Source organism: Bradyrhizobium sp. CSA207 (assembly GCF_029051685.1).
GTDB lineage: Bacteria > Pseudomonadota > Alphaproteobacteria > Rhizobiales > Xanthobacteraceae > Bradyrhizobium.
Window position 1 is genome coordinate 1 of sequence record NZ_JAACFT010000027.1, and the last position, 55,539, is coordinate 55,539.

The window sequence follows — 55,539 nt, forward strand, 5'->3', positions numbered from 1 at the left end:
TTCTACGACATCCTCTTCCTGGGCGAGCTGCCGGATGGCCGACGGGTCGAGGCGGTAGTCACGGGCGACCGCGATCCGGGCTATGGCTCGACCAGCAAGATGATCGCCGAAAGCGCTCTCTGCCTCGCGCGCGACGTGCAGGGCGAGGGCGGCGCCTGGACACCGGGCGCGATGATGGGTCCGGCGTTGCGTAAGCGTCTAAAGGAGCGCGCCGGCCTCACCTTCAGCGCGCGTTGAGGTAACGCTCCGAACTGCAGCGGCGTGGTGGATTACGTTCGTCACCAACGAAAGCGCGGCTTGGCGTGCGCCAGCCTCAAATCCGGTTCAATGGCCGCTTCCGGCCCGTTTGAGATATCCCCTCTGGCTCTGAGAATGTCCAATTGTCGGGACAGCGACGAGCTCCATCGCAAGGTTGCACGATGAAGAAGGTAATCAACTCAGCACTGTCGCGCCGCCACTTTTTGCGGCTCACGTCAATGGCCACGGCGTCAGCTCTGACTCCAACGGTGTTGTGGGCCGAGCAGCAAGAAGCAGCGGATTCGGCCACATCCCAGGTCGTGCCCGCACGCATCGCCACGTTCGAGGAGGTATGGCGCACCGTGCGAGACCGGTTCTACGATCCGCACCTACACGGGCTCGATTGGTCGGCGGTCCGGGACCATTACTTGCCGGACGCCACGCGGGCGAGTTCCGAAGAGGCGCTGGCCGGCGTCATTAATAGCATGCTCTCTGAGCTGCATGCTTCGCACACCCGCTACTACACACCGTACGAACCAGAGTACTACCAGCTTTCCGATATCTTTGCTGGTGCGTTAAGGCGGCGCCGACTGGAACGCGCTTTTCCGAGTGGCCGTATCTCCTATCCCGGCATTGGCGTCCTCTCGCGTCTCGACATGCAGGGCCACAGCGCGATTACCGGTGTTATAGAAGGCACGCCGGCCCAACAAGCCGGCCTGCTCGCTGGCGATGTGATTGTCTTCGCCGACGGTGCACCGTTTCAGCCGGTCCAGTCATTCCGTGGCAAGGTCGGCAAGGAGGTTGTGCTGGGGCTGCGTCGTACCGGCGCGTTTATGCAAATATCGGTTACTCCGGTCGAAATTGAGCCCAACAAAATGTTCTTGGACGGCTTGAAGGCCAGCGCCCGTATAATACCGGCCAACGGCCGAAGCATCGGCTATGTTCATGTCTGGTGCTACGCTGGCTCCGTGTATCAGCGGACGCTCGAGCATCTTCTATCGCACAGTCCCTTGAACGGCGCCGACGCGCTGATCTGGGACTTGCGCGACGGCTGGGGCGGCGCGATCCCCGGGTATCTTGATTTGTTCAACACGCGAGCGCCGACGACGCAGGTCACTGATCGCAATGGCGCCAGCGAACTCGACAACGTGAAGTGGCGCAAGCCTGTCGCCATGCTTGTCAACGGTGGCACCCGCAGCGGCAAGGAGATCCTTGCCTATGGCTTCAAAAAATATCGGCTTGGCGAGGTCATCGGTAGCCGGACCGAGGGAGCTGTCCTCGCTGCGACGGCATTTCTCATTGAGGGCGGCCTGCTGTTGCTCGCGGTCGGAGACGTGCAGGTCGACGGCGAGCGGCTGGAAGGCGTTGGCGTGGCACCCACGATCGAGGTCCAAGCTGACCCGGCCTCCGATCCTCAACTCAATCGTGCAATCGCAGTCCTATCCGTGGCCTGATCCTCGGGAGGCAGCCCTGCTAGCTCTGACCCTGATCCGCGAGGATCGGACGCCACAAGTGAAATGCTGCGTTTCTTGCTGGGGCATTCGCTCCCACGGCAGCCAGGTTAGAGTTAGTCCGCTCGTGGGCCCCTCTGAGACGTTCGGGGCCAGCCGAATGTCCGGTTTGCGCGGCGGGTTCAACTGATGGCCTCAACACATTCTGCGAACCTCTCAGCTGGGGTCTGATAGAGCAAGGCCTTTCGCGGCCTTTCATTGAGCTGTCTTGCGATCGCGCTGAGCTTGGCCTGGCTGTACAGGGACAGATCGGTGCCACGAGGAAGATATTGACGCAGCAATCTGTTGGTGTTTTCGTTTGACCCGCGCTGCCGGGGACAGCGAGGATCACAGAAGTAGACGTCGACCTCGGTGGCCAATGTCAGGCGCTGATGATCGGCGAGCTCTATTGGGCAAGCTTCGGCAGGCACATGGATGCGATGCGCGGCATGTTGGAAGACATGAACCGGCAATCAAGCGGGCGTTAGATTGCCGTTCACCCGTGCGTGAAGTCGCCAGGCTTCAATCCGAGCGCTTTCACAGCGGCCTCCGGAAGCGGTCCCCACGCTTCCACCTTTTCGTTCGGGGCCATCATCGCAGCGATAATCGCCGCGGCGGTTTCCGGATCCCTTTCCGCCACGAAATAGACCGAGCGAACGGGTGGACCGCCGCCTAACGGCTGAGTTGTTACCAGGACAACCTGACCATTTGCCATGCTTCAATATAACACCGCCGCAGTGCCGCTTCCATGATCGCGTAACCCCGCAGGGCGGCAATGGCGCACACCAAGTCAAACGCGCCATGGTCTTGCATCGTCCTGGCGTCACCACCAAATGGCACAGTCATGGGAGGCACAATCGCTCGAGGAGCGAGAACGTGGCCAGCAAAAAACTGCCAACCCAGGGTCTCCCGGTGATCGCCCGCTTCGAGGTATGCCACCGCAATTACCTCGCGCCAGACGGCTCCATCGACCGCCCGCTCCCTGCCTTCGCCTCCGATGCCAACCTGCTTGCAGCGCTTTACCGGTCGATGGTGCTCCTGCGCCTGTTCGACCGGAAGGCTGTTGCATTGCAGCGCACCGGGCGGCTCGGAACCTATGCCGTTTCGCTCGGCCAGGAGGCGGTATCGGTCGGAGTAGCCAGTGCGATGCGAGATGAAGACGTACTGCTGCCCTCCTATCGCGACAACGGCGCGCTGCTTTGGCGTGGCGTCAAACTGGAGGAGATCCTGCTGTTCTGGGGCGGCGAGGCTACGACACGGTCATCCCTATGGCGCGGCTTGAGCAACACAACATGCCTTCGGTCGGGCGCATCGTGACCTCAGCCCGAAAGGCGTGCCAGTTCAACTGAACTGCAACGGACCTTGCCCCATGCGCCACTTCATGTTGCCGGATCTTGGAGAAGGCCTTGAAGAGGCGGAGATCGTCACCTGGTACGTCAACGAAGGCGATCATGTTGTCACCGATCAGCCGCTCGTTTCGGTGGAGACCGACAAGGCGGTCGTCGAGATACCGTCGCCGTCGAGCGGACGTATCGCACGCCTGTTCGGCGCCAAGGGAGATATCGTGAGGGTCGGCGCGCCGCTCGTCGAGTTTTCCGAGGGCGCCGAGCAGGACACCGGCACAATTGTCGGCGAGCTTGGCAGCGACGAACATCCACCGGCGGGGATCGCGACCGGCCGGACAGGTGTTTCCCGCGGTGCGCACACTGGCGCGCAAGCTCGACGTCGATCTTCGACTCGTTGAGGGGACCGGCCCCGGCGGCAGCATCACTCGCGCCGATGTCGAACGGGCGGCGAAGCGTATGTCGCAGACCGGCCCTGCCGAACCGCTGCGCGGTTTGCGCCGCGCGATGGCCCAACGCATGACGGCGGCCCATGCCGAAATCGTCCCCGCCACAGTGACGGATGAAGCCGACATCGACGATTGGCGACAGGGCGAGGACGTGACAATCCGGCTGGTGCGCGCCATCGCTTCTGCCTGCAAAGCAGAGCCCGCGCTCAACGCCTGGTATCATTCCGGCAGTGGAGAACGGTGCCTGATCGGGCGCGTCGATCCGGCATCGCCGTCGATACGGAAGGCGGCCTCATCGTTCCCGTGCTGCGCAACATAGCGGAGCGGAGCGTCCCGGACCTGCGGAGCGGACTAGACCGGTTGCGGGCCGACGCGATCGCCCGCTCGAACCCTCCGGAAGAGCTGCGCGGCGCGACGATCACGTTGTCGAATTTCGGGATGATCGGAGGCCGGTTTGCCAATCTGGTAATCGTGCCGCCGCAAGCGGCAATCGTGGGTGCCGGCCGGATTTCGGAGCGGGCGGTCGCGCATCACGGCCAGCCCGCAGTGAGGCGCATGCTGCCGCTGTCGCTCACCTTTGACCACCGCGTGGTGACGGGCGGTGAGGCCGCTCGCTGCCGCTGATGAATGCCGTCGTCGACAAGTTGGAGTCCACCCTACTCCAGAGGTTCAAACACCAATCCTTGAGAAGCAGCGTCAGCACTCCTGTAAGGATTCAAAATAACGAAAAACCTGTCGGATCACCGGAGTTGCCTGATGCCCGGTGAAGGGACGACACGTTTCCAGTTCCGACAATTGAGATTGTTTCGTCAGCACTCGACGAACTCCCCTGCGCTCCGAAATTGATGTCGTGCACGTCGCTGGGGCGGCCTTATCCACTTCAGGAGGCCTTCTCACATAGGCTGTGATGAGATTTTTCTTGATCTCCCGGTGCACACGTCGTGCACACACCGCCTTCTAACCGATTGAAATACTTTAACTCTCGTTCCAATCCATCATCGGAGCCACAGAAAATTTTCAGTCTAAGTCATTCATTTTACGAAGATATCTTCGTTCCTATCGATCCTCTGCGTTGTCGGACCGATTGAGAAATCTGGTTTGACCAAGCTTCCACTGTTTGCCTCTTCTAGGACCACACGTGTATGAATTGGAAGCGGAAATCGCTTCTTCGGATTATCAGTTTTTGCGTGCCATAAAATATCAGATCACGCGCCCGTTGCGGGCGAGCCAGCGGCCTGTCGTGATTGCGGCGTGCCGGCACGGTCGACGAAGAGGTCGGTGAGCCCAGCCCCGAGCCACATGCCGCCGAGCACGAGCCAGGCGGTGAGTGCGAATACCGAGGCGCCGGTCACGCCCGCGCCGACCGCGCAGCCGCCGGCGAGCATCGCGCCGAAACCCATCAGCACCGCGCCGAGCAGATAGCGCCGCATGCCGAGCCCGTCGAAAAACCCCTCGAGCTTCAGCTCATGCGCGCTTGCCGCGGCGACGAACGAGCCAAGGAACACGCCGGGAATGATGCCGAGGTCGAAGCCGAGCCGGAGCTGCGAGCTGTTCAAGACCAGCATCAGCAATTCGGCCGACGGTCCGCTGAAGGTGAGGCTTTTCAGCGTCACCGGTGCGAAGGAGGCCTGCAACAGCTGGTAGGTGAAGAGCCACCCGGCGACGACGGCCACGCCCGTCGCCAGCGCGGCGAGGATCAGCCGGCGCGGCAAATGGCTGCGAAAAGCGAAGGCGAGCCCCGCGATCAGCCAGAGTCCACCGAAAGCGAGCTTCTCGGGCGTGCCGCCGCCGAACACCACCATGATGTCGCGCGACGGCCCGCCGTCGACAAGCCACAGGTTGGTCACCCACTCGCGCGCGGGCGACGCCAGGCCGCGATAGGAAGCCTGCGCCGTCACCGCAAACACCAGGCCCGACAGCAGCGCCCTGAGATTGCCGTTGGCCGAGAGGACGAGCAGCCGGCTGGCACAGCCGCGGGCCAGGATCATGCCGCAGCCGAACATCATGCCGCCCACGAGCGCACCGGAGATGCTGCCCTGCTGCGCGAGCTGGCGCGCCTCGGAGATGTCGAGCAGACCGAGCGCGACAAAAGCCTGCGTGCCCACCAGCGCCGCGGCAAAGGTCAGGAGCCAGACCGCAAGGCGCGGGCCGCCTTCGCCGCGGGAGAACTCGACGGCCGCGGCGCGCAGGCAGAACCGGCTGCGCTGGGCGAAGAATCCAAAGACGCCGCCAACCAGGAGGCCGCCGAGCCACGACAGGCGGTCTTCCCCCAGGAGATCGATGAGTATCGTCAGCACGGCCGCCTCAGTGTTCCTTTGAGGCCTGCCACTCTATCGCTCGCTGCAGCTGCGCCATATGAGCCAAATCAAGGCTCGGCCGCATCGGCGCCACGCCTGCTCAGGGCCGCAGATAGGCATATCCCTGCTGTTGCAGCTCGGCGAGCCGCACCACGCCGCCCTTCTCGGCTACCACGAAGCCGGGCGTGAGGTCGTCGAGCTTGACCCCCTGCGCCTTCATGGTGTTGGCGGAGGCATCAAATCCGACGCCGGCGTCGGCGAGCTTCTTCATCGTCGCAACGATGTGATCTTCGGCGGCGAGCGCGTGGAAGGCGCGAAGCGCCGGCCCATGCACGACCAGCCTGATATCGGCCTTGCCGGGGCCACCAACGCCATCGACATGGTTCTGGAGGTTGCCCAGAACGAAGACGACGCGATCGGCATCGGCGAGGTGATAGACGACGCGCTGCCGCGCGGGCGTCTCGGTTGCCGCGGACGCCTGGCGCACCGCGAAGGCACCAAATAGTCCGGCAAGGCCCGCGCGAAGCATGGATCGACGCTGCATGGTCCCCTCCTATCGTGTCTGCTTGATGAACTCGGCGATGCGGTCGGCGACGTCTTCCGCAAACAGATCGCGGAAGAAATGATCGGCATCCTCGATCTTGTCGAGCTGCACCCTGCCCCTGCTCGCACCGGCAAGCGAAGCGAAGGCTGCTGCCACGTCGGGCACAACGGTATCCTTGGTCGCGGCGAGCACCAGCACCGGCAGATTCACGCGCGCCACCAGCGCGGCCGTATCCTGGCCGGCATCGGGACCGTAAAACGACGCAAGAGCCCGCGCGGTGACCACGGCATTGCGACAATAGATGAAGCCGGGTACGTCCATCCACTCCCCGCCGCGGCCCGCCGCGACCGCCTTGGTCGCCAGCTCCAGAAACGGCTCGAGCGGCTTGCCATAGGTCTTGGCGTAGGAGGCGCGCAAATCGGCCTCGGCTCTCGCGGTCAGCGGCGCCAGCAGCACCGCACCGGCCACTGGCGGGGTTTCGCTTGCTGCGAGATACCGCGCGACCTGGTTGCTGCCGCGCGAATGGCCGAACGCAAAGACGAGCCGGGACATGCCCCTCGCCCGCGCGACCCAGGCACCGATCTCGACAACCGCATCGTCAACGACATAGTCGTGCCGCGCCCCGCACTCATACATGCCCTTGCGGCGGTCGAGCCCCAGCGACAGCGTATGGGCGAGCGAAGCGATGCCGCGCTGCTCAAGCGCCTTCGCGACGCCCTGGACGACTTCCATGTCCTTGTGGGCGAGCGTGCCGTGGGTCATCACGACGAGCGGCGTATCCGGTCCCATCGAGGCAGGTGTGCGCAGTGTCGCGAGGGTCGTGCGGCCGCCGACCGACAGTTCGAGCTCCTGCTCGGCCGCGCCGGCGGGCGGAGCGAGAACGAGCAAGATAACCAATCCCATCAACCATCGCATCGACGGCTCTCTCCTTACGGTCGGACAATCGTCCAGCTCTTTTCCGCAAGATCCATCAGTGCGGCAACACCAACCTGGGTGACGCTGATGCCCTCGATCAGCGGCGGTCGCCTGCCTTCCTTCACCGCAAGCGTCTCCAGGGTATTGCCGCAGGCGATGAAGTTCACGTTGGGCATCGATTTCAGGAAATTCAACAGGCGCTCCTTCACCGGCGAGCGGTCGTCGAGCAGCATCTCGAGGCCGCCATTGAAGGCAACCACCACGATCTCGACGTCGTCGCCCTGCCCGGAATAATGCCGCGAGACGTTCGCCGCAACATCGAGGATGGCGCGCATCTTGGCCGGGTCGTCGTCGCTGATCTGCAGCGCGAGCCTGTGCGGGGCGGCCGCCCGGGACGGGGCGGCCAGACATGTCACGATGAAGGCGGCAGCGAACAAACTGCGAAGCAACCCACGGCGGCTCGCCCGGCGGATCACTCCACGCCCCGCGACTTTCCGTCTTTGGTATCCTCAGGGGTCACGTCGATGACGGCAGCGCGTGCGGTGATCTTCACCGGCGCGATGCAATCCTTCATGCAGGGGTCCCTCTGCCAGAACGATTTCTCGCTCGTCGCCCGATCGTCCATCACAAAGCCCTGCTCGTTCGGCATCTTGATCGTGGCAAGGTTCTTGTTGGTCAGCTCGAAATTCTGGTCGGTGACAACGTCGTTCAGGTACAGGACGTAGGCAACCAGCGCATAATACTCGTTGACCGAGAGCGACTCCGCATTGCCGTAAGGCATGGCGTGACGGACGTAGTCGAACACGGTCGAAGCGTAGGGCCAGTACGAGCCCACCGTCTTGACCGGATTGTCTGATGTCAGCGAGCCCTTGCCACCCGCCAGCACTGGCCAGCGGCCGTTACCCTCGCCGAACTCGCCGTGGCAGGTCGAGCAGTTGTCCATGAAAAGCTTTTCGCCCTGGGCGACCGTGCCCTTGCCGTCCGGCAGGCCCTGGCCGTCGGGCCGCACGTCGATATCCCAGCCGCGGATTTCGTCCGCGGTCGGCGCGCGTCCGATGTGATAGCGGGGACCGCTCTTGGCGTCCGCTTTCTGTTGCGTGAGCGCCGGTGCGCTCATCGCGCACAGGAGCAGTGCCACTGCGACGAACTTAAGCGACTTCGACATTCTCGACCTCACCATTGGCCTGCACATGCCAGGTCTGGATGCCATTGTTGTGATAGATGGAGTTGACGCCGCGGATCTTGCGCAGCTCTGCCTTGCTCGGCTGCACGTAGCCGGTCTCGTCCTGCACGCGCGATTGCAGCAGCAGCGGCTCGCCGTTCCAGTCGAACTCGTAGTAGAAGCGCGTCAGCGCCTTGTCGAGCACCGGCCCATCGAGCCGCGCCGGCCACCAGTTGCGGCCACCGTCGAGCGAGACGTCCACGCGCTTGATCTTGCCGCCGCCGCTCCATGCAAGCCCGGACACGATGGTAAAGCCCTTGCCATGCTTGATCGGCGCCTGCGGGCTCGGGCTCGTGATCACCGACTTGGCGTCCATCGCCCAGGTGAAGCGGCGCGCCTTACCGTCCGGCAACAGGTCGGTGTACTTCGACGTTTCCTCGCGGGTGTGCCAAGGCTGGTCGCCCACCTTGATGCGGCGCAGCCACTTGACCCAGAGATTGCCTTGCCAGCCCGGCACCACCAGTCGCATCGGATAGCCCTGCTCCGGGTAGAGGGCCTCCCCGTTCATCTTGTAGGCGATGATGCAGTCGTCGAGCGCCTTTTCGATTGGCAAGCTGCGATCCATCGCGGCCGCGTCGGCGCCCTCGACCAGTAGCCACTTGCCGCTCGTCTTGACGCCGGCTTCCTCCAGCAGAGTGCGCAGCGACACGCCGGTGTACTGCACGCAATGGATCATGCCGTGGGTGAACTGGCAGCCATTGAGCTGGGCTCCGCGCCACTCCATGCCCGAATTCGCCGCGCATTCCATGAAATGGATGCGGTTGACGCGCGGATAGCGCTTCAGCTCCTCCAGCGTGAGAATGAGCGGACGCTCGACCAGCCCATGGATCATCAGGCGATGATCGGCCGGATCAATCTCGGCGATGCCGCCATGATGCCGCTCGAAGCAGAGGCCGTTCGGCGTGATGATGCCTTCGAGCTCGTGCAGCGGGGTGAAGCTCACCGAGGACTCGCGCGAGGCGGTCAGCCACTCGACGTCGCGCCGGATGACATCCTTCTCGAACTTCGAAGGCTTGCCGTAGGGGCGCACGGCGACGCCCTCTCCGAGCGACCTGGTCCATTCCGGGACGTTGGGAGGTTGGTTCGCCGGATTGCCGCCGCCGGCCAAGGCGGGCTTCGCGAGCACCGACGCTGCAACGCCGGCGCCAGCGGCCAGGAAATTGCGTCGGGATTGCCGGGGACTGTCCATCTTCGACATCGCTTCTCACGCTCCAGTCACTTTGACAGCTCTGTTGGGTTCGAGGCGAACCGTCTTCTGTCGGGTCAGATAATTGGCCACAACCTCCCAGATCGGCGGCCCTTCGGTTCCTTCGTTGACGCTGGCCCAGCCAGCGACCTGATATTCCCTCGCGGGATCGATCGGCGCACCGGTCTTGAGCAGTTGCATGTCCGAGATGCGGCTGCCTTGCGGCTTCGCGATATCGATCGCATAGGACAGACCGCCGATGCGCACCATGTCGCCACCCTGCTGATAATAGGGATCGACGTTGAAGAGATTGTCGGCGACGTCCTCGATGATCTCCTTCAACCGCGAACCCGTCATGCCCATGCGATAGACCGCCGGATAGGTGATCGCGGTTGCGTTGGTGACGTCCTCGAAGGTGATGTCATGTCCAGGCAGCACGCTTGTGCCCCAGCGGAAGCCCGGCGAGAGCGCGATCTCGGCGTCGCGCTCCTGCAACAGAGCCTGGCAGATCAGGTCGTCGAAGGTGCCGTTGAAATTGCCTCGCCTGTAGAGCAGTGAATCCGTGTTGCCGAGCACCTTCGATAGCTCGGACGCGAAGGGCTTGCGTACCTCGGCGATCTTCGCGGCCATCTCGGCATCCGCCGCGATCACATCGGAGAACAGCGGAATGAGCTTGTAGCTGTAGGCCTTAACCTCGCCGGCGCGGACGTCGAGGTCAAGCCGCGACACGAACTTGCCGGACGAGCCCGACGCGATGAGCAGGGTCTTGCCGACCTTCACGGCTTCGGGCAGCGCGTCATGCGTGTGTCCGGTCAGGATGACGTCGATTCCTTTAACGCGGCTGGCAAGCTTGCGGTCGACGTCAAAGCCGTTGTGCGAGAGCAGCACGACGAGCTGCGCGCCGCCCTTGCGCGCCTTGTCGACCTGCGCCTGCACGTCCTCCTCGCGTACGCCGAAGGACCAGTTTGGAATCATCCAGCGCGGATTGGCGACGGGTGTATAGGGGAAGGCCTGACCGAGCACCGCGATCTTGACGCCGCCGCGCTCGATCATGGTCGAGGCGTCGAACGCCGCCTCGTTCCATTCGGTATCGCGGATGTTGAGGCCGAGGAACGGGAAGCCGAGCCCCTCGATCGCCTGCTTGACGCGCTCGGTGCCGTAAGTGAACTCCCAATGTCCGGTCATGGCGTCGGGCGTGAGCAGCGCCATACAGTCGATCATATCTTGGCCGCGCGTCTTCAGCGACGACCACGATCCCTGCCAGGTGTCGCCGCCGTCGAGCAGGGCGACTTTGTCGCCGCGCTCTGCACGGATCGCCTTGATCACGGTGGCGGCGCGATCGAGACCGCCGATCCGGCCATAGGTCTTGGCCAGCGCCTCGAAATCCTCCGATGTCAGGGCGTAAGCCGCCGACGAGCCTGGCCCGATGCCGAAGCGGGCGAGAAACTCTTTGCCGGTTACGTGCGGCGGAAGGCCCTTGGCGTCGCCCACGCCGAGATTGATCGACGGCTCGCGGAAGTAAAGCGGCATGAGCTGGCCGTGAATGTCGGTCACATGCACCAGCGTGACGTTGCCGAGCGGCTCGAAGGCCAGCAATTCCTTCTGGGTCAGGCGCTGCTGGGCAAACGCCCGGGTCAGGCTCGAACCGGTGCCGGTCGCCAGTGTCGCCGCTGCTGCAGCAACCTGAATGAACTCGCGACGAGAGATCATGCGCAATGCTCCTGCAGGATCATCGGTTCAATTGCGCACCGAGGGCGTCTCGACCGGCAGTCCGATGCCGCGCCAGGCGACATAGAGCTCGAGCGCGAGAAACTCGTCGGAGAGCGGCTTGAACGGCTCGGCGCGCACGTCGAACATGCAGCCTTCGAACCGCTCATGCAGCGGCACCAGGCGTTGGTCGCGCAACCGATAGGTCGGAAAGCCATTGGTCTGGCCCTGGCTGAGAAAATCGGCGCGCATGAATTTTCCGTTGTTGCGCTCATGGCACGACTCGCAGGCGAGATCGAGCTGGCCGTAGCGCGTGTAATAGATCTGCTTGCCGCGCTCGAACCAGGACGACATCGGGCCGTCGGTTTTCACCGCCGCCGGCATACCGTGTGATTGGTATCGCACGAAGGTGGTCATGTCGGTCAGTTCCTGGGACTTGAATTTCCAGGGCTCCGCCTTCATATGCTCGGTGCGGCAGATGTTGATGCGCTGCTCGATGTTGACCGGCCTCTTCAGCTTGTCGTCCCATTTCGGCGTGGCGGCGCCGACGCCCTTCATGCTCGTTTCGGCCTCGCCGTGACAGCTCATGCATGACTTACCTTTGCTGCCCTCCGCCTTCTTCCAGACGTCGGCGGCACGCTCCACTGCCAGGAAGCCGGGGTTCTCCAGGTCGTCGTCCTGCAGCGCCCGCGTTTCCTTGCTGCGGAACTGGTAGCCGGAGATGATTGTCTTGAAGACGTGTCCGCGCGGCGCGGAGACGCCTTTGCGTTCGGTCTCCTGCGCGAAAGCAGGCGTCGCAAGCGATGCGACCGCGACGATCGCAACGGCGAGTCCAACGTATCGCGAACGCATCTGCTCTCTCCCTCGAAGCTCTACGGCATTACGCCTTGAGCGCGATCTTCTCTTCGGCCGTGATCACCGAGCCGTCGTCATCGGTCCAGGAGAACTTGAAGGTCCCGGCTTCCTCCACCTTTGCATCGAACTGGATGTAAGGATTGGCCGAGATCGCCGGCTCGAGCGCGCAGGCGAAGACCGACTTGCCGTTGAATTCGCAAGCAAATCTGTTGATGATCTTGCGCGGGATGGGCTTGCCTTGCGCGTCCTTGCGCTGGCCCGATTCCATGACGTGCGAGACCAGGGTCTTGATCTGGATGACCTCGCCCTTGGCCGCTTCCTTGGGAAGCTTGATGCGTGGTTTGTCTGCCATTGTCCTCTCCTTGCGCCCTAGCCGCCGCAGCCGCCAATCGTCACCTTCACGGTCTTCTGCTCCGTGAACAGCGCGCCGTCGCTCATCTTCGCGATCGCAACCACGTTCTGCGTGGCCGCGAGCCGGATCCGGATCGAGGCCTCCGCCTTGCCCGAGAGCGGCGTGAACATCAGCGTCGCGACGCCGGCGTTCGGATTGCCGTCGGCGAGAATCATGACTTCCTTGACGTAGGATTCCGTGGTCATCGGGCTCTCGACCGTGAGCGATAGCGGCACGGTATTGCCATTCTCCGCGATCTCCGGCAGGTCGAGCGCGATCTTGCCCTTGACCGGCGGCTTGCCGCCGGTGAACTTCTCGATCCACTTCGCGGCGTCATTGCTCACTTCGGCATCGGCCGCCATCGGCATCAGGGTCAGCATGACAAAGCCGCCCCCGAGCGCGAATGCCTGCCGTCGATTGATGGCTTTCATTCCAGATCCTCCTCGCCGTCAGTTCAGCGTCTTGAGATAAGCGACCACGTCCTCGACCTGCGCGGCCGATAGAATCGACTTGCCGACGAACTCGGGGCGCACACGGCTCAAGCCGTCGTTTTTGAAGAACGCCGGCATGACCGTGTCGGTGAAGATGCGCTTGGGATCGGCGACGATGAGGCGCAACTGCGCCTCGCTGTAGCGGCCGGCGACGCCGTCGAGCGACGGGCCGAACTCGCCGTGGAATTCCTCGGACTTCAGGCTGGTGACCTGGTGGCAGGCGAGGCAATTGCCCAGCGTGCGCGTCAGGAACACCTTCTTGCCGGCATCGGGATTGCCGGGTGCGCCGGTCAGCGATTTGGGCAGAGCGTCATTGACGACGTCGAGCTTGATCGACTCCTGCGCGTGGGCGCTTCCGGCCGAAAGACATAGTGCAAACGCAGCCGCGAGCGAGCGCCGCATGTTCCCTACCCTTGATGGCGAGGTGAGCCCGCCTCGTTTGCGATGGACTCACAGTCCATCAAATTCATCTATCATGATATGTTGATGTAAGAAGCGGCGTCAAGACAAATTCGCGGAGCGGTGTCAGCTAGCCGTTTGTGGTCAGAAAATCCCGGAACGAGCCGCGCTCGTAAGCCCGCTCCCGCACGAAGCGAAACATCGCCAGGAAATGCTGCGGCTTGAGATAGCCGGGTGCCCGCGCCACCTCCCGCGCCATCGGCTCCTTTGCCTCAATGCCGTTGGACGATAGAGGAAAGAACTGGAATGTCGGGGTGAACCTGATCCCGTATTTCTGGGCCAGATCCTTCTCGGACAATTCCTGGCGATCGAAATCCGTAACCTTGCGGGAGCCGATCAGATTGAGCTGCAACACCTCGAAATTGTCGCGAATGTAGGTCGTGATCGCCGTATCGGCAAAGTTTGCCAGATGCGTCTCGCGGCAATAGGGGCAGCCGCGCAGCTCCCACATGATCGCAAGGCGCTTGCCGCTGGCGGCAGCGCCTTCGAGGTCCTCGCGCAGATCGAGGAAGCTCTGCAGAAACCAGGGCTCGTGATAGAGCCCATCTTCTCCAAGCGCCGGCTCAGCGGCCGCCTCGCCACGGCGGGCGGCAAGAGCCGCGCCCGATGCTAATGCGAGAAAGCCGCGTCGCGTCAGCCGGCTGGGCGACATCAGGGATTTGTGCCTTGGAAGGATCTTGCGCATCGGTCACTTTCATTATGATATTCAAATTCACGAATGTGACAAGGATTTCCGATCTTGCGCTGCATCATCGCCCTGTTGGCATGGCTGACTTCGAGCGCGCTCGTTCTCGGCGCGGAGGCTGGCAAACCCACGGATTTCGTATCGGTGATGGGGCCGATCATGGACAATCTGCGCAGCGCGGCAAGCTATGCGCGCACCGGAAGCTTTGCGCTGGCACAGATGGAGACGGACGCGGCGGCGGCCACGTGGAAACGGCTCGAGCCAAACGCGTCCGGCCCCCTGCCCGCTTATGCACCGGCCGCACTGGCGGAATTTCTTGGTCACGGCGGTGAACGGCTCGCGGCCGCAACGCGCGCGCTGGACGGCGGCGACAATGTCGCCGCCGCTCGCGAACTGTTTGCGCTGCGCCGGTCGTATCATGAACTCAGGCGTCGTTCGGGCCTCTACGATCTCGGCGACTGCATATTCGAGATCGCACCAGCCATGGAAAAGCTACGGGCGGCGGCCACGCGGTATGGCGAGCAGCCGGCGCAGGAATACGCCGAGGAGACCGTTGCCGCGGCAAGCGCATTCCGCGATCGTCTGCAGCGCTGCAACGAATGGGCAAGCAGCGAGATCGCCGGACAAGGCGAGTTCCGCCGCCTCATCGACGGCGCGATCGCGAGCAGTGGCGAGATCGCCCATGCAGCGATGGCCGGCGACGGGCCGCTTGTGCATCGTTACCTGATCGAACTGCAGTCCTATGCCCAACTGCTTGATTTCCGCTATGGCTAGCTCAGCCGATGGTGGTCAGCCCCGGAAAGCGCTCCAGCAGCCACTCCGAAACCGCCGGCATTAGACCGGTCAGGAACATCAGGCCGGTCGCGACCAGAAAGACGCCCATCGTCTTCTCGACCAGGCCAAGATGCCGACGCGCGCGGCCAAGCGCGGCAATGAACCTGCCGGTGAACGCGGCCGCGATTAGGAACGGGATGCCGGTCCCGATCGAATAAGCGAAGAGCAGCAGGGCTCCTCGTCCGGTCGTTTCCTCCGAGCCTGCCATCAGCAGGACAGCGGCGAGAATGGGGCCTGCGCAGGGCGTCCAGCCGAACGCGAATGCCAGCCCCATGACGAAGGCCCCCGCCACCCCGGCCGGCCGGTTGTCGACCTGCACCGTCGCGCTGCGATAGAGCAGAGGAATCCTCAGCATACCTAGAAAATGCAGGCCCATGACGATGATCAGGCTGCCGGCGACAATGCCGAGCGTTGAGAGATGCGCAGAGATGAGGCGTCCCGCGAGCGAGGCGGTCGAGCCGAGCGCGATGAAAACCAGCGAGAAGCCCGCCACGAAGGCGAGCGCGGAGATCAGGATGCGCGGCCGCAGGTCGGGCCTGCCACCGGAGAGATCGGTGACCGAGACGCCGGCCATGTAGCAGAGGAAGGGCGGGACGAGGGGCAGGATACAGGGCGACAGAAACGACAACAGCCCCGCGACGAAGGCCGCACCCAGCGTGACGTCCAAGGTCATTGCGTCTCATTCCTAGCACATATGCGAATTTAATGATATAAAGCGCCAAGGAAGTCCAGAGGTCCGTTACGCAGGATGAACAGAATCATCGCCTGGCTCGCAGTCATTGTCGCGCTCGCGCTGCCCGCAACGGGATCGCGCGCGGCCGAGCTCGTCATGTTCGAACGGGCCGGCTGCGTGTGGTGCGCACGCTTCAACGCCGAGATCGCGCCGATCTATGGCAAGACCGAGGAAAGCCAGACCGCGCCGCTGCGCCGGGTCGACCTGAATAGCCCCCTACCCGCCGACCTCGCCGGAATCGATCCCGGCGCCTTCACGCCGACCTTCGTCGTGGTAAAAGAGGGCCGTGAGATCGGGCGCATTCGCGGTTATCCGGGGGATGCCTTCTTCTTCGGCCTCTTGGACCGGATCCTGTCCAACACAGGATCCGAACCGGGCAGGTCGTGACCGCTCTCAAGGATTTTGCTCAGGGGAATTTGACGCGATGCCGCTGCCAAAGCTGAAGGAGATCGAGGGCTCCGCCGAGCTCGAGCAGATGATCGAGAAGGCGCGCGAGGCGAGCGACATGCTCAAGGCGTTGTCGCACGAGTCCCGGTTGCTGCTGCTCTGCATCCTCGCCGAGGGTGAGAAATCGGTGACCGAGCTCGAGCAGTTCCTGGGCGAGCGGCAGTCCACTGTCTCGCAGCAGCTCGCGCGACTGAGACTCGATCGACTGGTGACGACCCGCCGCGACGGCAAGGCGATCTACTACAGCCTCGCCAACGAGGACGTCCGCAAGATTCTCACCGCCGTCTACGACGTGTTCTGCGAGCCGGTGCGGCGGCGCCGCCGGTAGTTTTCTGTTCTGGATTTTCGCGCCTTCCCGGCGCAGACTGTCTGACAAGCAGAACGAACATCCCCGGGAGGAATGCTGGGCCCTTCGACCATAGCGTTTGCATGCGGGCTTGCCGCCGGTGCCGTTCTCGGCGTTTCCGGCCGTGCTGGCCGCTTCTGCACGCTCGCGATGCTCGAGGATGCGTTCTTCGGATCGGATTTTCGCCGGCTCAGATCCTTTGCTCTGGCCGCGGCGGTCGCCCTGCTCACGACCCAAGCGCTGGCCGAGTTCGGCATCGTAGACCTGTCGCGGTCGATCTATCTCACAGCATCGATCGGCCTGGGCGGCGCGATCATCGGCGGGTTGATGTTCGGCGTTGGCATGGCGCTGGTCGGCACCTGCGGTTTCGGCACGCTGGTGCGAATCGGCGGTGGCGATCTGCGTGCCATCGTGGTCTTTCTCGTGCTCGGCCTGTCCGCGCTCGCGACCATGCGCGGCATCACTGGCATGCTCCGCGTGAAGCTGATCGAGCCATTGTCGGTGCGCCTCACCGAAGGCAACAACCAGACGCTGACTTCGCTGCTTGGGGCCGGCAGCACGACGCGCGTAATCCTCGTCGTGTCGATTGCCGCCGCGCTCGCTTTCTGGGCGCTCGCGGATGGCCGCCTGATCCGGTCGCCGCGACTATTGGTCTCCGGTCTTGCCGTCGGCGCCGCGATTGCGTTCGGATGGTTCGCGACGGGGTGGCTCGCGGATGACGAATTTGATCCCGTGCGCGTCTCCTCGCTCACCTTCGTTGCCCCGCTTGGCGACACTATCCTTTACATCGCCACCTTCTCCGGCGCGCGGTTGAATTTTGGCATCGGCTCGGTCGCCGGCGTCGTCGCCGGCTCGTTTGCCGCCGCCATGCTCGGACGCGGCTTTCGCTGGGAGGCTTGCGACGACGCCCGTGAATTGAAGCGTCACATGACCGGCGCGCTTCTGATGGGTATAGGCGGGATCATGTCAATGGGATGCACCATTGGCCAGGGATTGACCGCATTCTCAACACTCGCTCTCTCGGCGCCGATCACAATGCTGGCGATTGCCGCCGGAGCGCGGCTCGGGCTGGAGTTCACGATGACTGGCGAGTGGCTGCCAGCAGTGCGCAAGCTGTTCGGCGTCTCGACGTAGTGGAAATAACACCGCTTCTGCACATGTGGCCGGAATCCGAAGCGCCTTCACCTTCACCAAGAAGCATTCAGCTCTCGACGGCTTAGACGAGCGCGAAATCCGCATGCTGGTTCCCATAGCCAACAGCTCCCATGGGCTCCGCGCACGAACTACTTAGCGACATCTGGTCGCCTATATCCGAACTTCAACCGCGATACTCAATAGCGCGCGTTTTCCAATTATCTTACCGTCCGGCCGGCTATTTCGGACAACGCCTGATGAACGTTCTTTGGAAGAGCAAGCCAAACCGGGAACAACAAAAACGTAGGATATGTGATCGACGGCGGCTATTTTGACAACAATTGCGCTGTCACATCTCAGGAGCTTGCAATAGCCGCGACAACGGCTCTTGGTCTTGCAAAGCTCGACAATTCCTGCCCGCAAGGCTCCCGCAAGGCAATCTTTTTGGAGTCCGCTTGCGCTCTATCCACTCTCATCATCAACAACATTCCCAATTCATTACGACAACAGCCATTTGCCCATCCTCAGTTGACGCACTCAACTCCTCCGGTCCGAACGCCTTCTCCCGTGTCGAGTTCATGATCTTTGGTGTCAGACGGCTAGGCCACCTCTGCCCGTTCCCGGGGCAACTTCCTCATCAGCGCATCCAGCGAAAATGCGCCGGGGCCTACGCTTGCGATGATCCCAAAGGCGCCGAGGAGGCCAACATTCTTCAAGAAATGGATGAGTAGGCCCTGCCGAGCGGCTCCTTCGAGCATCCAAAAATTGTGGAATGTTACAGTAGCTGCGAGCGTGTAGAGTATGAGTCCGATGGCGACTGCACGGGAATAGAAACCGACCGCAATGCAGATCGCGCCCAACATCTCAACCGTTGCCACGAAGATGGTCAGCGGCATTGCCAGTGGATATCCCTTGGTCGCAAGCAGGGCCGCAGTCGCGTCGAGGGTTTCAAATTTTCCCGCCGCGCTGAACGCGTAAAGAGCGATCAGAGCAATCCGCCCGACCAATAACCCCCAGTCACGGCTTCCTTCCATGTTGTTCTCCTTCTTTGTGCTACTGCTTTCGCACCCGACCGTCAGCTCAAAGAGGCCTTCACCCGCTCCGGTGAAAACGGCAGATCCCGAATTCGCTTCCCGGTCGCATGCGCGAAGGCATTTGCCAAAGCTGCAGATGCGGCACCGACGGATCCTTCGCCGGCGCCAAGGCTCGGCAGCTCTGGCCGATCGATCAGGATGACGTCGATCGGCGGCACTTCCGGATAGGTCATGATCGGATAGCGACTCCAGTTGAGCGACGTAATACTCCGATCGTCAAAGGATACCGATTCCTTCAGGGCCCAACTCAGCCCTTGCACGATTCCGCCCTCGGTCTGAGCAATGACACCGCTGCTTGAGCACGGCCGCCACCTCGACGACGATCTGAGGAGCGAGCCCTTCGGAAGGTTCATCGAACAGGACGAGACGCCGACGTGCTCCCTTGCCCAGTCAGCAAAGGGCTCGATCGCCTGCCACAACGTGCTGCCAAGAGGCGTCAACGCGTAGTCTACGCGCGGGGGTGTGGTCGGGTAGACTGTGCGGGTGAGAAGTCCGTCACGCTCCAGTCCGCGCACCGTGAACGTAAGCATCCGCTTCCGCGAAGCGCCTGCGGCTCGGGACGAAACGAAGGCGAACGTCAGCGGGCTGCCCTTGAGGGGCCCTACCCCGGTCTCACTGCAACTGGCAATGCTGGACCGCTACATCGAAACCGTCAACGCACTTGCCGACACGATAGCAAGCCACGCAAGCGCGGAGGACGACCGGGGCCCCGTTGGTCGCCGACTTCAGCGTCATCGTCTACCCGAAACGCCCTTGGGAAGGCTTTGAGGTCGAGGTCAAGGGAAAGCTGACCGTACTCGTCGGCGGAGAGCTCTTTTCGGAAGCCCACCATAGTTGTGGGTCATACGTGGTAGCTGGGAGCGACTCGCCCGCGATGACAACTTTCGCCTGGATTGTTGAGAATGCCTGGAAGCCCCTCCGGCAGGGATCATCTCGCGCAGCGGCTTCGTCGGGCTGGCAGCGGATGCAGATGTTTAAGCAGCCGAATGGCCGAGCCGAAAGCCCCCTCATCACATTGTCGAGATACGTTCCTGAACAGCTCAAAAAAACACCGTTTGAAAAACCGTTTTAGTTCGGCCTTCTCAAACGGTTTCTCTCGCTAAGGTCTTGATTTTGTTTGGTGGGCGCACCAGGGCTCGAACCTGGGACCCGCTGATTAAGAGTCAGCTGCTCTACCAACTGAGCTATGCGCCCGAAAGGCGGTCAATGCCTTGCGAGGCCGGTCGTTTAGCAAAGCGAACCGGGTATGGCAAGCGATGCAACGAAGGTTTTCCAACGGTTCGTCCACAAGCCCCGGAATGCGAAAAGCCGCTGAATTCCAGCGGCTTCGCCAAAGTTAATCCCGGAAAATCCCGCCCGCCTACAGCCGGCCGTCGCGATCCCGGTCCGGACCGCCGTCCCGGTCGAAATGGTCGCCATGGAAGCGATCCATACCCCGCTCCATCATGCGGTCCATGCCACGCTCCATGAAGCGGTGGTGCGGACCGTCGTCGCCGCCGCCGAACGGACCGCGATGGCGGGTCAGCACGGCGAGGCGCCGCTTCTGGCCGTCATCCAGCGTCTTGTAGAGGGGCTCGGCCGCATCGGCGATCTTCTTCAGGGCCGCGGAGGTCGCGCTCATGTCCTCGGCACGCTGGCGCAGGCGGGCGACCGGATCATCCGGCTTGCCGGCATCCTTGTCGGCGTCTCCGGGGCCGGCATTCATCCGCGCATTGGCGCGGTCGATGCGCAGCTTGGCGAGCTCGCGCACCGCGGTCTCGACCGGCGGCCACAGCTTGTCCTGATCGGCATTGAGCTTCAGCCCGGCATGGACCGCGGCGATCCGCGCGTCGACGAAGGCGGCGCGGTCTTCCGGGTTCATGCGCATGTGGCGGAAGTGCTCCATCCACGGGCGATGATGATATTGGGCATAGACCGCGCCCGAGCCGGCGATGCTGAGCGCGGCGATGGCGGCGATGGTGAACTTCTTCATACGGACCTCCTCTGGAAGGATGCTCCGGAAGATGGGCGCAAGCGCCATCGCATTCAACTTACAAGTTGGACAGAGACTTACCCTTACCAAGATGTAATTCGTTGTCGCAGTTTGAAATCATTCGCAACAGGGAATGGCATGAATGGACTGGAGGGCTCCTGATACCGCCAGAAGCCCTCCCGTTCATGTCAGTTCGTCGTGCTCTTCGCTTCCTTCTGGAACTCGTCGATCAGCGACTGGCCGATGCGGCCTGCGGCGTCCTTATAGACCGACTCCATCGCCTTGCGCATCGCCTCGTCCTGCTCCGGCGTCAGCTTGATGATCTCGCTCTTGCCGCTCTTCTTGATCTCGGCGAGCGCGTCGTTGTTCTCCTTCTGCGACTGCGTATTGTTGAAGTCAGTCGCCTCCTTCATCGCCTTTGTAAGCTGGTCGCGGATGTCGGCCGGCAGCTCGTCCCAGAACTTCTTATTCACGATCACGACGTAGCCGATATAGCCGTGGTTGGTCTCGGTGATGTACTTCTGCACCTCGTGCATCTTCTGGGTATAGATATTCGACCAGGTGTTCTCCTGGCCGTCGACCACGCCGGTCTGGAGCGCCTGGTAGACTTCCCCGAAAGCCATCACTTGCGGGAGCGAGCCGAGCGTCTTGAACTGGGCCTGCAGCACCCGCGAGGACTGGATACGGAACTTGACGCCCTGGTAGTCGCCAGGCGTCACCAGCTTCTTGTTGGCGCTCATCTGCTTGAAGCCGTTGTCCCAGTAGGCAAGGCCGGTGATGCCCTTGGAGTCGAGCAGCTTGAGCAGCCGGAGGCCGAGCGGGCCTTCCGTCACCTTACGCAGCGTCTTCAGGTCGGGAAGGATGTAGGGCAGATCGAACACCTCGAATTCGCGGATGCCGAGCGGTCCGAATTTCGAGTTCGACGGCGCCAGCATCTGCACGCTGCCGAGCTGAAGCGCCTCGAGCTCTTCCTTGTCCTTGTAGAGCGTCGAGTTCGGATAGACCTCGATCTTGACCTTGCCGCCGGTGTATTTCTCGGCAAGCTCCTTGAACTTCTCCGACGCCTTGCCCTTCGGCGTGTCGGTGGCGACGACGTGGCTGAACTTGATGATGATGGGGTCGGCGCTGGCGGGGCCGACAAGACTACTCAAGGCCAATACCGCGACGGACGCCGCGATCGCGAAGGTGCGCATAATCTCTCCCTGCTGTGTTATTTGGGCCGCCCGGCGCGCGGGCGACCTCTCCTCATGCCAGCCACATCCATACAGGCCGGCGCCGCCACCTGCTATTGGCCGTTAGCAGGGCAGCTATTCAGCATGCACCCGAGCACCGCTGCGCTCCCTCTCCCGCTTGCGGGAGAGGGCGGGGGAGAGGGTGTCTCCTCACACGAGAACCCCCGAGAGGAGAGAGCCCTCACCCGCCGCGCGCTTCGCACGCGTCGGCCTCTCCCGCAAGCGGGAGAGGCGAAGCCAACGCGCAGCAACGCAAACGTCAGCTTGCCGCCGCCGTCGTTATCGTATCGCGCTGGCGCTTCATCACCATCTTGTTGAGCGCGCCGAGATAGGCCTTTGCGGAGGCGACCAGCGTGTCCGGGTCCGCCGCGCGGGCCGTCATCGCACGTCCCTCATGCGACAGCCGCACCGAGACTTCGGCCTGCGCGTCGGTGCCTTCGGTCACCGCGTGCACCTGGTAGAGCTCGAGCTTGGCCTCGTGCGGCACCAGACGCTTGATGCAGTTGAACACCGCGTCCACCGGGCCGTTGCCCTCGGCTTCCTCGATCTTGATCTGCCCGTCGACGTCGAGCTTCATGGTCGCGCGCTGCGGACCATGGGTGCCGGCGATCACCGTCAGCGAGGTCAGCTTGATGCGGTCGTGCGAAGCTGCCATCTCCTCGTCGACCAGCGCCTCGATGTCCTCGTCGTAGATGTCCTTCTTGCGGTCGGCCAAAGCCTTCATCCGCGTGAACGCATCTTCCAGCTGGTTTGGACCGAGCTTGTAGCCCATCTCCTCCAGTTTGTGCACGAAGGCATGGCGGCCGGAGTGCTTGCCGAGCACCAGCGACGACTGCTTCAGGCCGACCATTTCGGGGCGCATGATCTCGTAGGTGGACGCGTCCTTCAGCACGCCGTCCTGATGGATGCCGCTCTCGTGTGCGAACGCGTTACGGCCGACGATCGCCTTGTTGTACTGCACCGGGAACGAGGTCGCCGCCGACACCACCTTCGAGGCGCGAGTGAGCTGCGTGGTGTCGATCTTGTTCCAGTAGGGGAATTTGTCATTGCGCACGTTGATCGCCATCACGATCTCTTCGAGTGCGGCGTTGCCGGCGCGCTCGCCGATGCCGTTGATGGTGCACTCGACCTGGCGCGCGCCGCCGACGATGCCGGCCAGCGAGTTCGCAACCGCCATGCCGAGATCGTTATGGCAGTGCACGGAGAACACCGCCTTGTCGGAGTTCGGCACGCGCTCGATCAGCGTCTTCATGAAGTGGGTATATTCGTCCGGCGTCGTATAGCCGACGGTGTCGGGGATGTTCACCGTGGTCGCGCCGGCCTTGATGACCGCCTCCACGATGCGGCACAGGAAATCCATCTCGCTGCGCGTGCCGTCCTCGGCCGACCATTCGACGTCGTCGATCTGGTTGCGGGCGCGCGCGACCATGGCAACCGAGGTCTCGAGCACCTGCTCCGGGGTCTTGTTCAGCTTCACCCGCATATGCAGCGGCGAGGTCGCGATCACGGTGTGGACGCGGCCACGCTTCGCGAACTTGACGGCCTCGGCGCAGCGGTCGATGTCGGCCGGATGCGCGCGCGACAAGCCGGCGATCACCGCGCTCTTGGAACGACGGGCGATTTCGCTAACCGCCTGGAAGTCGCCTTCAGAGGTGATGGGGAAGCCGGCTTCGATGACGTCGACCCCCATATCGTCCAGCAGCTCGGCGACCTCGAGCTTCTCCTCGAAGGTCATGGTGGCGCCGGGGCACTGCTCGCCGTCGCGCAGCGTGGTGTCGAAAATGATGACGCGGTCCTTGTCGGACTTGTTCACGGGAGCCATTTCAAATTTCCTTTTGAGCTTTCGCGCCGGTCATTTCCTTGGGCGCTATCGGGGTCCGCTGATCTCGTACATCCCCTGAGTGCCCAGGCGCGCAGCGCCCAGCCGGCCCTCAGGGGCAAGTAAGAAGAAGCCCGCCAATAAGAAGGGTGGGCAGCGCGGCCGGGATCGTGGCGGCGGCCAGAGCCACCTCCCTCGAAATCCCATCGATTTGGCCGCGAATCAGCATTGCCAGACCCTTTTTGAGCCCACAAATCCTCAGTCAAAACCGTTGACGATAGGTTGCCGGGAACTCAATGGACCGTTCTTAAACGAAAAATAGGCGCAACTGCAACGCCAAAAGATGGTCAGCGGGATTGACCTGGTTGCAGGTGGCGACCCTCCCGGTCCGGTCGGCGCGTGAGCTGACGGCTATCCCGCGCGGCGGGCGCGGGCCCTGCTTTCCCAGCGGTTCAGCATCTGGCCGAGCTCGCCTGTGGCCGGGGGCACGACCTCGTTGGTGTTGGCAGGCGCGGCGGCGGGAAGCCAATCCGGTTGCGTATACTCACGCCAGCGGCGGGCTTCCGCACGCCGTTTGCGGGACACGAAATCGCGCGTGAAATAACCGGCGGCGAACGCGATGGCGAGCGACAAGACCATTACGACAACAGCTAGCACAACGAACTCCGGCATTTGCCCCAGGAGCGAGTTCTGCCAACATCGCGTGCGAGGTCAAGGCTTGACAGCGGACAAAACGGGCTCCGGTTGACCTGCAAGATGGAACGAATTGTCGCGTCGCGACTTCTGTGGCGCCGGTGTGCGTCGAGTTCCGCGTTTGTGGGCTTGGAGGCGCGCAAAGGATGCGAACCGGCGCTCGCAACCGGGCGCAGACCGGACTAACCTTCACAGCTGCTCGGCCGGATCAACCGGCCAGCGAACATGACCGGGAGGATGCGATGACACGCCAAAAGCAGCGTGACCAGAATGCTGCGCTTTCACGACGAACGCTGGTCCAGGGGCTTGCCCTCTGCGCTGGCGCCACGATGGCGGGCGCGGGCCAGGCGCTGGCCCAGGCCGGACCAGCCGCGCCGCCGACGACAATCACCACCCCGCCGCGCGATTTCGGCCCGGGCGGCGCGCCGACCACGTATTTCTGGGACCCCGACATCATCGCGGTCGATCCCTCCTTTAACGACCTCGCCCAGCCCAATACCGCGATCAAGCGGCTCCATACGGGACTGCTGTGGGCCGAAGGCCCGGCGTGGAGCGCACAGGGCCGCTATCTGTTGTGGAGCGACATTCCCAACAACCGGCAGATGCGCTGGAGCGAGGACGACGGCCGCGTCAGCGTATTTCGCGCTCCGTCAAACAACTCCAACGGCAACTCGTTCGACTTCCAGGGCCGCCAGCTCTCCTGCGAGCACCTGACCCGGCGGGTGACACGCTACGAGCATGACGGCACCGCCACCGTGCTCGCGGACTCCTATCAGGGCAAGAAGCTGAACTCGCCGAACGACGTCGTCGCGCATCCCGACGGCAGCTACTGGTTCACCGATCCGCCTTATGGAGGCCAGCTCTATGAGGGCGAGCCCGACGCCGCGGGCGGCCCGAGCAATTCCGGTGGCAAGCTCAATCCGCGGATCGGCCAGCCGGCCGGCTTCGCGCCGGGCAAGCGCGAGCTGCCGACCAACTGCTACCGCATCGACCCCTCCGGCCGTGTCGACCTCGTCGTCACCGAGGAGCAGGTGCCCGATCCCAACGGGCTGTGCTTCTCGCCCGATTTCAAGAAGCTCTACGTCGCCTCGACCGGCAAGGGACCAGGCGACACCGGGCCGGGCGGCAAGGGCGAGATCTTCGTGTTCGACGTCGGCGGCGACAACAAACTTTCCAATCTCAAGAAGTTCAGCGATTGCGTGATCGACGGCGTGAAGTGCGGGCCGGACGGCGTGCGCTGCGACGTCAACGGCAATGTCTGGGCCTCCAGCAATGCCGGCCGCGCCGTCGGCTATAACGGCGTGACGGTGTGGTCGCCGGACGGCAAGCTGCTCGGCCGCATCCGCCTGCCCGAAGTCTGCGGCAACATCTGCTTCGGCGGCCCAAAGCGAAACCGCCTGTTCATGGCTGCGAGCCAGTCGCTCTACGCGGTGTACACGGCGACGCAAGGCGCAGGTCCCGGCTGAGGCCGACTACGCGATCCATGAGCGAGGGGCGCTGGCCTAAACCGTCGGCGCCCCGGTCGCTTCGTGCCCGCGTCATTGCTTGCGTGTGCAGTCACGGACGTGGCCGACGCGCGCGCCTTAGACACTGTACGGCGCGCGGGCAGAGATGCGGTTCCCTGACCGATGCCGAGGATTTCGTCTAAGGGCCCTAGTCGACAACAGCGATGGTCAGGGCGACGGAGCGGACTGGCCGGCAAAGGCGGCATCTGCTTCGGCGCGCAGCCGGTCGGGCGTGTCGAGGTAACGCGGCGAGTAGTGAAACGTCGTCATTCGCTTCACGCCGGCGGTGCGGGCGAGATGGCCGGCCTGCGCGGCCGTCAGGTGCCGGCGTTGCTGTGCAATATCCGCATCGTCGCCGGCAAAGGCCGCCTCGATGAAGAGATGATCGGCACCGCGCGCGAGCGCGATAATGTTCTCCGCGTTGGCGGGGGTGAAGGCGACGTCGGTCACGTATGCTACCCGCTGTCCGGGCGCAACTTTGAGCGCGTGCCGCGTGAGCTCACCGAGTTTGATAACGCGGCCGGCATCCACGGCAATCGACGCATCCTCCCCCGCACCACTGCGGACCGCGCGCTTGGCCGCGTTGAGCCAGGGGCCGACGTCGAGACCAAGCTGCGCCAATCCGACGGTCCAGACGTTGACCCGCACCGTCTCCTGCAACGCAAAACCGAGGCAGGCAATGCCGTGATCAAGCGTTACCGCCTCGATGGAGAGATCGCCGTCCCGGAACACCAGCCCCGGCGGCAAGACCGCTTTCTCGTACGGCGCCGCGCGAAACTGCTGCCTTGCTGGAAAGATGGTCCAGTCACCGAGCCGGCCGTCGTGAAACTCGGCCGCTTCGATCGCGAAGTCCTGCGAATTTGCGCCGAGCAGATTCCAGCTATAACTCGCAAGCTTTCCGGCGACGCCGTCGACGAGACCGGGCGGGCCGATCATGCGCACGCGGCCGGGTTGCTGATGCCGGACCCGCAGCAACTGATCGAAGCCGGCGAAGTGATCCATATGCCGATGGCTGACGAAGACGTCGCTGATGCGCTGCAGTTCGCGGCTGGATAGCGCCGAGAGATCGCCGATGTCGAACAGCATGGCGCGCCGTCCGAACCTGAAGTCGACCAACAGGCCGGGATCGGCAAGCGGCTCGTTGACCAGGCGGCATTGAACCAGTCGAGCCATATCTCTTAGGACCTTCTCGTCTCTTAGGACCTTCTCGCCTTAGGACCTTCTCACGACGCGGGGGATGGGCCTTTTTGTTGACTTTCGCAATTGCGTTGTGAGCCGCGGCCGCCGCGTATCGACCTTGGGCGATGTTGACTTTCCACGGCCCGCTCTGAATACTTCGTGAAAAGCAAAAGCCAGTCACAAAAGACGGTTCAGAGGGAGGATAGGATGCCGACTTCACGCAGGACCCTGCTGAAGACCTCGGCGGCTGCTGCCGCCGCACTCAGCCTCGATTGGACACGGGCAAAGGCGCAAGCCGAGACATTGCGGATCGGGCTGATCTACGATCTGACCGGTCCGTTCGCCGCCGGCGGCTCGGTTGCCTCCTCGGTCGGCGCACAGATCGCCATCGACCTCGTCAACGAGAAAGGCGGCATTGGCGGCAAGACCAAGATCGTGCCGGTTGCGGCCGACTCCCAGAGCAAGCCCGATGTCGCGATCAACGAGGCCGAACGTCTGATCAACCAGGAGAAGATCGATATCCTCAATGGCGTCTATGCGAGCTCGCACGCCGTGCCGCTCGCCGCCAGGGTGGAGCAGCAGAAGAAGATCCTCTGGATCACGACCGCGGTCTCGACCGCCGTGTTCAAGGACAAGAACCTGCAATACGTGTTTCGCGCGCAGATCCATTCCGACCAGTACGGCCAAGCCTTTGCAAGCTTCATCAACGAGCATGCGAAAGCCAAGCTCGGCATGGAGCCGAAGGACGTCAAGGTCGCGCTGATCCACGAGGACGGCCCCTATGGCGTCGGCGTCGCCGCGGCCGACGAGGCCTATGCCAAGCAGGCCGGCATCCAGGTGGTGCTGCGCGAGGGCTATTCGGCCTCCGCGCCCGATCTCTCGGTGCTCGTAACCAAGCTCAAGCGCGCCAAGGCCGACGTGATCTCGCATGCCGGCTACAACCCGGATATCACCCTGTTCCTGCGCCAGGCCCGCGAGAGCGGCCTGCGCTTCAAGATGCTGTTCGGCGCCGGCGCCGGCTACAGCCAGCTCGACAAGCTGCGCGCGACCTTCGGCCCCGACATCGACAATTTCTGCAATATCGATCCGGTGCCGGCGCAACTGCTCGATCCCGCCAAGCTCGCGCCGGGGATGGGCGACCTGATCAAGACCATGGTCTCGCGCTACCAGGCCAAGATGGGCGCCACCGACGTGCCGCCGCATTGCTCGATGGGTTTCAACCAGACCTGGGTGCTGCTCAACAACGTGCTGCCAGTCGCGAAAGAGAAATACGGCAGCTTCGAGCCCGAGGCCATCCGCAAAGCCGCGCTCGACGTCGATATCCCCGCCGGCGGCACCATTCAGGGCTACGGCGTCAAGTTCTTCCCGCCGGGCACGCCGCTCTCGGGACAGAACGAACGCTCGACGCCAGTGGTGATGCAGAACGCCGGTGAGCACATCTCGGTGGTGTGGCCGACCAACATCCGCACGCGGGATCCGGTGTTTCCGCTGCCGAAGGGATCGACTTACGGGGCGTGAGGCGCATGATTGCGGAGGATGGTTCTAACCCTCCCCTGGAGGGCCCCTCCAGGGGAGGGTAAGAGAGCCGCTCTCTACAACACCACCCGCCGCCCCTCCTCCGCGGCCCAATAGCCCGCGTAGTTCACCTTGATCGTCTCGTAGGCCAGCGCGAGGTCCGACAGCGGCTGCCGGCCGGTCACGGTGCATTCCATGAAGTCCTGGATCTCCTGCAGATAGCCGCGCGTCCATTCCTCCTCGAGACAGACATATTGCCAGCCGGTCTTGCGATCGACCTTTTCGGTGATGTAGACGCCGGCGAGCTTCTCCTCGCTGGTCTGGTAACTCATCAGGTGCGTGTTCGGCGTGATGTTGGCGAACAGCGAGCCGCCGGAGGTGTAGGTCTCGATCAGATTGCGGACGCCGCCCATGATCATGTCGCCGGAGAACACTGTGGCCTTGGTGCCGTCGGAGAACGTTGCGGTCAGCGTGCCCCAGTCCTCGACATCGACCGGATTGGCCTTGATGTAATTGCGCTCCTCAGGCTTCAGGATAGCGGTGACGTTGCCGACGTCGCAAGTTACGCTGACGACCCGGATCGTCTCGCCGCGTGCCTTGGCCTCGACTTGCTTGAGATAGAGCACGGCCGAGAGCGGATGACAGCCCATGCGTATCAGCGAGCCGCCACCGGTCATAGCCCACTGCGCAGCGTGCGCCGCATGCGAACCGGAATGGCTCTCCTCGCCCTTCATGAACAGGATCTTGTCTTTCGTCGCCTTGATGATCTCCGCGGTCTTGGTCACCGCCGGCGCGTAGATCCAGTCCTCGGCATACATGAAGAGTTTTCCGGTACGCTCGATCGCGGCACGGGTCGCGTCCATCTCCTCCAACACGCGCTCATACATCAGCGCCTTCGGCACGTGCTTGCCGATCGGCTGCCTGTCGCCTTCGCGGCCGAAATAGCCGGCAAAAGGCTTCTCGCAGATGACGTGCTTGCCGGCCTGCATGCAGTCTACGATCATCTCGGCGTGAAGATTGGGCGGCGTGCAGATGTCGACGACGTCAAGCTCGCGGTCGGCGATCGCTTCCGCAAAGCTGCGGTAGACGCACGGGATCTGGTGGCGGCTGGCGAATGCGACGACGTGGTCGCCGCGCGCGGCGACCGCCGCAACCTCGACATCCACGCCGTAGACGCGCCGGAACGCATACATGTGCAGCTCCGAGACGAAGCCGCAGCCTATGAGCCCAACCCTGATCCTTGCCATAGCGCCCCTCACCTTGCTTGGCGGCACTATAACGCGATCGCGGGCCTATTCCACCGAGACGCGGACCACGCCGGCGCTCATCATGCCGAGCGCGCGAGCGGCGGGGACGGAGAGATCGACGATACGGCCGCGAATGAAGGGGCCGCGATCATTGACGCGGCATTGGATCGAGCGGCTGCCATAGGACACCCTCAGCACGCTGCCGAAGGGCCGCGTCCGGTGCGCGCAGGTCAACTCGCCTTTGCCGGCTTTGCCGTAGCCGTAGAATGAGGCGAGTCCGCTCTCGGCGTGTGCAACGGTAGCAGCAGAAAACGAAAAAGTGGCAAGGCAAGAGAATAGCGTCGTCTGCGCTCGCACGGCATCGCTCCGGGTTGGCCCTGCCCGGGGCGCAAACGCTCGTTGGTTCCCCTGGGTTCCCAAACCACTGCCGGGCGGCGCCCGGCAGTGCCATCACACATTGTTACTGTTTGTGAAAAACCAGCGTGCGGACCTCGATGCTTTCCCGCGGCGCCGCATCTGCCGGCGTGGTCGGGTCGACGAAAGCTGTGTGCGGCCCGAAGCGGGTGCGGCCGTCGGTTGCGGAATCATAGCACTTGAGGAGCAGCGCCTCGTCCGGCGTCATCTCGGGAAAATAGAACCAGCGATGGTTCGGATTGTATTTCACCGAGTATGTCTCGCCGCGGCGATTGGGATAGATCAGGTCGGAGGCGATAAGATCATCCGGCGCGACTGTGCTGCCGTCGGCCACGGCAAGCGGAGAATCGCGCAAGGGCCCGCGGATCGGCCGCCACAGATTGATCACCTGAACGCGGCCCTTGAGCAGCTCGTCGGCTTCGTCAGGCAGATGCTCGCGGACACGGTTGGCGCCGGAGGTCGCGGTCTGGTCGACATGGACGCGCGTCGCAGGCTGGCGCGGGCCGCCGCCGCGAATGTCGGCCGCGCCCTCGACGCGCCGGCGCACGGTGTGATCGAAGATGAAGACCCGGTCCGCCTTCAGCGTCGCACGCAGGAAGGCCTCCACGGCGGGATAGTAGATCGCCCTCACCTCGTCATCGTTGTAGAAGTCCTTGACCTGGTTCGGATGGCGCACCAGCGCAAAGCCCTGGCGATCGAGCGAGAAGCTGTTCGCGATCAGCCGCGCATCAAAAATCGGAACCTGGTGCGGCTCCGGCAACGATGTGCTCTTCGGCTCGCCCGGCGGCGGATCGAAGGCGTAAGTGCGCGGCTTGCCTGAGGTCGGTGCAAGGTAGTTGAGTTCGGCAGTGACGAAGGGAAGCGATTCGATTTTTGTTTCTTGCAGGCCCATGGCCGGTCTCCCGATGTGGTCGTCTGCTTGATTTTTGACGGGATGCAGCGCGGCGCAAGGCAGGTAGCGCAAATAGCAATGTGAGTGTCGTCGGGCGCGGGAAATGCAGAAGGAACGTTTTGAGGATCGACCTGCGCATGCTGCTCTCCTTCTCCCCTTGTGGGAGAAGGTGGCGCGGAGCGCCGGATGAGGGGTCTCTATCAACGAACTCGATTGTGAGAGATGAGCACGCGGATAGAGACCCCTCACCTGTCACTGGGTCTCCGCTTGTCGTCCCGGACGGCGTCGGCAGTTGCAGCCTTAAGGAAAAGATCAGGACAACATAACAAGCTCATAAAGACTCACGGAACGCCGTCGCTCTAGGATCGAAGCCGTGATTTCGCCGGTAACGAGATGCCTTATCCCACGGCGCGTTCAGGCAACCGGGGCGTGCTCTCCGGTTGCCGATCCTGACTGGACGGGTTTACAGTGGAACCCGCCCTGCGGCCGTCGACGCTTGCAATGGGAAGGCGACCTTCGGGCTGGAGATCAGCGCCATGTCAGCCGGTCAGTATCTTCGCTATGATCCGTCCGTCGAACAAATCCGGCCGGAGGAGGCGGAGGCGGTCGAGGCGATCGTTGCCTCGATCGCCCGGACCAGCGCCTCGACCTTCCACAAGGACGGACATGGGACCCGCCAGCAGCACGCCAAGGGCGTCGGTTATCTCCGAGGTGAGCTGATCGTCTACGACGACCTGCCGAACCATCTGAGCCAGGGTCTGTTCAAAAAGGCCAGCCGCTACCCGATCATCGTCCGCCTCTCCACCGCATTCAACCGAAGCGATCGCGTCCGTTCACCCCGGGGATTCGCCATCAAGGTCTTGGGCGTGACTGGTCCGCGAGCGCTCGACGACGACACCTCGACGAACCAGGATCTTCTGCTCGTCAATCACAAAAGTTACTTCGCCGATGCGATGGCGTATCGGGATGCACAGCGCAATGTCGAACGCGGCCTGGTCCTGCCGGATCTCGTATTCGAATCCGTAGGCTTTGTCTCGCGCATCCTGGTCGCTGCGTCGGACAGAACAGGTATTCCGATCCCGATAGTCCTGAAGGCACTCGGTGATGCCGGCAGCAACATTCTCGGAGAGACCTTTCATACCGAGGGAGCGCTCCGCTTTGGCGATTATATCGCAAGGCTTCGTATAGTGCCGCTGTCGGACTCGGTCCGTCGGCTCACCAGCCAGCCCTGCCACGACGGCGATGATGTCGTGCTCAAATCCGTCGTTGCCTTCTTCAAGGAGAATTCGGCCGAGTACGAACTATGTGCCCAGCTCTGCACCGACGTGAAACGCACGCCGATCGAGAATGCCTCGATCGACTGGCCCGAGGACGTCGCGCCGCCGGAGGCGCTGGGCAAAATCGTGCTTCCGCGCCAAACGGCCGACAGTCCCCCGCGCCGTGCCTATGCCGACGAGGTGCTGTCGTTCGATCCATGGCGCTGTCTAGCGGCGCATCAGCCGCTCGGCTCGATCATGCGGGTGCGCAGGGACGCCTACCGGGCCTCTCGCACGCTTCGGCAGCAACAGAACCAAAACAGAGCCATTCGGCCGCCCGAAGAGCCGCAACAGATCGAGGATTTTCCCGATTGAGCCCGATCACGTTCGTCCCGTGATTTCATTCCCGATGTCCCGGCCCGCGTTGAAGAAGAACGCCGACCGCAGCGGATCTCCGGGATCGAGCGACTCCTCCAGCGAAGTAACCATCTGGCGGGAGCGGCCCCGCCACCTGGCAGCCTTTTGCGCGTGTCCGCGGCTCTCATGAAATGCCGCGGCTTCGCGGTAAACCCGCCAGGCAGCTTGCGGCAGCCTGGCGTGACGCACGATCGAAATGGCTGCCGACAGGTGGTCGCGGGCCGCTTGGATCTCGTGCTTCAGCATCGCAATTCTTGCCATCACCTCGTGGCACAGCGCGAGAAACGGCCAGTCGGGCGCGGCGCTTGTCACCTTGTAAAACTGGTTGGCCGCGCTATGGGCGCGATCGAGATCGCCGATCGCTATCCAGTAGTCACAGCAAGTCAGCAGATAGTGGGGGATGACCAGCGACTCCATCGGTACGTGGTCGACCTCCATTCGTCGTTCCATCGCATCGAGATGCTGCCGCGCCGCAGGCAGGTTGCCCATCCTGACATAGGCTCGCGCCAACAGGTTCCTGCCGACGAAGAAGGTAAACGGATTAGCCTCGATCATCGGGCCGAGCGCATCCTCGGCGCGCCGCGCCGCGGTCCCGTATTCCTCGGCTTCGGAATACAACCAGCCGATCGTAAGGTGACACAGCGAGACGGCCTGCGGATTTGCATTCCGCTCCGAGATAGTCAACGCGGAAACGACGTTCCTTTGCGCCCGCCCCCATTCGCCGAGATAGATCTGGGCAAACGCCTCGACCGCTTCGTAGAGCACGAACAGATAGACGTCGCCGACCAGCCGGGCGAGCTCCTTTCCCCTGGTGGTGGCGTCACAGCAGGCTGGGTAATTCGCGCGCAAAAATTCCAGCACCATTTCCATGGAGCAGCGCCGCAGCCGCATGCTCAGGTCCTGCGATTCCGTGATCAGCCCTGACGCCTGCTCGGCAAGCTCCGCATTGTCGCGGTCCCAGCCGCGTAGCATCAGCTTTAAATTGGCGAGATTCCCCTGCACCAGGGCGCTGAACGCGGAATCGTCGATTGCAAGGCTCTTCGCGAGGGCCTGTTCCGCGAACGGCAAGCTCTGGCGTCGATCGACGTAAAGGCAGAACCGGCTGAGGTCGACCAGTGCGTTCACCTCTTCGCGCACGAGGCCGTTCTCCGCCGCATGTACGACGACTGCGCCGAGATCCTGCAGCGAATTCAGGAAATCTCCACTGGCCCGCCAGGCCCAGGCGCGCTGGAGTAGCAGCTTCAGACGTGTTGCCACCCGAAGTTCCGGCGGCAAATGCGACACCAGCTGCAAGGCTCGGGACAGGTAGTTCGCGGCTTCGCGCGTGCTGAACCGCCGCGCCGAACCCTCGGCGGCTGCGCAGAGGTAGTGCATCGCCTTCGCAAAATCCCGCCCCAGCTCGAAGTGGCGCGCGAGCACCGCGGCGATCTCCGGCGCCTGCGGCCCATATCCATGTTCAAGAGCCGCCCCAAGACAGGCATGGGTTTTGGTGCGGCGCGCAGGCGCAAGTCGCTGATAGAGGGTCTCCTGGTAGAGCGCGTGCTGGAACGCATAGCGCCCGGAGACGTCTCCGCTCGGCCACTCGGCGACGCCAGCGACAACGATGACGCGCCCGGTTCGTGCGAGGTCCTCGCAGATTTGCTCGACCTCCAGCACGGGGTGGCCCAGTGCGCCAGCAACGTGAAGCGCCGAAAATTCCGCACCCGCCGCGCTTGCGACCTCGAGCACATTGCGCTCATTCGCTCTCAGGTGATCGATCTGCTGAGTGATCATGCTTTCCAGATCACGCGGCATACTGTCATGCGAGGTGGCCTCCTCGCGGATCAGCCGCCAGCCCGCATCGTCCTCGACAAGCGCGCCTTGCGCCACGAGATGATCGACGAGCGACGTCACGAACAACGGCTGTCCACCGGTCCGCGCGAAGATGCGCTCGACCATTTCCTCGGCAAAATCGGCGGAGTTGAAGCGCAGGGCAAGGTAGCGCTCGACGTCGTTGCCGGCAAGCCGATCGAGCGCGAGCTCGGTGGCGTATCCGTGAATTCGCAAATCCTGGTGGACGGCACGGACAGGATGTCCGCCGACGGCGACTTCCATCGGCCGATACGTGGCCAAGACGAGAATTGCCGCCTTCCGGTCTCGGCGCGCAAGTCGCGAGAGCACATCCACGGTGGCAAAGTCGCTCCAATGAAGGTCTTCCAGTATGATCACCCACGGTCGCTTGACGGCGAGATTTTCCATGAGATCGGCAAATTCACGCAGCATGCGCTCCCGAGTCGCGCCAAAGACTTCATGCTGGAATGCGACCCGCTCCGCTTCGCCGAGAAAGCCGGGCATTTGCGCCAGCCAGGTCGGCGCGTGCTCGCGTATGGACGCAAGCAGCGATGCTCCATCGCTGCGGCGGCAGCACTCGTTCATTCCTTCGATCAGCGGAAGAAAGGCCTCATGGGTGCCGAACAATTCGTTGCAGCCACAGCGCAGCACGCCCAGCCCCTTCCGGTCCATCCTGTCGAGTGTCATCTGCAGGAGGGTTGTCTTGCCGATTCCGGCCTCTCCGGTGATGAAGACGATCTGACGCTGTCCAGTCCGGGCAAGTTGCAACGCCTTGTCCAGGATATCGAGTGCCGCAGCACGCCCCACCCACCATTGTCTGCGCTGATCGACAACCTGCTCCGCGGCGGGCGCCTCTTCCTCGACGGGCTGTTCGGCCGACGGCAACTCGGCGGTGGTGACCGACGCAATGAAGCGATATCCGCGCCGCGTGACGGTCTCGATATAGCTGGGGGCCTGTCTGTCGTCACCGAGCGCCGAACGCAGCGCGTTCATGGCGACCGCTAGGCTCGACTCGCTGACATGCAGATCAAACCAGACCGCGTCGAGCAGCTCTTCCTTTGTGACTAGCTCGCCCGGGCGGCCGACCAGACAGCAGAGGACCTCGAACGGCTTCGGAGCAAGCGCGATCCGCTCCCCTCCTCGCCACAACAGCGCGTTGGCCCGATCGAGGCGAAATTCACCAAAGGCAAGTGCGCCTGTACGCACGGCTCCAACCTCCGGATGCCCTCCGATCTTAATGGAAAGCTCAGCCAAATGTAAGGACACGCTAAAGACCTGCGCCACGCGCCGGCACTAGCATCGCGCGTGTTCATTTCCAGAGACGCCAGCAAGGCCTCGAACAACCTTTCATCACGCTGTCATTTCAGTCGGCGGGCAGTTGATGCCCGAATTTGGGCAAGGAGTTCGCCATGAGCATTTTGAAGCACCCGGCGATCGCGCCACTCGCTTTTGTCGTTCGCCGTTACGATGTCAGGATCATATTGAGCATCACTATCCTCAGTCGCATTTTTCTCATCGCCGTCTATCTCGCGTGGAGCGGCCCGAGCTTGTCCGAGGTCGACCTCGCTACCGCCATGGCGCTGCCATGAGCTCGGGGCCGCTCGAATGGTGCATCGAGATCGCGATCATTGCGGCGATTTGCGCCGGGATTTTCGTCGGCGCGCACACCCGCATCACCGCGTCGGACCAGGGATCACGCCACACGCCTGCCGACCGGGCAGCCTGCTTTCAGCGGTCTGCGAGCGACACCGGCATGAGAGCGATCCCGCGAGGCAGGCACATCGCTTGATCCGAGTGCCCTCGCCGTCTGCGATCACCAATAGGCGTAGTACGGGCGGGGATACGGCCGATAATATCCATAATAGGGGCGGTAGTGCCGGTAGTACCGGCGGTAGCCGTAGCCGGGATATACGTAGGCCGGCCCGTATCCATAATAGGCCGGCGCATAGCCGTAACCATAGCCATAGGGGCCACCATAGTACGGTCCGCCGTAATAGCCATAAGGCGCGCCGGCGATGGCGCTGCCGATGATTGCGCCGGCCGCAAGGCCGCCCAGGCCCAGGCCCCAGCCCCAACCACCGCCGCGCCAACGCACCTGCGTGACGTCATCGCTGGCCGCGGCTTTCATGGTCGCGACATTGGTGGGCATCGGGGCCGCCGCTGCCCGCTCGATTTGGCCGGCCATGACCGCGCCGGCCAGCGAACAGGCAATTGCCGCTTTCCAGATCGTCATCGTCTTGCTCCCTGTCTGACGTTTCATTCGAAAAGAGATCGCAGAGCCCATGATCAGGCATCCCAGCGCCAAGTTAATGCCTCGAATTTGCGTGCAGCGCACAAGGCACCCGTCCAAGGCACCCGTCCACGGCTCGATCGTTGGGTTGCCGGTTGGGCGGGCATGCAGCGCGGATCGACGCGTCTCTTCGCCGAAATGACACCGGCATGAAGCGCGGGGACACCCGCAAAGCATTAAGCTTCCCGCGTGCGCAACCAACAACCACCTTCCCGATTTACTATTCGTAGCATTACTATCGGTTCCAATGCCGCGCGCCGAACGGGTTTCTCGCGACAAATGGCCTCGGTCCGAGCCAGACGTGAGTGGGAGGATGACATGAATGCCGCGAGACCTGAGCCCCTTGCCCGCCAAGCGCTGGCGTTCGTCCTGGCCGGCGGCCGCGGCAGCCGGCTCCTGGAGCTGACCGACCGGCGCGCCAAGCCTGCAGTCTATTTCGGCGGCAAATCCCGCATCATCGATTTCGCACTGTCGAACGCGGTGAACTCGGGCATCCGCCGCATCGCGGTCGCCACCCAGTACAAGGCGCACAGCCTGATCCGGCATCTGCAGATGGGCTGGAACTTCTTCCGCCCCGAACGCAACGAGAGCTTTGACATTCTCCCTGCCAGCCAGCGCGTGTCGGAGAACATGTGGTATGTCGGCACGGCCGACGCGATTTACCAAAACATCGACATCATCGAATCGCATGCCTGCCGCTTCATCGTGGTGCTCGCCGGCGACCATATCTACAAAATGGATTACGAGGTGATGCTGCGCCAGCACGTCGACCGCGGCGCCGACGTCACGGTCGGCTGCCTCGAAATGCCGCGCGCGGAATCCTCGGGCTTCGGCATCATTCATGTCGACGAGGACGGCTGGATCCAGTCGTTCCTCGAGAAACCCGCCGATCCGCCGCCGATGCCGGGCAAGCCGGACGTCTCGCTCGCCAGCATGGGCATCTACGTGTTCGATGCGAAATTCCTGTTCGACGAGCTCAAGCGCGACGCCGAAAATCCGAACTCGAACCACGATTTCGGCAAGGACATCATTCCCTACATCGTCAAGAACGGCCGCGCCATTGCGCACCAGTTCTCGACCTCCTGCGTCCGCTCCGGCAGCGATCCCCGCGCCTATTGGCGCGACGTCGGCACTGTCGACGCCTATTGGTCCGCCAATATCGACCTCACCGATGTGGTGCCGGAGCTGGATTTGTTCGACCGCGCCTGGCCGATCTGGTCCTACTCCGAGATCACCCCACCGGCAAAGTTCGTCCACGACGAGGAGAACCGGCGTGGCCAGGCCGTGAGTTCGCTGGTCTCGGGCGGCTGCATCATCTCCGGCGCCTCGCTGCGCCGCTCGCTGCTGTTCACCGGCGTGCGCGTCAACTCCTACGCCAGCGTCGAGAACGCCGTGATCATGCCGTACGTGAATGTCGGCCGCGGCGCGCGCCTGAAAAACGTCGTGATCGACCGCGGCGTGGAGATCCCCGAGGGCCTCGTCATCGGCGACGACCCCGAACTAGACGCCAAGCGCTTCCGCACCACCGAGCAGGGCATCTCGCTAATCACCCAGCCGATGATCGACAGGCTCAATACATGACGCCTGTTCGCGTCCTCGCGGTCGCCTCTGAAGTCTATCCCATCGTCAAGACCGGCGGCCTCGCAGACGTCGCCGGCGCGCTCCCGGTCGCGCTGAAGGCGCACGGCGTCGAGATGCGCACGCTGATGCCGGGCTATCCCGACGTGATGCGGCAGCTCTCGGACGCCGATGAAATCCGGCGCTGGCCGGATTATTTCGGCGGGCCGGGCCGCCTGCTCGCAGGCTCGCATGACGGGCTCGATCTGTTCGTGCTCGACGTGCCGCATCTCTATGCACGGCCGGGTAATCCCTACGTCACCCAGGAGGGCATCGACTGGCCGGACAATGGCGTGCGCTTCGCCGCATTGTCACGCGTGGCGGCCGACATCGGCCACGGCCTCATCCCCGCTTTCGTGCCCGACATCGTGCATGCCCATGACTGGCAGGCAGGGCTCGCACCGGCCTATCTGCACTATGACAATCGGCCGCGGCCGGGCACCGTGATGACCATTCACAACATGGCCTATCAGGGCAAGTTCGCGCGCGAGCTGATCGGCGCGATCGGCTTGCCCTGGGGCGCCTTCAACGTCAACGGCCTCGAATATTTCGGCGGGATCAGCTTTTTGAAGGCGGGCCTGCAATTCGCCGACCGCATCACCACGGTGTCGCCGACTTACGCGCAGGAGATCCAGACCGATGAAGGCGGGATGGGCTTCGGCGGCCTCTTGCGCGCACGCGCCAGCGTGCTCAGTGGCATCCTCAACGGCATCGACGTTTCAGTCTGGAATCCGCAGACCGATCCGCACATTGCCTATCGCTTCGGCGCGGAGGACCTTACGTTCCGAGCTGCAAACAAGGCGGTTCTTCAGCAACAGTTCAATCTCGATTCCTCGGACGAAGTGCCCCTGCTCGGTGTCATCAGCCGGCTGTCCTGGCAGAAGGGGCTCGACCTCCTGCTCGATGTCATTCCGACCATCCTCGGCGAAGGCATGCAGCTCGCACTGCTCGGTAGCGGCGATCGCAATCTCCAGGACCGCTATCAGGCGGCGGCGCGCGCGAATCCGGGACGGATCGGGGTCGTGATCGGCTATGACGAAATTCTGGCGCACCTGATCCAGGCCGGCTCGGATGCACTGCTGGTGCCGTCGCGGTTCGAGCCGTGCGGCCTGACCCAGCTCTGCGCGCTGCGCTACGGCGCGGTGCCGATCGTGGCCCGGGTCGGGGGCCTCGAGGATACCATCGTCGATATCGGCGAGGCCGACAGATCGGGCCGCGATGCCACCGGCTTCAAGTTCGGCCCCGTGACGGCGGACGCTTTTGCGAGGACGCTGCGCAAGGCCAACCTCACCTTCCACGACAAGGTGACCTGGCGCCGGCTCCAACTGAGCGGGCTGTCGACGGACGTGTCGTGGCGCAACCGGGCGGGCGACTATGCTGCGCTCTATCGCGGCCTCATGCCGGCCCGTCACACGGCATGACCATCGCCGAATCCAGTGCTATAGAGCCGGCATGGACCCCTTCGCAATCAAGCTGCTCGGCTTCGCCGCCGCAACCTGCACCACTGCGGCCTACGCGCCGCAATTCATCAAGGTCTGGAAGACCCGCTCGACCGAGGACATTTCGCTCGGCATGTTCCTGGTCATGGTTCTGGGCCTGGCGCTCTGGCTGGTCTACGGCCTGCTCTCCGGGGACGCTCCGCTGGTCGCCGCCAATGCGATCACCATGGTGCTCGCCGGCGGCATCCTGTTCATGAAACTGAAATACGGGTGAGCTCGGAGCTCGGTGGGGCGGAGCAAGCTACACCAAACCGCTCTCCGAATTCGCCATGGTTGCATTTTGCCGGTGTTTTGCCCGACGTGTCAAACGTCCCCGAAATGGCGCTCGATCATCCTGCCCGGCAAAAGCATTGTGCTAAGCCATTCTATTTGCTGGGCCGTTCTACTGTGCATGGGGTTGTTTTCGCCCTTTTGCGATGGCCCTGACGCGCGGGCGTGAAGAAGATCAACCACCAAACACGTACGAGGCCATCGCAACGTTCGCGACCTCGTCGACGAAGACGCGATGCCCGACATCGCTGCCGGCGGCACCGGCGGCCACCATCAGCGGCAGCAGATGGTCCTCGCGCGGATGGGCAAGGCGCGCGCTGGGCGCGCTCTGCCAGTCGACCAGCATCGCGTTGCGGCGCGCCGCATCCTTATGGCTGATGGCCTCGTTCAGATAGGCTTCGAAATCGTAGGACACAGGCTTGGACTCCGCCCGCCCGAAGCCGCGCATGTTGTGATAGGTAAGCCCGCTGCCGATGATCAGAATGCCTTCATCGCGGAGCGAGGCGATCGCCTGCCCGGCCTTGATGTGCTCGGCCGGATCGTAGCTCGACTTCAGCGACAGCAGCACGATCGGCATATCGGCATTGGGATACATCAGGCCGAGCGGCACGAAGGTGCCGTGATCAAACCCCTGATTGGCATCCTCCCGGCAATCGAGGCCGGCACGCGTGAGTAGCGCCTTCACCTCTGCGGCGAGCTCGGGCCTGCCAGGCGCCGGATATTTGAGGTGATAGGTGTGCTCGGGGAAGCCGTAATAGTCGTACACCATCGGCGGATGCGCGGACGTCGATACCGTGAACGCCTCGGCCTCCCAATGGCCGGTGATGACGAGCACGGCCTTCGGCTTCGCCGGCAGGAGCTGCGGCAGCCGACCGAACGCCTCCGCGGTCTTGGCATATTGCACCCGCCGATCCTCCATGAACGGCCAGGGGCCGCCGCCATGCGACAGGAAGAAGGCCGGCAATCGCGTCATGGGGCTCGTCTCGTTGGCAATTTGCGCGTAGCTGCCGCGCGGTCGGCGGCGAGCATAGGCAAACCGGCATGGTTAGCAAGCCGTTAACGATTTGCCTTCCACAATTGCGGCCGTGGCCGAAGCAGTCGGCCAGAAGACGAGCGAGACGTGAGATGAAGAAGTTTGCGCTGGGGGACGTGGTCAACAGTGATAAGGGCCGCCGCGGCGTCGTCCGCGCCGCCTTCAGATCAAGGGACGGCCAGCAGTTCTATGCCGTCGAAAAGGACGGCGCGATGGACTATCTGGAGGAAGACCGCCTGACGCCGGCGCCCCGCGTCGAGCTCGCAGCGTAAATCCAACTCATCCACTTCCACAGCTAGCGCGCGAGCCGGTCCAGACGCGCCGACCAGGGGTCATCGCTGCTTGCGGTGCGATCGTTGGCGATCAGCAGCAGGCGATCGCGATCCGCAACCGCATCCCAGTGCGGCAGATCGGTCCCGTTGGGATCGCCCGTCCTGGCGAAGTTGATCCAGTAGGCGCGGATGCGGCTTGCGACCTCGCGATCCCGCCGCGAAAAGATGCCGGCTCCCGGCACGCCCTCGACGCCGAAGATGAACTGCAATTCCCGGCCGTGCCCTTCGTCCGAACTTCCGCGCCGCGCTTCGGGCACATAGGCGAAACGATAGCGGAAGGTCGGCGCGCCGGTTGCGGCGTGAAGCCGGGCCAACAATCTCACCGGCTCGGAGAAGACTTTGTCGGTGTAGAACCTTGCCGCAAGGTCCGACGGCCGCGCCACGTCGGGATAGAGCTCACGCAGCCCGTCGATGCTCTCGCCCGAGGACGCAAGCTCTTGCTTGATCTCGAGCTCACCGTCAAAGCGCGTCTCGTCGTCATTCGAGCCGATGATCAAGGCAATGCGGCTCTGATGTCCCGCCGCAAATCCCGCGGCAATGTTCTCCGTCACCAGACTTCCATCCACCGCGGGTGTGAAGCTGCGCGACGATTGTTCCAGCAGGCGTTTTTCGGCGGCAAGCAGGCTCGCCGGCTTGGCTGTGCGCAAATCCGTTTCCTGCCCGAGCGTCGTCACGAATTGCCGCCCGGCCGACTCTGCCTCTTGCGCGGAGCGCAGCTGCGCCCGGCCGGGCACGGATTGCAGAATGGCTTTCTGAAACAGATCGCGCGATTGCGCGCACAGCATCAGCAGCGCGATCGATGTGGCGCCTGAACCATTGCCGAACAGGGTGACGTTGTTCGGATCGCCGCCGAAGGCCGCGATGTTGTCATGGATCCAATGCAGCGCTGCGATCTGGTCCATCAGGCCGTAATTGCCGGACCCGACGTCCGACAAAGCAGGATGGGCAAGCCAGCCGAGCGCGCCCAGGCGATAATTCAGGGTGACCACGATGAGGCCGGCCTGTGCAAGCTTTGCGCCGTCGAACAGCGGATCGTTGGCGGTGCCTCTGATGAAACCGCCGCCATGGATGAACACCATGACCGGCAGCGGCCCGTCAACACCGAAGGGACGAAACACGTTCAGCGTGAGACAATCCTCACTCGCGCCCGGCATCAACGGCTGAAGACAGGGCGCACCATAATCGTACGCGGTGCGCATCTCCGAGTTTTCGGGCGTTGCCTGCGGTGAACGCCAGCGCAGCGGTCCGACCGGGGGCGCGGCGTAGGCAAGCCCCTTGAAGGACGCGACCTCGCCCTCGACGGCGCCGAGCAGCTGTCCCTCTCGCGTCAGGGCAAACGGAAACTGGCCGACCGGCTGAGCCAAGGCCGGGCCGGCGCAGCACAGGAATGCGGAAGCTGCAACAAGCGCAAGCAAGGGCCGCATCTCGGGGATCTCGATGCCCGGAAAAGGTTCCTTGGGAGGTTACGTCCGCGGCCGGTAGCGAGGCAAGCCTTGCGGGCCGCGCTCAACCGGACTTGCCGGTCAGCTCCGCCAGCGCGTGACGCGCGACGATGCCGAGCTCACCGAGTGTGGAATGGCCGGATTGCGCCGCCTCGATCAGGCGTCGGGCGATGAACCTGCGGCTGTCGTGATCGCCGCCATGCGGCAACTGGCGGCATGTCTCCTCCAGCACGACGTCCATGTTCGCTTTGGTTCGCTCACTCAACTCTGTCATGACGCCCGGTCGGCACGCGTGGCAAGGAAACGGCAGCAAGGAAACGGCAGCATACACAGGCGGATCGTGCCTGATTAGCCCGGAAAATCACGGCCTTGTGCATCGCGATGCGTGCATCGGCGCAACCTTCGCGCCACCCCACGGGCGCCGCAAACGGCTACCGAAGATTGCACTTGCTTTGATGACAAGCCGCGCCTGCGGCGATAGCCTGCGCGGCAAAACAAAACATACCGGAGGAATGCCATGCCTGACGCAATGGTTGCTGCACGTAGCTCTGAGGCGCGTGGAACCGGCCAACAGGTTGACGTTGCCGTCGTCGGCGCCGGATTTGCCGGCCTCTATCTTCTGCATCGCCTGCGCAAGGCCGGCTTTACGGTGGTCGCTGTCGAAGAGGCCGGCGACGTCGGCGGCACCTGGTACTGGAACCGCTATCCCGGCGCGCGCTGTGACATCCAGACCATCGACTACAGCTACACCTTCGATCCGGAGCTCGAGACGGCCTGGACCTGGTCGGAAAAATACGCGACCCAGCCCGAGATCCTGCGCTATCTCGGCTTCGTCGCCGACCGCTATGATCTGCGCCGCGACATCCGCTTCAGGACCAAAGTGACGGAAGCCACATGGGATGAAGCGACCGGGCGCTGGCGGCTTGCAACCGACAACGGAGGACCGGTCTCCTGCCGCCATTACATCATGGCAACGGGCTGCCTTTCCGCGCCAAAGCCGCCGGAGATCGACGGCGTCCAGGATTTTACCGGCGAAGTCTATTTCACCGGGCGCTGGCCGCATGACGGCGTCAATCTCGCCGGCAAGCGCGTTGCTGTGATCGGCACAGGCTCGTCCGGCATCCAGTCGATCCCGCTGATTGCCGAACAGGCAGAGCATCTAACCGTATTCCAGCGCACGCCGAACTTCGCATTGCCCGCACATAACGGGCCGGCGCCGTCGGATCGCATGGGTCTTTTGGAAGGCGACCGCGCGGCCTATCGCGAGCAGGCGCGCCAGTCGATGACGGGCGTGCCCTATCCGCAGCAGACGGCCGTGAGCTGGCAACTGAGCGACGCCGAACGGCGCGTGCGGTTCGAGGAGGCGTGGGGCAAGGGCGATCTCGTCTACATCCTGACCCAGCTCTGGGCCGATCAAGGGGTCGATGTCGACGGCAACGCACTGATCTGCGAGCTGATCCGCGAGAAGATCAGCACGGTGGTGAAGGATCCGGAAACGGCTGCGGCGCTGATGCCGCACGACCATCCGTTCGGCGCCAAGCGGCCCTGCCTCGACACCAACTACTACGCCACCTACAACCGACCGAACGTCACGCTGGTCAATCTGCGGCAGGAGCCGATCAAGGCGATCACCCCAAACGGCATCACCACCGGCAAGCGCAGCTTCGACGTCGACGTCATCGTGTTCGCCACCGGTTTCGATGCCATGACCGGCGCGATCCGGGCCGTGCATCCGATCACGGGGCGCGCCGGCAGGTCGCTCTCCGACGTCTGGGCGCAAGGACCGCAGACCTATCTCGGGCTCACCGTCGCGGGCTTTCCGAACTTCTTCATGATTACGGGACCCGGCAGTCCGTCGGTGCTGTCGAACATGGCGGTATCGATCGAGCAGCATGTCGACTGGGTCGTCGACCGGCTTGCCGCACTGCGTGACGCTGGTTTCACCACGATCGAGGCCACCGAGACGGCGCAGGCCGGCTGGGGCCGGCACATGGCCGACTGCGCGACGCTGACGCTGCACCGGCTCGCCAACACCTGGTACACGGGCGCTAACGTGCCCGGCAAGGTGCACGCGCTGATGCCCTATACCGGCGGCGTCGGCCCCTATCGCAGCATCTGCGGCGAGGTCGTCAGCCGTGGCATGCTCGGCTTCAAGCTCACCGGCCCCGATGCCGCCGCGCAGTGCAATGACGGCGAGGTGGTGCGCCTGCAACCGGATGTACGGCTGGTGTTGAACCTGCTCGCGCAATTGAACCTGCCGCCTATCGAGTCGATGGGTGCGCTGGGCGCGCGCGCCTTCGTCAACGAGTTCAACAAGGGACGGCCTGCAGGACGGCCGGTCGGCGCCGTCGTCGACGGCTCTTTGCCCGGCACCGATGGACCCCTGCACTATCGCCTGTACCGGCCGGCGACGCCGGGACCGCATCCGGTCGTGGTCTATTTCCATGGCGGCGGCTGGGTGCTCGGCGACGAACAGTCCGACGATCCGTTCTGTCGCGACATGGCGCGGCGCACCGATATGATCTTCGTCAGCGTCGGCTACCGCCATGCGCCCGAATATCGTTTCCCGGCGGCGGCCGAGGACGGCTACACGGCAACGCGCTGGATCGCCGAGCATGCCGTCGAGCTCGGCGGCAAACCCGGCCCGGTGCTGGTCGCGGGCTGGAGCGCCGGCGGCAACATCGCCGCGGTCAGCTGCCAGCTCGCGCGCGACCGCGGCGGGCCGGAGATCGCCGGCCAGCTCCTCGTCTGCCCGGTCACCGACTGCACGTTCGATCGTGGCTCGTACAACGAAAACGAGACCGGCTATTTCCTGACGCGCTCGCTGATGTACTGGTTCTGGGACCTCTACTGCTCACCGGCTGACCGCACCGACCCACGTGTCTCGCCGCTCCGCGGCAAGGTCGCGGGCCTGCCGCCGGCCTTCGTCGTCACGTGCGAGTTCGATCCGTTGCGCGACGAGGGCATTGCCTATGCCGAAGCAATGGCGGCCGCGGGGGTTCCGGTCGAGCAGCTCAAGGCGCGCGGCCATTTCCATTCGTCCTTCACGATGGTGGACGTGGTGATCACCGGCGTCCAGGGCCGGATGCAGATGGCTGAGGCCATGCGGCGCTTTGCCGGGCTTCCGCCTGTGGCCCGGCGCGGCGACGAGAACAGCCACGGTCAGGCCAACCCGGGACACAGGATAGCCGCAGCCGCGAGCTGACAGCGACGGGGCGGGCCCGGAACCATTTCGCGGCCGTCGCGTTATGGGGTTGTGGCATTGAGATGCAGCGATTGGTATGAGCCCCGGCACGTAAAATTTTGCGTGCTGGGGTTCTTTTTGCGTGAGGCGGGACGATGGGGGACGCGTTAGTTACAGATTCCAAGGTCGACTTCGGCGCGCCCGCCGCGCTGCATAAATGGCCATCGCTCGCAAACCAGCGTAGGCCGGACCGGGAGCCTTACCAGGTGAGCGGAGGGACGCTCGACGAGTGCATCTCGGCATTCATGGGCAAGCCGGAGGCGACGAGACATCTCTATGAGATTCACACGGCACCGCAGCCGCCGCTGGTGACGGATATCCTGTCGCCCGAGCACGTCATCGAATTATCACGCTTGAGAGAATTTCTCTGATCGCGCGCAGACGCCATATCTGCACGCGCACACAGGCTTCTCATAAAGGCAGGAACCATCTCGCGGATCTTTCCGTTATCGGAGATCGGAAGCCAAGGCGTGAGTGCCTGAGATGCTTGAAGCCAGCGTACCCGAGCCGACGGTGCCTTATGGCGCGGACCAGACCATGATCGTCGTGATCGATCGTCGCGACCAGGCGACTGAGATCCGCGTCGAGCGAAGCGATATTGAGGTGACCATCCGCGAGCTCGTCGCCGGCTGCTTCAACGATCCCATCAAGGTGGTCTCCTTCAACACGCTCGAACATTGGATGAAGGACATCTCGACCGAGGTCGCCGGTGAAATTCGGGCTCGCTGCGATATCGACGGCATAGCGCTGCCCGACTATCTCAGCGATTTCGTCGAGAGGCATACCTGATCGCGCATCATCCTCGTCGGCGCAAAGGCGCGGGGTGATGGCTTGCGGAAGTTAAGCGTGCCGGCGCTTGCCGGCGATGACCTCGATCTCGCGGCGGCGCTCGCCCGCGAAGATCAGTAGCTTTTCGACCGTCAGCGTATCCGTGATCCGTTTGGCGAGCCGCTCGGCGCGCGCGGCCTGATCTTCGAGATACTGGATCGTATTCAAACCCCGCCTCCCCAAAAGCGCCCCAAACTGGAGCCCCGATTTGTTCGGGCAGCCATGGTGCGTCAGGGCGGCTAACAGCCGGTTAAGCAGCGGCGCGCTGATGTCGGTCGACGGCGCCTATTGCACGACGTCGAGCCGGACATTGACGATGCCCCTGTCGACCATGCCGAGCGCTTCGGCAGCCGAAGGCGAGACATCGACGACACGTCCATGAACATAGGGCCCGCGATCGTTGACCTTGACGGTCACGGAGCGACCGGAGGAAACGTCGGTCACGCGCAGGCGAGTGCCGAACGGCAGAGTCGGATGCGCTGCGGTCAATTCGTTCTTATCGAATTTCTCGCCGCTCGCGGTCTCCGTATCCGAATAGAAGCTGGCAACGCCGTGCGCCGCCGTCTGCGCCGCGCTTGGGCCGTCATCAGGCACACGCACCCGGCTGACGGGCCGCGGATGTAGCGCCGCCACCGAATGCAGCCTGTGCGGCCGCTCGACCGTAGCCTGCCGGCCGGCGCCGGCAAGATCGGCCTTCTGGCGGCCCACCGGCGATTGCGCGCAAGCGGCCAGCGAGGCGGCGCCGATGATTGCGAGCAGCAGCCGGGCCGGCTGGCGGCACGAGGCTGCGAGGGAAATCCGGACACTTTCGGCACGTGCAAAGTGAGACATGATACGCCCCTCCGAACGGCCTCAAGTTCGGTGGGCAATGAGGGCAGAACCTTGTCGGAACAAAAGCAGGCCTGCGGCCACGGCCGTTTCGCAGCGGCTGTGACGATTCCACCACAGTGCCGTGTTCTGAATCGGGACAAGATTCGTGAAAAAACTAGCCCGACACCTCGGGCCAGAGGATCGGGCGCGCATCCGGCTGAGCCTCGCCGGGCTCAACCTCACCTCTCAGGAGCCGCGCGAACTCGCGCCGATAGAGCCGCAGCCAGCCGGTTTTCAGGCTGGCGAGAAAGTCGAGCTCCCGTTGCGTCAATGTGCACATCATGAACCCGGTCAGGTTGTGAGAAGCGCCGTCAGCCGACGAGGCTCTCCATCGGTTTGACGTCCGCGCTACCAGGGAAGACGGCCTCGGCGAGAACCTTCTCTTCGACGCGCAGATGATCCCTCAGCAGGCCCTTCAGCACCGCGCGCAGATCCGTGGTCGGCATCAGGTCGCGATCCTCGAAGAGCTGAGCGGGCTTCAGTCCCGGCCAATCTGCGATCACGCGGCCGCCGGCGAGCGCACCACCGATGAGAAAGGCGACCGCACCCGTGCCGTGGTCCGTGCCTTGCGTTCCGTTGATACGCGCAGTGCGGCCAAACTCGGTTACGACGGCAATCACAGTCTCGTGCCAGACCTCGCCCATGTTGCTCTCGATCGCGGCAAACGCACCGTCGAGAGCTCCGAGCAAATTGTAGAGCTGGCCCGAGGCCGCGCCTTCCGCGATATGCGTGTCCCAGCCGACGAAGCCCATGGCGCCGACCCGCGGGCCGTCGGGCTTGGCGAGATAGCGCGCGGCGGTGCCGGCAGCCTCAGCGAAGTAGGCGCGCACGCGCGCGATGCCGGGCGGCGCCAGCGTCGGATCGTCCGACATAGGGTCCCCGCTAGCCATCGCGCCGTCGAGCGAGGCGAGCTTCATGCGCGCCTGAAGCACGGTCGCGAGCTTCGGATCGGTGTGCTGGTAGAGATCGAGCAGGCGGCTCTGCGTGTCCGCGCTCGCCGGCAGCAGTTTCTGCGGCACCCATGTCATCACAGGCGCCGAGCCGCGCACGACGAGCGGGGTGACGGAGCCGATCCCGAGCGCGCGGCTGCCGCGCGGATCGACGCGCCCGCCCGCCTCCAGCGCGACCAGCGCGCGGTTGAGCCATCCCGAACCGGTCATGCCGGGCTTGGCGAGCCCGCTCTCCAGCACGTCCTGGCCGTCGAAATGCGAGCGCTCGCGATAAGGCGTCGCGGCGGCGTGGACGATCGAGGCCTTGCCGGTCTTGTAGAGCCGGTGCAGGTTCGGCATCGCCGGATTGAGCGCGAAGAAGGAATCGAGCGGCAGTGCCGGCGTCTTGCCGTCCAGCACCAGCGCACGATCGCCGCGCAGCGATATCCAGTCGGGATCGCCGACCGGCGCAACCGCACCGAGGCCGTCGAGCGCGCCGCGCAGGACGATGACGAGCAGACGCGGATCGCGCCCCTCGGCGCGCGCGAGCCGCGGCATCTGGCTCCATGCAAACAGCGCACCGGAACCGACCAGAAGCTCGCGCCGCGTGGGCAGGTGATCGACGAAACCCATGCTCACCTCCTCTGAAAATCAGCCGACATGAACAACAGCGCCAGCGCCTGCTGCCGGCTCTCGGCGCGTCCGACCGCCTGCTTCACCTCGGCCGCGATCTCGGATGCGAAGACGTCCTCGATGATCGTTTGCGGATCGGCCGTGTCGGCGATGCGCTCGGCAAAATAGTTGGCGACGTCGAGCCGCCGGCCGACGCCGTCGATCCAGCTTGCCTCGTCGTCCGGATAGCCCTTGGGCGCCGACGGACGCCACAGCGCCTCGCCGAGCAGTTGCTGGCCCGCGGTGTAAGGAACGGGATCGACGACCGTGATCCCCGTCGCGCGCACCATGCCGATGACCCATTCGCCAGGACGCTTGAGTTTGGACGGCGGGGCGCGCCAGGCTTCGTCCGACGATACCATCGCAATCGCGACCTGCTTGAGATCGCCCTCAGTCTCGCGAAACGTTTTCGCCATCTGCGCGACAAGGGCCGGCGGCGGCTCGTCGGCGACGAAATGGCGGGCGAGCTTGGTCGCGATATGGGTTGCGGTTGCCGGATGCGCGGCGAGGTCGCGCAGCACGGCGCGGCCCTGCTCGGCGTCCTCCTGCTCGTAGCGCTTGCCGAGCACGGTTTGCCCGCCCGGCTCGTGCAGCCGCGGTTTGAAGATGAACTCGCCGCCATGCTGGGGATCGGCGCCCGGTGGCACCAGTGTCCAGCCGGTCAGGACGTTGGCGAAGCTGATCACGTCGTCCTGGGTGTAGCCGGTGCGCACACCGAGCGTGTGCAGCTCCATGATCTCGCGCGCAAAATTCTCGTTGAGGCCGCGGCTTCGGTTGATACCGGCGGTCGAGTTCGCGCCCATCGACTCCAGATTGTCGAGATAAACCAGCATCGCAGGATGGCCTTCGACGGCCAGAAGCAGATCGACGAGGCGGCCGAGCGCGTGAGCGCGAACGGCTTCGCGCTCATAGGCACCGGACATGCTCTGGATCCGGTTGGCCGAAACGCAGAAATGGTTGGACCAGAACCACACCAACCGCTCTGCAAAACCGATGTCGGCAACGAGCGCGGCTTCGGTGCGCAGCTTGGCTTCCTGCAAGTAGATCGGTCGGCCGGGATCGGGTACCGCTTCGGCGGCTTGCTTCGCCGCCATCTCGGCGGCGTCCTTCTCGGCGCCCTGCGCCTGCATTTGGTCTTCCGACATGACTGGTGTTGCGGCCACTTGCTGCTTCTTCGCCTGCTGCTGCGCCTGCTTGGCGCGTGCCGTGCGCCGCGCGTTGGCATCGGCCACGGTGCGGTAGGCCTTCGCGCTGGAAGGCAGGCTGGCAGCAGCGGTCAGCACCAGCGGCCGATCGAGCTCGGCAATCAGCGCGCCGCGCGGGTCAGTCCCGACCACGGCGATAGATCCTGGTCGCGGCCCCATCCCGAAACGATGAAGCGCCAGCACGGCCTCGGTCTTTGCAGAACTGCTCATGACGAACGCCCAATTCTCCGAGTCCGCTAGACACGGCGCAGTGCGGTAGCCAGTTACGAATTGTAATGCTACATATCGTAACACTCGAGATGAGCCGGTGCAAGCTGAGATTGAGCGCCGCGGCGCTCTCCCGACCGGGCGAGCACTCGTCAGCCAGCGGACGTGCGAGGAGTCTAGAAATTCGGTCCGAGCGCGATCTTGGTGATGGTGCCGTTCCTGACGCCGATGCGCCATTCCGCCGAACCATTGGCGAACTGGGCGATGTAGATGTCGCTGTCGAGCGCGGTGACGCCGCGGAACGAGACCGCGCGCAACGCGCCGAGCCGCGCCAGGATCGCCTGATCGAATGGAAGCTGCTGGCGCGTGATGTCGGCGACCTCCGACGTCATGCGGTCGTAGTCCGGCTGCCCCTTGCCCACGCCTTCGATATAGCGGCGCAGCATCTCCTCACCATTGGCGATCGGAACGGCGCGGCGAGCGGCGCGCCCGGGCCGTGCGCCGAGGTTCGACGCCTCGACATTGTGAAAGCGCGTCTGCCGGCCCGGCAGCAGGATCTCCAGACATCGGCCCGATTTGTCGGCAATCACCCAGGGACTGTTCACGGTGGTGGTGGTGGCCCAGCTCGTGTTGGGCCTGACGACGCTCTGCGCCTTGCGATTGCCGTCGGCGTCGACGTTGAAGATCTGAATGTCGTCGCCCAGCTCGTTATAGACCATGATCCGGATCGGCGAGGTGCCGGCGCGGCTGCGCACATTCGACTCCTCCGCGCAGGCGGCGATGCCGCCGAGCTCGTCATTGCCGTCGGCCCGGAAGATCACGTCGCCGGCCTTGCCGTCGGGCTCGAGCAGCAGACGGAATTCCGCCGTACCGTTCTCGAACTTGGCGCCATAGATGTCGTAGCCGCCGGGGCCAACACCGCGGAAGAAGATCGATTCCATCGCGCCGAGCGCCAGGAACGTCGCGTGCAACTCGTCGATCTGCCGATGGACCTTGGCAGCGAGCGGCGCGCTCATGCGATCGTAGTTCGGCGTGCCCCTGCGCAGGTCTTCAATCCCGCGCAGGATCGTCTCCCTGCCACCGGCGACCGGGACCTGCTCCCGGAAGCGATCGGGGACTTCTGAGAGGCGCCGCGCGAAGTCGGCCTCCACGGCCTGTGCCACTGATGCGTCGATCCGCGGCGCGAGGCGAGCGCCTGTGACCGCGTTCTGGACCAGCACGCGCGACACCTTTGTCTGCTCGTCGCGCAGGAAGATCAGGAGATGGTCGCCGTGGACAGAGAAGGCGTCGGCGCCCTCGGCGAGGACCATCGATCTGGCCTGTCCGGTTTCCTGCACTTGCAGATGATCGCCGTCGCGCCGCACGGTAAGCACGCGGTTCGGCGCGAGCCGGTACCAGCCGACATAGTGATCGAGCGGTGCGGGATCGGCGGCCGGCGTCGGCATCTCGGCGACGCGGACCGCGCGCACGTCGCGACCATTCATGTGCAGCGTCAGCTCGGAGGAGCGGCGCTCGGCATCGAGCGGAAAGTTGATCTCGCCGAACGAGGCCGCGTAGGACGCCGTGCCATCACTGCCTATCGTCAGACGCAGCCTGCGCTGCCCGGTGAGCTGCCCGTAGAGATCGTCGCCCTCGCGGAAGATCGCGAACACCGAGGCCGGGCCCACGGCATAGAAATTGACGAAGGGTTGATAGTGCTGGGCCGGCGCCTCGCCGAGGTCTCCAGCGAAAGGCGCGGGGTCCGGCGTTCGATAGGCGATCATGCCCGCCGATACGATCACGGCCGGTACAATTGCGGCCGCGATCCGCAGCCGCTTGCGCCAGCCGACCGCAACGGGCATGGCTGCAGCTGCGATGATGCGCTCGACGCGGGCGCGGACGGTCGAGGCCCGTGCCATCGCGAGCTCCACCGGCCGCGGGTTTACAGAGGTCGCGACGTCCAGCAGGATCTCCGCATAGGACAGCCGGTCGTCGATGACTTCGATCGCTTGGGCGTCGCTGATGATCTCTGCAAGCTCGGCAAGCCGCACGAGCTGCCACCACGAGAACGGGCTGAACCAGAACGCCGCGCGGTTGAGGGAAGCAAGCAGCAAGACGTAGAAGTCGCGGTTGGCAACATGCGCGCCCTCATGCGCGAGCACCGCGAGGCGCTTCTTCGCGTCCCAGGCAGCAAATTGCGGCGGCACCAGAATGGTTGAGCCGAAGGTGACGGGACCGCCGACGTCGCGGCTGATGCGCACGTCGGCATCGATCATTTTGGGATCGCGCATCGGCTGCGCGGCCCGTGCCAGGCGCCAGGTCAGGCAGAGGCCGATGGCGAGCCGCAACAGCAGCAGGCCGGCGACGCCAGCATAAATGATTGTGGCCGCCAGCCGCCAATCGATCGACACACCACTCCTGGCCGGCGGCTCGACGGTAGCGCCGGGCGTGATCGGCAAGGCCGGCTGCGGCGTCTCGAGCATCGAGATATCGGCCGGCCAAAGTTCGTCCGGCACTGGCACGGAGAGAGGCAGCCGGGCGATGGTGAGCGTCGGCCAATGCATCACGAAAGGCATCGCCAGCGATGCCAGCAGCACGACGACCCAGGCCGTCATGTGGAGGTGCGGATTGCGCACGCGAAACAGGTTGAGACCGAACCAGACGACGCCTCCCAGCACAAAGGAGCGTAGCGCCGCCTCCGCCAGAGTTGCGATCATTCTTTCTTCACTCCCCTCGCCTTCTTTGCCTTGGCTACTTGATCGGCCAGCGTGCGCAGCTGCTGCTGGTCGAGCATCGCATTGTCCACCATGCCGACGAGGACTTCCTCAATCGAGCCGTTGCAGAACCAGTCGACGATGCGCTGCACCGCCTTGGCAGCGACACGGGCGCGGGGCTCGGCCGCCTGGTAGACGTAGGTTCGTCCGTCCACGGTGTGGTTGGCGTAGCCCTTTTCTTCCAGCCGACGCAGCACCGTGCGTACCGTCGATTCCTTCAAACGCCGCGACAGCCGCTCGCGCACGACTTCCGCCGTCACCGGACCATGGGCCCAGACCAATTGCATGACCTCGTGCTCGAGGTCGCCCAGTTCGGGCAAACGATCGTCCATGGCATCTGACCTTGCGACTTGAGCTTCCTGTAACGCTACAGAGCGTCGCATATACAGCCGTGCCGCGCAACGCCGATTCCACCTGAAATGGTATCGCCGCGCTGACCTAACCGCCGTCGGGCCGGAGTCTGGGGCTCAGTACCGCGGCTCGTACATCTGCGATTGCACCAGCCCTTTGACGTCATTGGGCGCGGGTCCGTCCGCCAGCCCGCGCTGATAGGCGACGTCGGCGACCCCGGCCGCGATGCGGACCGAGACCTCGCGGATGCGGGGCAGCGCCGGATAGAGGCTGCCCTGCCTCAGGTCCTCCTTGCCGACGCAATCGGCCAGCGTATGGGCCGCCGCCATGAACATTTCGTTCGTCACGAGGCGCGAGCAGCTGGCAATGACGCCGAGACCGACGCCGGGAAAGATGTAGGAGTTGTTGCCCTGGCGCGGCACAAAGGTGCGTCCGTTGAGCGTGACCGGGTCATACGGGCTGCCGCAGGCGAACAGCGCGCGGCCCTCGGTGTAACGATAGGCATCTTCCGCCGAGCATTCGGCCTTCGAGGTCGGATTGGAGAGCGCGAACACGATCGGATGCTCGTTGAGCGCGGCCATCGCCTTGAGCACGTCGGGCGTGAAGGCACCGCCGACCGCGGCGACGCCGATGATCGCCGTCGGCTTCAGCGTGTTGATCGCGGTCAGGAAATCGGCAATCGGCGCCTGATCGGTATGAGCATAACGGAGCTTGTGGCCGGAGAGGCTCGCCCGGCCACTAACGACGAGGCCACGGGAATCCACCAGCCAATTGCGGCGGAGCGCTTCGGCCTCGGCGGCGCCCTCCGCCATCATGGCGGAGACTACGAGATCGGCGATGCCGGTGGCGGCCTCGCCGGCGCCCAGGAACAGGATGCGTTGATCCCGGAGCTTGCCGCCGCTGATGCGCAGGGCCGAGAACAGGCCGGCAAGCGCCACCGCCGCCGTACCCTGGATATCGTCGTTGAAGACGCAGGCTTCGTCGCGATATTTGTGCAGCAGCTTGAACGCCGAGTGATTGGCGAAATCCTCGAATTGGATCAGCACACCCGGAAACGTCTTTCGCGCGGCGACCATGAATTCGTCGACGAAGCTGTCATAGGCCTCGCCCGTGAGCCGCCGCTCGCGCAGACCGAGATAATACGGATCGTTCAAGAGTTCTTCATTG

Annotated in this window: 57 protein-coding genes, 1 tRNA gene and 2 pseudogenes (1 of these 60 only partly in view); 22 read left to right on the plus strand and 38 right to left on the minus strand. The window is 63.8% G+C overall.

What is annotated here, in order from left to right; genetic code table 11:
• Window positions 1–237 (plus strand): annotated as a pseudogene (locus GWG65_RS27455) (saccharopine dehydrogenase); the annotation flags it as partial.
• Between the two features lie 182 nt (window positions 238–419).
• Window positions 420–1,691 (plus strand): S41 family peptidase, encoded by a 1,272-nt coding sequence (locus GWG65_RS27460; RefSeq protein WP_275198689.1) that lies wholly within the window; start codon window positions 420–422, stop codon window positions 1,689–1,691.
• A gap of 179 nt (window positions 1,692–1,870) precedes the next feature.
• Here the strand turns inward: GWG65_RS27460 and GWG65_RS27465 are convergent.
• Window positions 1,871–2,134 (minus strand): annotated as a pseudogene (locus GWG65_RS27465) (IS30 family transposase); the annotation flags it as partial.
• Window positions 2,135–2,603: 469 nt separating this feature from the next.
• Here GWG65_RS27465 and GWG65_RS27470 point away from each other — a divergent pair.
• The 4 genes from GWG65_RS27470 to GWG65_RS27485 are packed head-to-tail and all read left to right on the plus strand — an operon-like array spanning window position 2,604 to window position 4,143.
• Entirely contained in the window at window positions 2,604–3,044 is a 441-nt protein-coding gene (locus GWG65_RS27470) for a thiamine pyrophosphate-dependent enzyme (RefSeq protein ID WP_275198690.1), read from the plus strand.
• Between the two features lie 52 nt (window positions 3,045–3,096).
• A complete protein-coding gene (locus tag GWG65_RS27475) occupies window positions 3,097–3,471 on the plus strand; it encodes a biotin/lipoyl-containing protein (protein ID WP_275198691.1) in 375 nt (124 codons plus the stop codon).
• Window positions 3,425–3,838 carry an E3 binding domain-containing protein gene (locus GWG65_RS27480; RefSeq protein WP_275198692.1) on the plus strand — a complete coding sequence of 138 codons (414 nt, stop codon included), beginning with the start codon at window positions 3,425–3,427 and terminating at the stop codon, window positions 3,836–3,838. The genes GWG65_RS27475 and GWG65_RS27480 overlap by 47 nt, the downstream gene beginning before the upstream one ends.
• Window positions 3,823–4,143, plus strand: coding sequence for a 2-oxo acid dehydrogenase subunit E2 (locus GWG65_RS27485; protein WP_275198693.1), 321 nt, complete (start codon window positions 3,823–3,825; stop codon window positions 4,141–4,143). The genes GWG65_RS27480 and GWG65_RS27485 overlap by 16 nt, the downstream gene beginning before the upstream one ends.
• A gap of 581 nt (window positions 4,144–4,724) precedes the next feature.
• On the opposite strand, the gene GWG65_RS27490 is transcribed toward GWG65_RS27485, so the two are convergent.
• The 12 genes from GWG65_RS27490 to GWG65_RS27545 form a co-directional block, all read right to left on the minus strand.
• Window positions 4,725–5,816 carry a YeeE/YedE family protein gene (locus GWG65_RS27490; protein WP_275198694.1) on the minus strand — a complete coding sequence of 364 codons (1,092 nt, stop codon included), beginning with the start codon at window positions 5,814–5,816 and terminating at the stop codon, window positions 4,725–4,727.
• 100 nt (window positions 5,817–5,916) lie between these two features.
• On the minus strand, window positions 5,917–6,360 hold the full coding sequence (locus tag GWG65_RS27495; protein ID WP_275198695.1) for a DsrE family protein: 444 nt from the start codon (window positions 6,358–6,360) through the stop codon (window positions 5,917–5,919).
• Window positions 6,361–6,369: 9 nt separating this feature from the next.
• Complete coding sequence (locus GWG65_RS27500; RefSeq protein WP_275198696.1) at window positions 6,370–7,275, minus strand: alpha/beta fold hydrolase; 906 nt, start codon at window positions 7,273–7,275, stop codon at window positions 6,370–6,372.
• A gap of 14 nt (window positions 7,276–7,289) precedes the next feature.
• Complete coding sequence (locus tag GWG65_RS27505) at window positions 7,290–7,724, minus strand: DsrE family protein (protein ID WP_275198697.1); 435 nt, start codon at window positions 7,722–7,724, stop codon at window positions 7,290–7,292.
• Window positions 7,725–7,747: 23 nt separating this feature from the next.
• Window positions 7,748–8,485 (minus strand): cytochrome c, encoded by a 738-nt coding sequence (locus GWG65_RS27510; protein ID WP_275198698.1) that lies wholly within the window; start codon window positions 8,483–8,485, stop codon window positions 7,748–7,750.
• On the minus strand, window positions 8,424–9,695 hold the full coding sequence (gene soxC / locus GWG65_RS27515) for a sulfite dehydrogenase (protein WP_275198699.1): 1,272 nt from the start codon (window positions 9,693–9,695) through the stop codon (window positions 8,424–8,426). The genes GWG65_RS27510 and soxC overlap by 62 nt, the downstream gene beginning before the upstream one ends.
• A 6-nt stretch (window positions 9,696–9,701) precedes the next feature.
• On the minus strand, window positions 9,702–11,393 hold the full coding sequence (soxB, locus tag GWG65_RS27520) for a thiosulfohydrolase SoxB (RefSeq protein ID WP_275198700.1): 1,692 nt from the start codon (window positions 11,391–11,393) through the stop codon (window positions 9,702–9,704).
• Between the two features lie 27 nt (window positions 11,394–11,420).
• On the minus strand, window positions 11,421–12,242 hold the full coding sequence (soxA, locus tag GWG65_RS27525; RefSeq protein ID WP_275198701.1) for a sulfur oxidation c-type cytochrome SoxA: 822 nt from the start codon (window positions 12,240–12,242) through the stop codon (window positions 11,421–11,423).
• Between the two features lie 28 nt (window positions 12,243–12,270).
• A complete protein-coding gene (gene soxZ / locus GWG65_RS27530; RefSeq protein WP_275198702.1) occupies window positions 12,271–12,597 on the minus strand; it encodes a thiosulfate oxidation carrier complex protein SoxZ in 327 nt (108 codons plus the stop codon).
• Between the two features lie 17 nt (window positions 12,598–12,614).
• Window positions 12,615–13,067 (minus strand): thiosulfate oxidation carrier protein SoxY, encoded by a 453-nt coding sequence (gene soxY / locus GWG65_RS27535; protein WP_275198703.1) that lies wholly within the window; start codon window positions 13,065–13,067, stop codon window positions 12,615–12,617.
• Window positions 13,068–13,085: 18 nt separating this feature from the next.
• On the minus strand, window positions 13,086–13,529 hold the full coding sequence (gene soxX / locus GWG65_RS27540; protein WP_275198704.1) for a sulfur oxidation c-type cytochrome SoxX: 444 nt from the start codon (window positions 13,527–13,529) through the stop codon (window positions 13,086–13,088).
• A gap of 127 nt (window positions 13,530–13,656) precedes the next feature.
• A complete protein-coding gene (locus GWG65_RS27545) occupies window positions 13,657–14,271 on the minus strand; it encodes a thioredoxin family protein (RefSeq protein ID WP_275198705.1) in 615 nt (204 codons plus the stop codon).
• 54 nt (window positions 14,272–14,325) lie between these two features.
• Here GWG65_RS27545 and GWG65_RS27550 point away from each other — a divergent pair, with 54 nt between their 5' ends.
• Window positions 14,326–15,045: a hypothetical protein gene (locus GWG65_RS27550; RefSeq protein ID WP_275198706.1), complete on the plus strand. Its 720-nt coding sequence runs from the start codon at window positions 14,326–14,328 to the stop codon at window positions 15,043–15,045.
• Window position 15,046: 1 nt separating this feature from the next.
• Here the strand turns inward: GWG65_RS27550 and GWG65_RS27555 are convergent, their stop codons facing one another.
• Window positions 15,047–15,778 carry a cytochrome c biogenesis protein CcdA gene (locus GWG65_RS27555; RefSeq protein ID WP_275198707.1) on the minus strand — a complete coding sequence of 244 codons (732 nt, stop codon included), beginning with the start codon at window positions 15,776–15,778 and terminating at the stop codon, window positions 15,047–15,049.
• 75 nt (window positions 15,779–15,853) lie between these two features.
• Here GWG65_RS27555 and GWG65_RS27560 point away from each other — a divergent pair, with 75 nt between their 5' ends.
• From GWG65_RS27560 to GWG65_RS27570, 3 genes are all read left to right on the plus strand, one after another.
• Window positions 15,854–16,225 (plus strand): thioredoxin, encoded by a 372-nt coding sequence (locus tag GWG65_RS27560; RefSeq protein WP_275198708.1) that lies wholly within the window; start codon window positions 15,854–15,856, stop codon window positions 16,223–16,225.
• A gap of 37 nt (window positions 16,226–16,262) precedes the next feature.
• Entirely contained in the window at window positions 16,263–16,613 is a 351-nt protein-coding gene (locus GWG65_RS27565) for a metalloregulator ArsR/SmtB family transcription factor (RefSeq protein ID WP_092183595.1), read from the plus strand.
• 72 nt (window positions 16,614–16,685) lie between these two features.
• The gene (locus GWG65_RS27570) at window positions 16,686–17,765 is read left to right on the plus strand and encodes a YeeE/YedE family protein (RefSeq protein WP_275198709.1); all 1,080 of its coding nucleotides are present in this window, start codon (window positions 16,686–16,688) and stop codon (window positions 17,763–17,765) included.
• Window positions 17,766–18,364: 599 nt separating this feature from the next.
• Here GWG65_RS27570 and GWG65_RS27575 read toward each other — a convergent pair.
• Complete coding sequence (locus GWG65_RS27575; protein ID WP_275198710.1) at window positions 18,365–18,799, minus strand: DoxX family protein; 435 nt, start codon at window positions 18,797–18,799, stop codon at window positions 18,365–18,367.
• Between the two features lie 41 nt (window positions 18,800–18,840).
• The gene (locus GWG65_RS27580) at window positions 18,841–19,389 is read right to left on the minus strand and encodes a winged helix-turn-helix transcriptional regulator (protein ID WP_275198711.1); all 549 of its coding nucleotides are present in this window, start codon (window positions 19,387–19,389) and stop codon (window positions 18,841–18,843) included.
• Between the two features lie 182 nt (window positions 19,390–19,571).
• Between GWG65_RS27580 and GWG65_RS27585 the strand changes: the two genes are divergently transcribed.
• Window positions 19,572–19,931, plus strand: a complete 360-nt coding sequence (locus tag GWG65_RS27585) for a hypothetical protein (protein ID WP_275198712.1) — start codon at window positions 19,572–19,574, stop codon at window positions 19,929–19,931.
• A 46-nt stretch (window positions 19,932–19,977) separates the two neighbouring features.
• Here the strand turns inward: GWG65_RS27585 and GWG65_RS27590 are convergent.
• The 5 genes from GWG65_RS27590 to GWG65_RS27610 all read right to left on the minus strand — a co-directional run bounded on the left by GWG65_RS27590 (window position 19,978) and on the right by GWG65_RS27610 (window position 24,539).
• Window positions 19,978–20,053 (minus strand) — tRNA-Lys (locus GWG65_RS27590).
• A 166-nt stretch (window positions 20,054–20,219) separates the two neighbouring features.
• Complete coding sequence (locus GWG65_RS27595; protein WP_275198713.1) at window positions 20,220–20,831, minus strand: Spy/CpxP family protein refolding chaperone; 612 nt, start codon at window positions 20,829–20,831, stop codon at window positions 20,220–20,222.
• 188 nt (window positions 20,832–21,019) lie between these two features.
• On the minus strand, window positions 21,020–22,024 hold the full coding sequence (locus GWG65_RS27600; RefSeq protein WP_275198714.1) for a TRAP transporter substrate-binding protein: 1,005 nt from the start codon (window positions 22,022–22,024) through the stop codon (window positions 21,020–21,022).
• Between the two features lie 298 nt (window positions 22,025–22,322).
• Window positions 22,323–23,885 (minus strand): 2-isopropylmalate synthase, encoded by a 1,563-nt coding sequence (locus tag GWG65_RS27605; protein ID WP_275198715.1) that lies wholly within the window; start codon window positions 23,883–23,885, stop codon window positions 22,323–22,325.
• A 408-nt stretch (window positions 23,886–24,293) separates the two neighbouring features.
• A complete protein-coding gene (locus GWG65_RS27610; protein ID WP_275198716.1) occupies window positions 24,294–24,539 on the minus strand; it encodes a hypothetical protein in 246 nt (81 codons plus the stop codon).
• 278 nt (window positions 24,540–24,817) lie between these two features.
• Between GWG65_RS27610 and GWG65_RS27615 the strand changes: the two genes are divergently transcribed.
• Window positions 24,818–26,041, plus strand: coding sequence for an SMP-30/gluconolactonase/LRE family protein (locus tag GWG65_RS27615; RefSeq protein ID WP_275198717.1), 1,224 nt, complete (start codon window positions 24,818–24,820; stop codon window positions 26,039–26,041).
• Window positions 26,042–26,248: 207 nt separating this feature from the next.
• Here GWG65_RS27615 and GWG65_RS27620 read toward each other — a convergent pair whose 3' ends face one another.
• A complete protein-coding gene (locus GWG65_RS27620; RefSeq protein ID WP_275198718.1) occupies window positions 26,249–27,253 on the minus strand; it encodes an MBL fold metallo-hydrolase in 1,005 nt (334 codons plus the stop codon).
• 213 nt (window positions 27,254–27,466) lie between these two features.
• On the opposite strand from GWG65_RS27620, the gene GWG65_RS27625 reads away from it, so the two are divergent.
• Window positions 27,467–28,777, plus strand: a complete 1,311-nt coding sequence (locus tag GWG65_RS27625) for an ABC transporter substrate-binding protein (RefSeq protein ID WP_275198719.1) — start codon at window positions 27,467–27,469, stop codon at window positions 28,775–28,777.
• A gap of 74 nt (window positions 28,778–28,851) precedes the next feature.
• On the opposite strand, the gene GWG65_RS27630 is transcribed toward GWG65_RS27625, so the two are convergent.
• From GWG65_RS27630 to GWG65_RS27640, 3 genes are all read right to left on the minus strand, one after another.
• Window positions 28,852–30,021, minus strand: a complete 1,170-nt coding sequence (locus tag GWG65_RS27630; protein ID WP_275198720.1) for a Gfo/Idh/MocA family oxidoreductase — start codon at window positions 30,019–30,021, stop codon at window positions 28,852–28,854.
• A 45-nt stretch (window positions 30,022–30,066) separates the two neighbouring features.
• Window positions 30,067–30,378 carry a septal ring lytic transglycosylase RlpA family protein gene (locus GWG65_RS27635; RefSeq protein WP_275198721.1) on the minus strand — a complete coding sequence of 104 codons (312 nt, stop codon included), beginning with the start codon at window positions 30,376–30,378 and terminating at the stop codon, window positions 30,067–30,069.
• 103 nt (window positions 30,379–30,481) lie between these two features.
• On the minus strand, window positions 30,482–31,327 hold the full coding sequence (locus tag GWG65_RS27640; RefSeq protein WP_275198722.1) for a CmcJ/NvfI family oxidoreductase: 846 nt from the start codon (window positions 31,325–31,327) through the stop codon (window positions 30,482–30,484).
• Between the two features lie 536 nt (window positions 31,328–31,863).
• On the opposite strand from GWG65_RS27640, the gene GWG65_RS27645 reads away from it, so the two are divergent.
• Window positions 31,864–32,958, plus strand: coding sequence for a catalase family protein (locus GWG65_RS27645; protein WP_275198723.1), 1,095 nt, complete (start codon window positions 31,864–31,866; stop codon window positions 32,956–32,958).
• Between the two features lie 6 nt (window positions 32,959–32,964).
• Here GWG65_RS27645 and GWG65_RS27650 read toward each other — a convergent pair whose 3' ends face one another.
• Window positions 32,965–36,036, minus strand: a complete 3,072-nt coding sequence (locus GWG65_RS27650) for an AAA family ATPase (RefSeq protein WP_275198724.1) — start codon at window positions 36,034–36,036, stop codon at window positions 32,965–32,967.
• Window positions 36,037–36,239: 203 nt separating this feature from the next.
• Here GWG65_RS27650 and GWG65_RS27655 point away from each other — a divergent pair, with 203 nt between their 5' ends.
• Window positions 36,240–36,419, plus strand: a complete 180-nt coding sequence (locus tag GWG65_RS27655) for a hypothetical protein (RefSeq protein ID WP_275198725.1) — start codon at window positions 36,240–36,242, stop codon at window positions 36,417–36,419.
• Window positions 36,420–36,643: 224 nt separating this feature from the next.
• On the opposite strand, the gene GWG65_RS27660 is transcribed toward GWG65_RS27655, so the two are convergent.
• The gene (locus tag GWG65_RS27660) at window positions 36,644–37,063 is read right to left on the minus strand and encodes a hypothetical protein (protein ID WP_275198726.1); all 420 of its coding nucleotides are present in this window, start codon (window positions 37,061–37,063) and stop codon (window positions 36,644–36,646) included.
• A gap of 375 nt (window positions 37,064–37,438) precedes the next feature.
• On the opposite strand from GWG65_RS27660, the gene glgC reads away from it, so the two are divergent.
• Genes glgC through GWG65_RS27675 form a run of 3 tightly spaced genes read left to right on the plus strand, consistent with a single transcriptional unit; the run spans window position 37,439 to window position 40,450 of the window.
• On the plus strand, window positions 37,439–38,701 hold the full coding sequence (gene glgC / locus GWG65_RS27665; RefSeq protein ID WP_275198727.1) for a glucose-1-phosphate adenylyltransferase: 1,263 nt from the start codon (window positions 37,439–37,441) through the stop codon (window positions 38,699–38,701).
• The gene (gene glgA, locus GWG65_RS27670; RefSeq protein WP_275198728.1) at window positions 38,698–40,158 is read left to right on the plus strand and encodes a glycogen synthase GlgA; all 1,461 of its coding nucleotides are present in this window, start codon (window positions 38,698–38,700) and stop codon (window positions 40,156–40,158) included. Before glgC ends, glgA begins: the two co-directional genes overlap by 4 nt.
• 31 nt (window positions 40,159–40,189) lie before the next feature.
• Complete coding sequence (locus GWG65_RS27675) at window positions 40,190–40,450, plus strand: SemiSWEET transporter (protein WP_275198729.1); 261 nt, start codon at window positions 40,190–40,192, stop codon at window positions 40,448–40,450.
• Between the two features lie 231 nt (window positions 40,451–40,681).
• Here GWG65_RS27675 and GWG65_RS27680 read toward each other — a convergent pair whose 3' ends face one another.
• Complete coding sequence (locus GWG65_RS27680) at window positions 40,682–41,479, minus strand: class III extradiol ring-cleavage dioxygenase (RefSeq protein WP_275198730.1); 798 nt, start codon at window positions 41,477–41,479, stop codon at window positions 40,682–40,684.
• A gap of 152 nt (window positions 41,480–41,631) precedes the next feature.
• Here GWG65_RS27680 and GWG65_RS27685 point away from each other — a divergent pair, with 152 nt between their 5' ends.
• Window positions 41,632–41,811 carry a hypothetical protein gene (locus GWG65_RS27685; RefSeq protein WP_148743305.1) on the plus strand — a complete coding sequence of 60 codons (180 nt, stop codon included), beginning with the start codon at window positions 41,632–41,634 and terminating at the stop codon, window positions 41,809–41,811.
• A gap of 23 nt (window positions 41,812–41,834) precedes the next feature.
• Here GWG65_RS27685 and GWG65_RS27690 read toward each other — a convergent pair whose 3' ends face one another.
• The gene (locus tag GWG65_RS27690; RefSeq protein WP_275198731.1) at window positions 41,835–43,295 is read right to left on the minus strand and encodes a carboxylesterase family protein; all 1,461 of its coding nucleotides are present in this window, start codon (window positions 43,293–43,295) and stop codon (window positions 41,835–41,837) included.
• A gap of 82 nt (window positions 43,296–43,377) precedes the next feature.
• Window positions 43,378–43,587 (minus strand): hypothetical protein, encoded by a 210-nt coding sequence (locus GWG65_RS27695; RefSeq protein ID WP_275198732.1) that lies wholly within the window; start codon window positions 43,585–43,587, stop codon window positions 43,378–43,380.
• Window positions 43,588–43,830: 243 nt separating this feature from the next.
• Between GWG65_RS27695 and GWG65_RS27700 the strand changes: the two genes are divergently transcribed.
• The 3 genes from GWG65_RS27700 (at window position 43,831) to GWG65_RS27710 (ending at window position 47,346) form a co-directional block, all read left to right on the plus strand.
• Window positions 43,831–46,518, plus strand: coding sequence for an alpha/beta hydrolase fold domain-containing protein (locus GWG65_RS27700; protein WP_275198733.1), 2,688 nt, complete (start codon window positions 43,831–43,833; stop codon window positions 46,516–46,518).
• Between the two features lie 134 nt (window positions 46,519–46,652).
• Window positions 46,653–46,928 carry a hypothetical protein gene (locus tag GWG65_RS27705; protein ID WP_275198734.1) on the plus strand — a complete coding sequence of 92 codons (276 nt, stop codon included), beginning with the start codon at window positions 46,653–46,655 and terminating at the stop codon, window positions 46,926–46,928.
• Between the two features lie 112 nt (window positions 46,929–47,040).
• A complete protein-coding gene (locus GWG65_RS27710) occupies window positions 47,041–47,346 on the plus strand; it encodes a hypothetical protein (protein ID WP_275198735.1) in 306 nt (101 codons plus the stop codon).
• A 51-nt stretch (window positions 47,347–47,397) separates the two neighbouring features.
• Here GWG65_RS27710 and GWG65_RS27715 read toward each other — a convergent pair whose 3' ends face one another.
• The 8 genes from GWG65_RS27715 to GWG65_RS27750 form a co-directional block, all read right to left on the minus strand.
• Entirely contained in the window at window positions 47,398–47,553 is a 156-nt protein-coding gene (locus GWG65_RS27715; RefSeq protein ID WP_275198736.1) for a hypothetical protein, read from the minus strand.
• Between the two features lie 117 nt (window positions 47,554–47,670).
• A complete protein-coding gene (locus GWG65_RS27720; protein ID WP_275198737.1) occupies window positions 47,671–48,216 on the minus strand; it encodes a septal ring lytic transglycosylase RlpA family protein in 546 nt (181 codons plus the stop codon).
• 154 nt (window positions 48,217–48,370) lie between these two features.
• On the minus strand, window positions 48,371–48,538 hold the full coding sequence (locus GWG65_RS27725) for a hypothetical protein (protein ID WP_275198738.1): 168 nt from the start codon (window positions 48,536–48,538) through the stop codon (window positions 48,371–48,373).
• 28 nt (window positions 48,539–48,566) lie between these two features.
• Entirely contained in the window at window positions 48,567–49,817 is a 1,251-nt protein-coding gene (locus tag GWG65_RS27730) for a DUF1501 domain-containing protein (RefSeq protein WP_275198739.1), read from the minus strand.
• Between the two features lie 2 nt (window positions 49,818–49,819).
• Entirely contained in the window at window positions 49,820–51,271 is a 1,452-nt protein-coding gene (locus GWG65_RS27735) for a DUF1800 domain-containing protein (RefSeq protein ID WP_275198740.1), read from the minus strand.
• Between the two features lie 173 nt (window positions 51,272–51,444).
• On the minus strand, window positions 51,445–53,964 hold the full coding sequence (locus GWG65_RS27740) for a M56 family metallopeptidase (RefSeq protein WP_275198741.1): 2,520 nt from the start codon (window positions 53,962–53,964) through the stop codon (window positions 51,445–51,447).
• On the minus strand, window positions 53,961–54,353 hold the full coding sequence (locus tag GWG65_RS27745; RefSeq protein ID WP_275198742.1) for a BlaI/MecI/CopY family transcriptional regulator: 393 nt from the start codon (window positions 54,351–54,353) through the stop codon (window positions 53,961–53,963). The genes GWG65_RS27740 and GWG65_RS27745 overlap by 4 nt, the downstream gene beginning before the upstream one ends.
• A gap of 135 nt (window positions 54,354–54,488) precedes the next feature.
• Window positions 54,489–55,539: the 3' portion of an NAD-dependent malic enzyme gene (locus GWG65_RS27750; protein ID WP_275198743.1), read on the minus strand. It continues 602 nt past the right edge of the window; the window shows 1,051 of its 1,653 coding nt (coding positions 603–1,653); its start codon lies beyond the right edge, outside the window; its stop codon occupies window positions 54,489–54,491.

Coding starts and splice junctions, on each gene's coding strand:
- GWG65_RS27475 (WP_275198691.1), top strand. CDS start 3,097: ATGCGCCACTTCATGTTGCCGGATCTTGGAGAAGGCCTTGAAGAGGCG.
- GWG65_RS27745 (WP_275198742.1), bottom strand. CDS start 54,353: ATGGACGATCGTTTGCCCGAACTGGGCGACCTCGAGCACGAGGTCATG.
- GWG65_RS27625 (WP_275198719.1), top strand. CDS start 27,467: ATGCCGACTTCACGCAGGACCCTGCTGAAGACCTCGGCGGCTGCTGCC.
- GWG65_RS27545 (WP_275198705.1), bottom strand. CDS start 14,271: ATGCGCAAGATCCTTCCAAGGCACAAATCCCTGATGTCGCCCAGCCGG.
- GWG65_RS27600 (WP_275198714.1), bottom strand. CDS start 22,024: ATGCGCACCTTCGCGATCGCGGCGTCCGTCGCGGTATTGGCCTTGAGT.
- GWG65_RS27695 (WP_275198732.1), bottom strand. CDS start 43,587: ATGACAGAGTTGAGTGAGCGAACCAAAGCGAACATGGACGTCGTGCTG.
- soxX (WP_275198704.1), bottom strand. CDS start 13,529: ATGCGGCGCTCGCTCGCGGCTGCGTTTGCACTATGTCTTTCGGCCGGA.
- GWG65_RS27555 (WP_275198707.1), bottom strand. CDS start 15,778: ATGACCTTGGACGTCACGCTGGGTGCGGCCTTCGTCGCGGGGCTGTTG.
- GWG65_RS27710 (WP_275198735.1), top strand. CDS start 47,041: ATGCTTGAAGCCAGCGTACCCGAGCCGACGGTGCCTTATGGCGCGGAC.
- GWG65_RS27460 (WP_275198689.1), top strand. CDS start 420: ATGAAGAAGGTAATCAACTCAGCACTGTCGCGCCGCCACTTTTTGCGG.
- GWG65_RS27575 (WP_275198710.1), bottom strand. CDS start 18,799: ATGGAAGGAAGCCGTGACTGGGGGTTATTGGTCGGGCGGATTGCTCTG.
- GWG65_RS27740 (WP_275198741.1), bottom strand. CDS start 53,964: ATGATCGCAACTCTGGCGGAGGCGGCGCTACGCTCCTTTGTGCTGGGA.
- GWG65_RS27630 (WP_275198720.1), bottom strand. CDS start 30,021: ATGGCAAGGATCAGGGTTGGGCTCATAGGCTGCGGCTTCGTCTCGGAG.
- GWG65_RS27735 (WP_275198740.1), bottom strand. CDS start 51,271: ATGAGCAGTTCTGCAAAGACCGAGGCCGTGCTGGCGCTTCATCGTTTC.
- GWG65_RS27690 (WP_275198731.1), bottom strand. CDS start 43,295: ATGCGGCCCTTGCTTGCGCTTGTTGCAGCTTCCGCATTCCTGTGCTGC.
- GWG65_RS27595 (WP_275198713.1), bottom strand. CDS start 20,831: ATGAAGAAGTTCACCATCGCCGCCATCGCCGCGCTCAGCATCGCCGGC.
- GWG65_RS27685 (WP_148743305.1), top strand. CDS start 41,632: ATGAAGAAGTTTGCGCTGGGGGACGTGGTCAACAGTGATAAGGGCCGC.
- GWG65_RS27675 (WP_275198729.1), top strand. CDS start 40,190: ATGGACCCCTTCGCAATCAAGCTGCTCGGCTTCGCCGCCGCAACCTGC.
- GWG65_RS27730 (WP_275198739.1), bottom strand. CDS start 49,817: ATGGGTTTCGTCGATCACCTGCCCACGCGGCGCGAGCTTCTGGTCGGT.
- GWG65_RS27565 (WP_092183595.1), top strand. CDS start 16,263: ATGCCGCTGCCAAAGCTGAAGGAGATCGAGGGCTCCGCCGAGCTCGAG.
- GWG65_RS27640 (WP_275198722.1), bottom strand. CDS start 31,327: ATGGGCCTGCAAGAAACAAAAATCGAATCGCTTCCCTTCGTCACTGCC.
- GWG65_RS27500 (WP_275198696.1), bottom strand. CDS start 7,275: ATGCGATGGTTGATGGGATTGGTTATCTTGCTCGTTCTCGCTCCGCCC.
- GWG65_RS27720 (WP_275198737.1), bottom strand. CDS start 48,216: ATGTCTCACTTTGCACGTGCCGAAAGTGTCCGGATTTCCCTCGCAGCC.
- glgC (WP_275198727.1), top strand. CDS start 37,439: ATGAATGCCGCGAGACCTGAGCCCCTTGCCCGCCAAGCGCTGGCGTTC.
- GWG65_RS27605 (WP_275198715.1), bottom strand. CDS start 23,885: ATGGCTCCCGTGAACAAGTCCGACAAGGACCGCGTCATCATTTTCGAC.
- GWG65_RS27615 (WP_275198717.1), top strand. CDS start 24,818: ATGACACGCCAAAAGCAGCGTGACCAGAATGCTGCGCTTTCACGACGA.
- GWG65_RS27620 (WP_275198718.1), bottom strand. CDS start 27,253: ATGGCTCGACTGGTTCAATGCCGCCTGGTCAACGAGCCGCTTGCCGAT.
- GWG65_RS27560 (WP_275198708.1), top strand. CDS start 15,854: ATGAACAGAATCATCGCCTGGCTCGCAGTCATTGTCGCGCTCGCGCTG.
- GWG65_RS27725 (WP_275198738.1), bottom strand. CDS start 48,538: ATGATGTGCACATTGACGCAACGGGAGCTCGACTTTCTCGCCAGCCTG.
- GWG65_RS27660 (WP_275198726.1), bottom strand. CDS start 37,063: ATGACGATCTGGAAAGCGGCAATTGCCTGTTCGCTGGCCGGCGCGGTC.
- soxZ (WP_275198702.1), bottom strand. CDS start 12,597: ATGGCAGACAAACCACGCATCAAGCTTCCCAAGGAAGCGGCCAAGGGC.
- GWG65_RS27495 (WP_275198695.1), bottom strand. CDS start 6,360: ATGCAGCGTCGATCCATGCTTCGCGCGGGCCTTGCCGGACTATTTGGT.
- GWG65_RS27700 (WP_275198733.1), top strand. CDS start 43,831: ATGCCTGACGCAATGGTTGCTGCACGTAGCTCTGAGGCGCGTGGAACC.
- GWG65_RS27580 (WP_275198711.1), bottom strand. CDS start 19,389: ATGCTTACGTTCACGGTGCGCGGACTGGAGCGTGACGGACTTCTCACC.
- glgA (WP_275198728.1), top strand. CDS start 38,698: ATGACGCCTGTTCGCGTCCTCGCGGTCGCCTCTGAAGTCTATCCCATC.
- soxC (WP_275198699.1), bottom strand. CDS start 9,695: ATGTCGAAGATGGACAGTCCCCGGCAATCCCGACGCAATTTCCTGGCC.
- GWG65_RS27705 (WP_275198734.1), top strand. CDS start 46,653: ATGGGGGACGCGTTAGTTACAGATTCCAAGGTCGACTTCGGCGCGCCC.
- soxY (WP_275198703.1), bottom strand. CDS start 13,067: ATGAAAGCCATCAATCGACGGCAGGCATTCGCGCTCGGGGGCGGCTTT.
- GWG65_RS27510 (WP_275198698.1), bottom strand. CDS start 8,485: ATGGCATCCAGACCTGGCATGTGCAGGCCAATGGTGAGGTCGAGAATG.
- soxB (WP_275198700.1), bottom strand. CDS start 11,393: ATGATCTCTCGTCGCGAGTTCATTCAGGTTGCTGCAGCAGCGGCGACA.
- soxA (WP_275198701.1), bottom strand. CDS start 12,242: ATGCGTTCGCGATACGTTGGACTCGCCGTTGCGATCGTCGCGGTCGCA.
- GWG65_RS27570 (WP_275198709.1), top strand. CDS start 16,686: ATGCTGGGCCCTTCGACCATAGCGTTTGCATGCGGGCTTGCCGCCGGT.
- GWG65_RS27655 (WP_275198725.1), top strand. CDS start 36,240: ATGAGCATTTTGAAGCACCCGGCGATCGCGCCACTCGCTTTTGTCGTT.
- GWG65_RS27645 (WP_275198723.1), top strand. CDS start 31,864: ATGTCAGCCGGTCAGTATCTTCGCTATGATCCGTCCGTCGAACAAATC.
- GWG65_RS27680 (WP_275198730.1), bottom strand. CDS start 41,479: ATGACGCGATTGCCGGCCTTCTTCCTGTCGCATGGCGGCGGCCCCTGG.